53 protein-coding genes and 4 tRNA genes (1 of these 57 cut by a window edge) are annotated in these 57172 nt (G+C 61.9%); 19 read left to right on the forward strand and 38 right to left on the reverse strand.

What is annotated here, in order from left to right; genetic code table 11:
* From HMPREF2806_RS04420 to HMPREF2806_RS04440, 5 genes are all read right to left on the reverse strand, one after another.
* A partial coding sequence (locus HMPREF2806_RS04420; RefSeq protein WP_198531315.1) for a hypothetical protein occupies positions 1-2019 on the reverse strand: 2019 nt, incomplete at its 3' end.
* Between the two features lie 364 nt (positions 2020-2383).
* Positions 2384-3031 carry an ECF transporter S component gene (locus HMPREF2806_RS04425; RefSeq protein ID WP_070516453.1) on the reverse strand — a complete coding sequence of 216 codons (648 nt, stop codon included), beginning with the start codon at positions 3029-3031 and terminating at the stop codon, positions 2384-2386.
* Between the two features lie 237 nt (positions 3032-3268).
* The gene (locus tag HMPREF2806_RS04430) at positions 3269-7264 is read right to left on the reverse strand and encodes a DNA-directed RNA polymerase subunit beta' (protein WP_070516456.1); all 3996 of its coding nucleotides are present in this window, start codon (positions 7262-7264) and stop codon (positions 3269-3271) included.
* 102 nt (positions 7265-7366) lie between these two features.
* Complete coding sequence (locus HMPREF2806_RS04435) at positions 7367-10846, reverse strand: DNA-directed RNA polymerase subunit beta (protein WP_070516458.1); 3480 nt, start codon at positions 10844-10846, stop codon at positions 7367-7369.
* 294 nt (positions 10847-11140) lie between these two features.
* Positions 11141-12097 carry a cell envelope lipid trafficking protein PgfA gene (locus HMPREF2806_RS04440; protein ID WP_070516461.1) on the reverse strand — a complete coding sequence of 319 codons (957 nt, stop codon included), beginning with the start codon at positions 12095-12097 and terminating at the stop codon, positions 11141-11143.
* Between the two features lie 160 nt (positions 12098-12257).
* On the opposite strand from HMPREF2806_RS04440, the gene HMPREF2806_RS04445 reads away from it, so the two are divergent.
* On the forward strand, positions 12258-13502 hold the full coding sequence (locus tag HMPREF2806_RS04445) for an MFS transporter (protein WP_070516463.1): 1245 nt from the start codon (positions 12258-12260) through the stop codon (positions 13500-13502).
* 17 nt (positions 13503-13519) lie between these two features.
* On the opposite strand, the gene HMPREF2806_RS04450 is transcribed toward HMPREF2806_RS04445, so the two are convergent.
* The 8 genes from HMPREF2806_RS04450 to HMPREF2806_RS04480 all read right to left on the reverse strand — a co-directional run bounded on the left by HMPREF2806_RS04450 (position 13520) and on the right by HMPREF2806_RS04480 (position 19495).
* Positions 13520-13864, reverse strand: coding sequence for a HigA family addiction module antitoxin (locus HMPREF2806_RS04450; RefSeq protein ID WP_230308966.1), 345 nt, complete (start codon positions 13862-13864; stop codon positions 13520-13522).
* The gene (locus HMPREF2806_RS13010) at positions 13842-14165 is read right to left on the reverse strand and encodes a type II toxin-antitoxin system RelE/ParE family toxin (RefSeq protein WP_328287805.1); all 324 of its coding nucleotides are present in this window, start codon (positions 14163-14165) and stop codon (positions 13842-13844) included. Before HMPREF2806_RS13010 ends, HMPREF2806_RS04450 begins: the two co-directional genes overlap by 23 nt.
* 134 nt (positions 14166-14299) lie before the next feature.
* Positions 14300-14686, reverse strand: coding sequence for a 50S ribosomal protein L7/L12 (gene rplL / locus HMPREF2806_RS04455; protein WP_046647762.1), 387 nt, complete (start codon positions 14684-14686; stop codon positions 14300-14302).
* Positions 14687-14772: 86 nt separating this feature from the next.
* Positions 14773-15294, reverse strand: coding sequence for a 50S ribosomal protein L10 (gene rplJ, locus HMPREF2806_RS04460; protein ID WP_010189711.1), 522 nt, complete (start codon positions 15292-15294; stop codon positions 14773-14775).
* A 338-nt stretch (positions 15295-15632) separates the two neighbouring features.
* Complete coding sequence (locus HMPREF2806_RS04465) at positions 15633-16427, reverse strand: ABC transporter ATP-binding protein (protein ID WP_070513377.1); 795 nt, start codon at positions 16425-16427, stop codon at positions 15633-15635.
* Between the two features lie 6 nt (positions 16428-16433).
* A complete protein-coding gene (locus HMPREF2806_RS04470) occupies positions 16434-17486 on the reverse strand; it encodes a FecCD family ABC transporter permease (RefSeq protein ID WP_070513381.1) in 1053 nt (350 codons plus the stop codon).
* On the reverse strand, positions 17483-18550 hold the full coding sequence (locus HMPREF2806_RS04475) for a FecCD family ABC transporter permease (RefSeq protein WP_083306509.1): 1068 nt from the start codon (positions 18548-18550) through the stop codon (positions 17483-17485). Before HMPREF2806_RS04475 ends, HMPREF2806_RS04470 begins: the two co-directional genes overlap by 4 nt.
* Positions 18551-19495, reverse strand: coding sequence for an ABC transporter substrate-binding protein (locus HMPREF2806_RS04480; protein ID WP_046647765.1), 945 nt, complete (start codon positions 19493-19495; stop codon positions 18551-18553).
* 142 nt (positions 19496-19637) lie between these two features.
* Here HMPREF2806_RS04480 and HMPREF2806_RS04485 point away from each other — a divergent pair, with 142 nt between their 5' ends.
* Positions 19638-20414 carry a siderophore-interacting protein gene (locus HMPREF2806_RS04485; protein WP_232745281.1) on the forward strand — a complete coding sequence of 259 codons (777 nt, stop codon included), beginning with the start codon at positions 19638-19640 and terminating at the stop codon, positions 20412-20414.
* Between the two features lie 583 nt (positions 20415-20997).
* On the opposite strand, the gene rplA is transcribed toward HMPREF2806_RS04485, so the two are convergent.
* From rplA to HMPREF2806_RS04520, 7 genes are all read right to left on the reverse strand, one after another.
* Positions 20998-21702, reverse strand: coding sequence for a 50S ribosomal protein L1 (rplA, locus tag HMPREF2806_RS04490; RefSeq protein WP_010189722.1), 705 nt, complete (start codon positions 21700-21702; stop codon positions 20998-21000).
* Between the two features lie 97 nt (positions 21703-21799).
* The gene (gene rplK, locus HMPREF2806_RS04495) at positions 21800-22243 is read right to left on the reverse strand and encodes a 50S ribosomal protein L11 (protein WP_010189723.1); all 444 of its coding nucleotides are present in this window, start codon (positions 22241-22243) and stop codon (positions 21800-21802) included.
* A 165-nt stretch (positions 22244-22408) separates the two neighbouring features.
* Positions 22409-23323, reverse strand: a complete 915-nt coding sequence (nusG, locus tag HMPREF2806_RS04500; RefSeq protein ID WP_049154835.1) for a transcription termination/antitermination protein NusG — start codon at positions 23321-23323, stop codon at positions 22409-22411.
* A gap of 138 nt (positions 23324-23461) precedes the next feature.
* Positions 23462-23788, reverse strand: coding sequence for a preprotein translocase subunit SecE (gene secE / locus HMPREF2806_RS04505; protein WP_046647902.1), 327 nt, complete (start codon positions 23786-23788; stop codon positions 23462-23464).
* Between the two features lie 25 nt (positions 23789-23813).
* Positions 23814-23889, reverse strand: a tRNA-Trp gene (locus tag HMPREF2806_RS04510).
* 127 nt (positions 23890-24016) lie between these two features.
* Positions 24017-24088 (reverse strand) — tRNA-Met (locus tag HMPREF2806_RS04515).
* Between the two features lie 34 nt (positions 24089-24122).
* Positions 24123-24198: transfer RNA gene (locus HMPREF2806_RS04520), tRNA-Thr, on the reverse strand.
* Positions 24199-24442: 244 nt separating this feature from the next.
* Between HMPREF2806_RS04520 and HMPREF2806_RS04525 the strand changes: the two genes are divergently transcribed.
* On the forward strand, positions 24443-25546 hold the full coding sequence (locus HMPREF2806_RS04525; RefSeq protein WP_070516465.1) for a glutathione S-transferase C-terminal domain-containing protein: 1104 nt from the start codon (positions 24443-24445) through the stop codon (positions 25544-25546).
* A 50-nt stretch (positions 25547-25596) separates the two neighbouring features.
* Here HMPREF2806_RS04525 and HMPREF2806_RS04530 read toward each other — a convergent pair.
* Together HMPREF2806_RS04530 and HMPREF2806_RS04535 are read right to left on the reverse strand one after the other, a co-directional pair.
* Positions 25597-25678, reverse strand: a tRNA-Tyr gene (locus HMPREF2806_RS04530).
* A gap of 76 nt (positions 25679-25754) precedes the next feature.
* A complete protein-coding gene (locus HMPREF2806_RS04535; RefSeq protein WP_046647769.1) occupies positions 25755-26759 on the reverse strand; it encodes a polyprenyl synthetase family protein in 1005 nt (334 codons plus the stop codon).
* Positions 26760-26852: 93 nt separating this feature from the next.
* On the opposite strand from HMPREF2806_RS04535, the gene HMPREF2806_RS04540 reads away from it, so the two are divergent.
* Positions 26853-28091 (forward strand): geranylgeranyl reductase family protein, encoded by a 1239-nt coding sequence (locus HMPREF2806_RS04540; RefSeq protein WP_070516467.1) that lies wholly within the window; start codon positions 26853-26855, stop codon positions 28089-28091.
* A 47-nt stretch (positions 28092-28138) separates the two neighbouring features.
* Here HMPREF2806_RS04540 and HMPREF2806_RS04545 read toward each other — a convergent pair whose 3' ends face one another.
* The 7 genes from HMPREF2806_RS04545 to HMPREF2806_RS04575 are packed head-to-tail and all read right to left on the reverse strand — an operon-like array spanning position 28139 to position 36217.
* Positions 28139-28828 (reverse strand): demethylmenaquinone methyltransferase, encoded by a 690-nt coding sequence (locus HMPREF2806_RS04545; protein ID WP_070516470.1) that lies wholly within the window; start codon positions 28826-28828, stop codon positions 28139-28141.
* A gap of 11 nt (positions 28829-28839) precedes the next feature.
* The gene (locus HMPREF2806_RS04550; protein WP_070516531.1) at positions 28840-30039 is read right to left on the reverse strand and encodes a glycosyltransferase family 4 protein; all 1200 of its coding nucleotides are present in this window, start codon (positions 30037-30039) and stop codon (positions 28840-28842) included.
* 8 nt (positions 30040-30047) lie between these two features.
* A complete protein-coding gene (locus HMPREF2806_RS04555) occupies positions 30048-30491 on the reverse strand; it encodes a DUF3592 domain-containing protein (protein ID WP_070516472.1) in 444 nt (147 codons plus the stop codon).
* On the reverse strand, positions 30492-32180 hold the full coding sequence (gene menD, locus HMPREF2806_RS04560) for a 2-succinyl-5-enolpyruvyl-6-hydroxy-3-cyclohexene-1-carboxylic-acid synthase (RefSeq protein WP_070516474.1): 1689 nt from the start codon (positions 32178-32180) through the stop codon (positions 30492-30494). It lies immediately after the preceding gene.
* On the reverse strand, positions 32173-32787 hold the full coding sequence (locus HMPREF2806_RS04565; protein WP_046647774.1) for a hypothetical protein: 615 nt from the start codon (positions 32785-32787) through the stop codon (positions 32173-32175). Before HMPREF2806_RS04565 ends, menD begins: the two co-directional genes overlap by 8 nt.
* 10 nt (positions 32788-32797) lie before the next feature.
* Positions 32798-35149: an ATP-binding cassette domain-containing protein gene (locus HMPREF2806_RS04570; protein WP_049154840.1), complete on the reverse strand. Its 2352-nt coding sequence runs from the start codon at positions 35147-35149 to the stop codon at positions 32798-32800.
* Between the two features lie 48 nt (positions 35150-35197).
* On the reverse strand, positions 35198-36217 hold the full coding sequence (locus HMPREF2806_RS04575; RefSeq protein ID WP_175974027.1) for an o-succinylbenzoate synthase: 1020 nt from the start codon (positions 36215-36217) through the stop codon (positions 35198-35200).
* A gap of 89 nt (positions 36218-36306) precedes the next feature.
* Between HMPREF2806_RS04575 and dcuC the strand changes: the two genes are divergently transcribed.
* The 5 genes from dcuC to menE all read left to right on the forward strand — a co-directional run bounded on the left by dcuC (position 36307) and on the right by menE (position 41138).
* Positions 36307-37716, forward strand: coding sequence for a C4-dicarboxylate transporter DcuC (gene dcuC / locus HMPREF2806_RS04580; RefSeq protein WP_070516477.1), 1410 nt, complete (start codon positions 36307-36309; stop codon positions 37714-37716).
* Between the two features lie 265 nt (positions 37717-37981).
* The gene (locus HMPREF2806_RS04585; RefSeq protein ID WP_070516481.1) at positions 37982-38443 is read left to right on the forward strand and encodes a DIP1984 family protein; all 462 of its coding nucleotides are present in this window, start codon (positions 37982-37984) and stop codon (positions 38441-38443) included.
* 366 nt (positions 38444-38809) lie between these two features.
* A complete protein-coding gene (locus HMPREF2806_RS04590; RefSeq protein ID WP_049154843.1) occupies positions 38810-39790 on the forward strand; it encodes a 1,4-dihydroxy-2-naphthoyl-CoA synthase in 981 nt (326 codons plus the stop codon).
* A gap of 26 nt (positions 39791-39816) precedes the next feature.
* Positions 39817-39978, forward strand: coding sequence for a hypothetical protein (locus HMPREF2806_RS13565; protein ID WP_010189743.1), 162 nt, complete (start codon positions 39817-39819; stop codon positions 39976-39978).
* Between the two features lie 11 nt (positions 39979-39989).
* On the forward strand, positions 39990-41138 hold the full coding sequence (menE, locus tag HMPREF2806_RS04595; RefSeq protein WP_046647780.1) for an o-succinylbenzoate--CoA ligase: 1149 nt from the start codon (positions 39990-39992) through the stop codon (positions 41136-41138).
* Here the strand turns inward: menE and HMPREF2806_RS04600 are convergent.
* A complete protein-coding gene (locus HMPREF2806_RS04600; RefSeq protein ID WP_046647781.1) occupies positions 41135-41824 on the reverse strand; it encodes a metal-dependent transcriptional regulator in 690 nt (229 codons plus the stop codon). The genes menE and HMPREF2806_RS04600 overlap by 4 nt on opposite strands.
* 107 nt (positions 41825-41931) lie before the next feature.
* On the opposite strand from HMPREF2806_RS04600, the gene HMPREF2806_RS04605 reads away from it, so the two are divergent.
* Genes HMPREF2806_RS04605 through HMPREF2806_RS04625 form a run of 5 tightly spaced genes read left to right on the forward strand, consistent with a single transcriptional unit; the run spans position 41932 to position 46160 of the window.
* The gene (locus tag HMPREF2806_RS04605; protein ID WP_010189749.1) at positions 41932-42858 is read left to right on the forward strand and encodes a metal ABC transporter substrate-binding protein; all 927 of its coding nucleotides are present in this window, start codon (positions 41932-41934) and stop codon (positions 42856-42858) included.
* Entirely contained in the window at positions 42858-43568 is a 711-nt protein-coding gene (locus HMPREF2806_RS04610) for a metal ABC transporter ATP-binding protein (RefSeq protein ID WP_046647782.1), read from the forward strand. The genes HMPREF2806_RS04605 and HMPREF2806_RS04610 overlap by 1 nt, the downstream gene beginning before the upstream one ends.
* A complete protein-coding gene (locus tag HMPREF2806_RS04615; protein WP_070516483.1) occupies positions 43565-44419 on the forward strand; it encodes a metal ABC transporter permease in 855 nt (284 codons plus the stop codon). The genes HMPREF2806_RS04610 and HMPREF2806_RS04615 overlap by 4 nt, the downstream gene beginning before the upstream one ends.
* Positions 44416-45270 (forward strand): metal ABC transporter permease, encoded by an 855-nt coding sequence (locus HMPREF2806_RS04620; RefSeq protein ID WP_070516486.1) that lies wholly within the window; start codon positions 44416-44418, stop codon positions 45268-45270. The genes HMPREF2806_RS04615 and HMPREF2806_RS04620 overlap by 4 nt, the downstream gene beginning before the upstream one ends.
* 5 nt (positions 45271-45275) lie before the next feature.
* Positions 45276-46160: a 1,4-dihydroxy-2-naphthoate polyprenyltransferase gene (locus HMPREF2806_RS04625; RefSeq protein WP_046647783.1), complete on the forward strand. Its 885-nt coding sequence runs from the start codon at positions 45276-45278 to the stop codon at positions 46158-46160.
* Positions 46161-46168: 8 nt separating this feature from the next.
* On the opposite strand, the gene HMPREF2806_RS04630 is transcribed toward HMPREF2806_RS04625, so the two are convergent.
* Positions 46169-46510: a DUF4229 domain-containing protein gene (locus HMPREF2806_RS04630; protein ID WP_046647785.1), complete on the reverse strand. Its 342-nt coding sequence runs from the start codon at positions 46508-46510 to the stop codon at positions 46169-46171.
* A gap of 43 nt (positions 46511-46553) precedes the next feature.
* Here HMPREF2806_RS04630 and HMPREF2806_RS04635 point away from each other — a divergent pair, with 43 nt between their 5' ends.
* Entirely contained in the window at positions 46554-46862 is a 309-nt protein-coding gene (locus tag HMPREF2806_RS04635; protein WP_049154847.1) for a hypothetical protein, read from the forward strand.
* Here the strand turns inward: HMPREF2806_RS04635 and HMPREF2806_RS04640 are convergent.
* The 7 genes from HMPREF2806_RS04640 to hemL form a co-directional block, all read right to left on the reverse strand.
* On the reverse strand, positions 46859-47116 hold the full coding sequence (locus HMPREF2806_RS04640; RefSeq protein ID WP_046647787.1) for a helix-turn-helix domain-containing protein: 258 nt from the start codon (positions 47114-47116) through the stop codon (positions 46859-46861). The genes HMPREF2806_RS04635 and HMPREF2806_RS04640 overlap by 4 nt on opposite strands.
* On the reverse strand, positions 47117-48148 hold the full coding sequence (gene ccsB, locus HMPREF2806_RS04645; RefSeq protein WP_049154848.1) for a c-type cytochrome biogenesis protein CcsB: 1032 nt from the start codon (positions 48146-48148) through the stop codon (positions 47117-47119).
* Positions 48149-48289: 141 nt separating this feature from the next.
* Positions 48290-49921, reverse strand: coding sequence for a cytochrome c biogenesis protein ResB (locus tag HMPREF2806_RS04650; protein WP_070516488.1), 1632 nt, complete (start codon positions 49919-49921; stop codon positions 48290-48292).
* Between the two features lie 12 nt (positions 49922-49933).
* Complete coding sequence (locus HMPREF2806_RS04655; protein ID WP_046647905.1) at positions 49934-50719, reverse strand: cytochrome c biogenesis CcdA family protein; 786 nt, start codon at positions 50717-50719, stop codon at positions 49934-49936.
* 17 nt (positions 50720-50736) lie between these two features.
* Positions 50737-51342, reverse strand: a complete 606-nt coding sequence (locus tag HMPREF2806_RS04660) for a TlpA disulfide reductase family protein (protein ID WP_046647790.1) — start codon at positions 51340-51342, stop codon at positions 50737-50739.
* Positions 51342-51950, reverse strand: coding sequence for a histidine phosphatase family protein (locus HMPREF2806_RS04665; protein ID WP_070516490.1), 609 nt, complete (start codon positions 51948-51950; stop codon positions 51342-51344). Before HMPREF2806_RS04665 ends, HMPREF2806_RS04660 begins: the two co-directional genes overlap by 1 nt.
* Positions 51951-51982: 32 nt before the next feature.
* The gene (gene hemL, locus HMPREF2806_RS04670; protein ID WP_046647792.1) at positions 51983-53317 is read right to left on the reverse strand and encodes a glutamate-1-semialdehyde 2,1-aminomutase; all 1335 of its coding nucleotides are present in this window, start codon (positions 53315-53317) and stop codon (positions 51983-51985) included.
* A 202-nt stretch (positions 53318-53519) separates the two neighbouring features.
* Here hemL and HMPREF2806_RS04675 point away from each other — a divergent pair, with 202 nt between their 5' ends.
* The 4 genes from HMPREF2806_RS04675 to HMPREF2806_RS04690 all read left to right on the forward strand — a co-directional run.
* Entirely contained in the window at positions 53520-53993 is a 474-nt protein-coding gene (locus HMPREF2806_RS04675) for a hypothetical protein (protein WP_010189769.1), read from the forward strand.
* 223 nt (positions 53994-54216) lie between these two features.
* Positions 54217-55827 carry a permuted SH3 domain-containing protein gene (locus HMPREF2806_RS04680; protein WP_070516492.1) on the forward strand — a complete coding sequence of 537 codons (1611 nt, stop codon included), beginning with the start codon at positions 54217-54219 and terminating at the stop codon, positions 55825-55827.
* On the forward strand, positions 55824-56498 hold the full coding sequence (locus tag HMPREF2806_RS04685; protein WP_070513416.1) for an ABC transporter ATP-binding protein: 675 nt from the start codon (positions 55824-55826) through the stop codon (positions 56496-56498). Before HMPREF2806_RS04680 ends, HMPREF2806_RS04685 begins: the two co-directional genes overlap by 4 nt.
* On the forward strand, positions 56495-57172 hold the 5' portion of the coding sequence (locus tag HMPREF2806_RS04690; protein WP_070516494.1) for an ABC transporter permease. 618 nt of this gene lie beyond the right edge of the window; 678 of the gene's 1296 nt are visible here — the first part of the coding sequence; the start codon lies at positions 56495-56497; its stop codon lies beyond the right edge, outside the window. Before HMPREF2806_RS04685 ends, HMPREF2806_RS04690 begins: the two co-directional genes overlap by 4 nt.

Below are 57172 nucleotides of genomic sequence, written 5' to 3' on the forward strand. Positions count from 1 at the left end.
CTCCTGATCCTGACCCTTCGGATCATAAGTCTCATTGTCCTTTGCAGCAGGTGCCTTCAGGTCAAACTTCGCAGGAACCTCGCGAGATACCGGGTCAGCCCCCTCAGCCGGGGTCCAAGTAACCTTTACCAGGGCCTCGTTTTGGCCTTCAACCTGCTTATCTGCAGGCCAGGTGATCACACCGGTCTTAGCGTCGATTGTCAGGCCCAGTTTTTCGGCGGCGGCAGGGTCTGCGAACTCGAAGGTTGCACCTTCCGGCATCTCCTCAACGGCATCAGTATTCGGGTTGTCGAAAGAAGGCTTTGCTTCAAGATCCTTTTCCTTGGCAGTGCCCTTGGTCTCGTCATACTTAACGACGGTCGGATCTGCCAAGAAGGAGTCGGCCAAAAGGAGCGTACCCGTTGGCTGACCCGAAGCATCGGCAGCGAATACCTGAGAAGAGTACACAGTTGGCTTGGAGAGATCGTTCGGAACGGTGAAGTCGCAGGACTCCAGCTCACCAAGCTCGTTAGCCGTGACGGTGCAGATCTCACCGGTGGATTCACCGTCTGCAAACCACTCAATAGCGTACTGCTGGTTGGGAACCAAGCCCGTGGTCTTCGACTTGGCGGTATCTCCAGGGGCAGCAATAGCAGAGGCGTTATCGTAGTTGATGACGTCGTGAATCGGGCGCGGAGTCAGCAGAGCGAAGTTCTGGACAGAAATATTCGCTGACGTGTTCGCTTGGCCGAGGAACCATTCATTCGAGGGCTGGAACATGTTGTCCTGGTAGTTACCCATCCACAGGTCGCGGTTCTCACCAACTACCGGATACAGGTACATATAGTCCTCGTTGATGTGGCGGTGACGCTGGCCAGCTGTACCGTTCCACTGCATCAGATTGCCATGCTCTTCTTCCTCAGCAGAAACGAGCTTGCCCCACTCCTCAACAGTGGTCTGCTTTCCCTTTTTGTCGTGAGTTGCGCCATACAAGCCAGCAAACGGCAGGTAGAAGGTACCATCATCCTTTACATAGGCTACGCGCGACTCAGCAATGTGGGATCCTACGCCGTGCTCAGCCTGGTACTTGTCGACGATTTCCTTTTGTGCGACACGGAACTGCTCACGAGTGTAGTTCTTGTTGGAGTCCTTCCAAGCATCGAACTGACGGGCCACTTCGTCGTTAACATAAGACCCAACAACCTTAACGTCGGTAGCAGCTCGGTCTGAAGAATCCTTAAAGTATCTCTGCGCTAGGGTGCCACCGTTTTCGTTATTCTCCCACCAAACACTGCCACGCGCCGTGCCGAAGATACCACCCTCTGGCCACTTCTTATCGACAGTGGGCGCTTCGGTCCACTCAGTTTCAGGCTTGGCGAGCCAACCATCCACGTTCGGACGCTCCTGGAATACTACCTTGGCGCCCACGATGCGGTTAATGCCAGCCGTAAAGTCCCAGCTTTCCCATTTACGGGTCAAACGGTTGTGGAAGCGGCCGCTGTACATGTCGCCACCGCCTGCTAGCGTGTACTTTGCCGGATCCGGGTTCTCAGCCCAGGTTCGAACCTGGAACTTCGAATCTCCGGACAGTTTAAACTCGATAGGGTTGCCTAGGCCATCCTTCGGCGCATTAGAGAGGTCGAAGACGAACTTACCCTCAGAGTCGGAGGTGGTGTAGTAGATTGGCGAAACTTGACCCTTGCCGTTGACGTACTGCAAGAAGACCTTGACACCGGACATAGCTTCGTCAGCTTCATTCTGAGCCTCCGGTCCGGAGTCGCGATCCAAATAGACCGCACCTTGGTATCCCTGCTTCTGACCCCAAGTACCATCTGCTCGGATAGCGGTCGCTTCCGAAGTGCCTCGGGTATCCACACTGGGCTTCTGGTCAGGCGTGGTGTCCTGAGCAATAGCGGCCGGCGCAGCATTCGGACTTACGACTGGGTGAACGAAGGGCGCAACCATCGCGACAGAGAGCGCGGCAGCTGCAATCGTCGTACCGCGACGACGGGCAGAACCGTTGAATTTCTTCACATTCATGAAGAATCCTTTCATGAGAACAATTAAGAAACCGGTCAGCAGCCCACCCTCGGTTAGATTCCGAAGTCACTTAGGCGTTCCTGAAGGCAGACTGGACTCAAGCTGAGACCCTACCCCCCCCCGCCACTTCCCGCAAGAGCAAAATTCGGAAGCGGTTAACCGTGTACTTGCACGTCATAGCCTGTTTGATCAACATAAATGTCTAAAACTGCTGGCCACGGGTAGCTCCAATGTTTATACCGTTCACAGGTTGAATTAGTTTCGTAATTTAAGCCTCATGCAAATTACCCCCGCTACACCCCTATCCATGGGGTGTTCACGGGGGTAACGAGAAGCTAAAACTATCGCCCATTCACGGCGTGTCTTACACAGACTTGATTTTCGGAGGTGTATCACTCTCCCACCCGTGGACATGGCGTCGAAGCACCGCCCGCACCGCCTTTGCGATGACATAGGCCAGCGGCACCACAACGACCAAGGTGACCAGGAGCCTAATAAGCATCCAGCCGAACTGGGTTGCAAGATGCTCCACATCAAAACCACCGGCGATAATGCCCACGAGTCCGCTTACCACTACCGCAGCAAAACCGGCGAGGCTCCCGCTAAGAAAATCAAAGCGGGCGTATTTGCAGCCGAAGAAAACGGCTTCTATGACCGCGCCAATGATTACTACCTCCACTACGGCTCTGGGGCCTACGACGCCACTGAATGCATAACCCAGCATGACCGACATGACATAACCCACAAATGCGGCCAGCGGTTTCTGGACAGTTAAGGCCGCACATAGCCCGGCCAAGGGGAAGAGCGCCGCCGTCCCGGAAAGCAGCGGTAGCAACACATGCGTTGGGAGTGGCTCATCTTCCCCCATGACCAAGCGATTAATAAACGCTCCCCTTCCCCACAATAGGAGCGCGCCAGCAATGACAAAGCCGGCAACAACAAGAGCATCAACGCCCGTCCACGCGCGTGGTTTCGGGGCAGGCTTTTCGAATCCTGTGGTTGGAAATGTCATCGGTCGGTACCTTTCCTGGGCATGAGCACTGGGGTTCTTGTGGCTTTGTTGACGCTATTGTAAGAGAACCCAAATTTTCTCGCAGGGCGGGGCTCCGAGCGGGACGTCCCGGTTCGGTGCTACCGATAGAAAAAGACCCGCACCTCGTCCCCACCAGTGTCTGGCGGGGTGAAGTGCGGGTCGTTGGTTTCCCTCGGCGTTGAAGGGCTAAGGACTAGCTCGTTGAAGGACCAGGTCCTAGAAGGTGTAGTCCTCCTCCAGCGGGACGGAAGCGCCGGTGAACTCACCGAAGCCATCGTCGCCGTAGATGGAATCACCGTAGGTCGGGATGGAGTACGCAGCGTTGCGTGCGGCCTCAGTCGGCTTCACGCTGATGTTGCGGTAGCGGGAAATACCCGTACCAGCCGGAATCAGCTTACCGATGATGACGTTCTCCTTGAGACCAATGAGCTGATCCGAGCGCTTGTTGATAGCGGCGTCGGTAAGCACACGCGTGGTCTCCTGGAAGGACGCAGCAGACAGCCAAGACTCCGTAGCCAGCGAGGCCTTGGTAATACCCATGATCTCACTGCGCAGCTGTGCCGGCTGGCCACCCTCGGCAACCTGAGCGGCGTTAACCTGCTTGGCCTCAGAAAGGTCAACCAGGGTACCCGGCAGGAACTCGGTGGAACCGGCCTCAATGACCGTACCGCGACGAAGCATCTGGCGGATGATGATCTCGATGTGCTTGTCGTGGATGGCCACACCCTGTGCACGGTAGACAGCCTGAACCTCGTCGATAAGGTGCTTCTCCACGCCACGGCGGCCGAGAACCTCCAGGACGTCGTGCGGGTCAGCCGCACCACGCATGAGGCGGTCACCGGTGCTGACGTGGTCACCGTCGCGCAGGGAGCGCTCGATCATGGCGTCCGGGTTGGACTCCATCGGGCGGCGAACCTGAGCCAGGCCCTGGCGCTTCGACAGCTTCTCGTAGACCACGTTGTCGGAACCGTCATCCGGGGTGATGGTCAGGGTCCAGAAGTTGCCCTCATCGGACAGGGACACGGTGCCGTCGACGGAAGCGATAGGAGCGCGGTTCTTCGGGTTGCGGGCCTCGAAGAGCTCCTGAACACGCGGCAGGCCGCCGGTAATATCGCCACCGACACCACCCTGGTGGAAGGTACGCATGGTCAGCTGGGTACCCGGCTCACCAATGGACTGTGCAGCCACGATGCCGACTGCCTCGCCGATATCGACCAACTTGCCGGAGGCCATGGACTTGCCGTAGCACTTCGCACAAACACCAGCCGGGGTCTGGCAGGTCAGCACGGAGCGGACCTTGATCTCCAGGACGCCAGCGGCGACGATCTTGCGGCTGAGTTCCTCAGTCAGGTCGGTGCCTGCCTCGGCAATAACCTCGCCGTTTTCATCCTTGACATCGTTAGCCACGACGCGGCCGGATGCGGAGGTCTCCCACAGCTCGTGCAGGTCGTAGGAGCCTTCGGCAACCTCGACGCCGATCGGGACGCGCACGCCCTGACGGGTGCCACAGTCTTCCTCGCGGACGATGACATCCTGCGCCACGTCCACCAGACGACGGGTGAGGTAACCGGAGTCAGCGGTACGCAAAGCGGTATCCGCCAGGCCCTTACGGGAGCCGTGCGAGTTGTTGAAGTACTCCAGAACCGACAGGCCCTCGCGGAAGGAGGTCTTAATCGGACGGGTGATGTAGTCACCCTTGGAGTTCACAACCATGCCCTTCATACCGGCCAGGGTCCAGATCTGACGCATGTTACCGGCAGCACCGGACTTCACGATCATCGGAATCGGGTTGTCGTCGGGGTACAGCTCCTCGACGGCGTTACCCACGGTGTCCGTGGCGTCCTTCCACAGCTCAACCAGGCGGTCGTAGCGCTCGCGCTCGGTCAGGGCACCCTGCTCCCAGTACTTGCGCTCGATGCGCTCTGCTTCCTTCTCATAAGACTCGAGAACCTCGGTCTTGTTCGGCAGAACCAGAACGTCGTGCATGGTGATGGTCACGCCGGAACGGGTGGCCCAGTAGAAGCCCGCGTCCTTCATCTTGTCCAGAACCTGGGCAACGGTGATCATCGGGTACTTCGCAGCGAGGTCATTAATGACGTCACCCAGCAGCATCTTGTTGCCAGCGCCGCCCTTACGGACCATGACGCCCTCGAGGTACGGGTAGTTCCACGGCAGCAGGTCATTGAACATGATGCGGCCGAGGGTGGTCTCAGCGAGCCAAGCCTGGCCCTTCTGCCAACCATCCGGGAACTGCTCAGCCTCAATGTCTGACGGCGGACGTAGGTGGGAGATGCGCACCTTGATCGGGGCCTGCAGGCCCAGAACGCCGCGGTCACGAGCCATGATGGCCTCCGCGTAGGAGGAGTACACGCCCTGGGCCGGTCCGTTTTCGTCTGCGGGAGCGTAAGCTCCCGCGCCACCGATCTCGTCCTCGCCCTTGTCCATGGTGAGGTAGTACAGGCCGGTAACCATATCCAGGCGCGGCATAGCCAGCGGCTTACCGGAAGCCGGGGACAGAATGTTGTTGGAGGCCAGCATCAGCACGCGTGCCTCAGCCTGCGCCTCGGCGGACAGCGGCAGGTGGACTGCCATCTGGTCACCGTCGAAGTCAGCGTTGAAGGCCTCACAAGCCAGCGGGTGCAGCTGGATGGCCTTACCTTCGACCAGCTTCGGCTCGAAGGCCTGGATACCCAGGCGGTGCAGGGTCGGTGCACGGTTCAGCATCACCGGGTGCTCGGAAATGGCCTCTTCGAGGACGTCCCACACCTCAGGGCGCTGGCGCTCCACCATGCGCTTAGCGGACTTGATGTTCTGTGCGTAGTCGTTCTCCACCAGGCGCTTCATGACGAAGGGCTTGAACAGCTCCAGAGCCATGAGCTTCGGCAGACCACACTCGTGCAGCTTGAGCTGCGGACCAACGATAATCACGGAACGACCGGAGTAGTCCACGCGCTTACCCAGCAGGTTCTGGCGGAAGCGGCCCTGCTTACCCTTGAGCAAGTCAGACAGGGACTTCAGCGGGCGGTTACCCGGGCCAGTGACCGGACGGCCGCGGCGGCCGTTGTCGAAGAGCGCGTCAACGGACTCCTGCAGCATGCGCTTCTCGTTGTTCACGATGATCTCGGGAGCGCCGAGGTCGATCATGCGCTTGAGGCGGTTGTTGCGGTTGATCACGCGACGGTAGAGGTCGTTGAGGTCGGAGGTCGCGAAGCGGCCACCGTCCAGCTGCACCATCGGGCGCAGCTCCGGCGGGATCACCGGGATAGCGTCGAGCACCATGCCGGCCGGGTCGTTGCCCGAGCGCAGGAAGGCTGCAACAACCTTCAGGCGCTTGAGGGCGCGCATCTTCTTCTGGCCCTTGCCGTTGTTGATGATTTCCTTGAGCTCCTCGGCCTCAGCCTCGAGGTCGAAGTTACGGATGAGGGTCTGGATAGCCTCTGCACCCATGCCGCCGGTGAAGTAATCCTCGTAGCGGTCAACCAGCTCTTCGTAGATGGTCTCATCGATGATCATCTGCTTCGGAGCCAGCTTGATGAAGGTGTTCCAGATCTCGTCGAGGCGAGCAACCTCGCGCTCACCGCGCTCGCGGATGTGCTGCATTTCCTTATCGGCAGCGTTCTGGACCTTGCGGCGGGCGTCGGCCTTTGCACCGGCGGCCTCCAGCTCGGCCAGATCCTGCTCGAGCTTGGCAGCGCGCTCAGCGATCTCTGCCTCGACGTCATCCTCGACGTCCTTCTTCTCCAGCAGCATCTCTGCTTCCAGAGTGGACTGGTCATTGTGGCGAGCTTCCTCATCCACGGAGGTGATGATGTTGGCAGCGAAGTAAATGATGCGCTCAAGGTCCTTCGGAGCCAGGTCCAGCAGGTAGCCCAGGCGGGAAGGAACGCCCTTGAAGTACCAGATGTGGGTAACCGGCGCGGCCAGCTCGATGTGGCCCATGCGCTCGCGGCGAACCTTGGACTTGGTCACCTCGACGCCACAGCGCTCACAGATGATGCCCTTGTAGCGCACGCGCTTGTACTTACCGCAGGAGCACTCCCAGTCACGGGTCGGGCCGAAGATGCGCTCACAGAAGAGGCCGTCCTTCTCCGGCTTGAGGGTGCGATAGTTAATGGTTTCGGGTTTCTTGACCTCGCCCTTGGACCAGCGACGGATGTCCTCTGCGGTGGCCAGCCCGATGCGGAGCTCGTCGAAGAGATTTACGTCAAACACGTAATGTCTCCCTTTCATCCCCCGTCAGGGGGAAGTTGATGGCTTTGTATGTAGGTGGTGTTTCGTTATGCCCGCCGCCGTAGATAAGCGGCGGACCAAAAGCTAGGCGATGTCTGCGTCGGAGCGCTCGTCGCGGGACAGGTTAATGCCCAGGGACGGAGCGCCGTCCATGTCGTCTTCGTCGGAGCCAGACAGTTCCATCGGCGTGCCGTCGGTGGAGAGAACTTCCACGTTGAGGCAGAGGGACTGCAGCTCCTTGAGGAGGACCTTGAAGGACTCCGGGATACCCGGATCCGGGATGTTGTCACCCTTGACAATGGCCTCGTAGACCTTGACGCGGCCGACCACGTCATCGGACTTGATGGTCAGAAGCTCCTGCAGGGTGTAGGCAGCGCCGTATGCCTGCATTGCCCACACCTCCATCTCACCGAAGCGCTGGCCACCGAACTGTGCCTTACCACCCAGCGGCTGCTGGGTAATCATGGAGTACGGGCCGGTGGAGCGAGCGTGGATCTTCTCGTCGACGAGGTGGTGCAGCTTGAGCATGTACATGTAGCCGACGGATACCGGGTACAGGTAGGGCTCACCGGAGCGACCATCGAAGAGACGGGCCTTGCCGTGCTCATCCACCATGACGTCACCATCGCGGTTCGGCTTGGAGGAAGCCAGCAGGCGAGAAATCTCCTCGTTGGTGGCACCGTCGAAGACCGGGGTTGCGGTGAGCGACTCTGGCGGGACGTCGTACAGCTCTTCCGGCAGGGTCTTGAGCAACTCGGCGTTGGCCGGATCCTCGGTATCGATCTTCCAACCGGCGTGTGCCAGCCAGCCGAGGTGAACCTCGAGAACCTGGCCGATGTTCATACGACGCGGCACACCGTGGGTGTTAAGGATGATGTCCACCGGGGTGCCATCCTCCATGAAGGGCATATCCTCCGGCGGGAGAATCTTGCCCACAACGCCCTTGTTACCGTGGCGGCCGGCGAGCTTATCACCATCCTGGATCTTGCGCTTCTGAGCCACGTAGACGCGGATCATTTCGTTGACGCCCGGGGCCAGGTCGTCATCATCCTCGCGGGAGAAGCGGGAAACGCCGATGACCTTACCGGTCTCACCGTGCGGCACCTTCATGGAGGTATCGCGCACCTCGCGAGCCTTCTCACCGAAGATGGCGCGCAGCAGGCGCTCCTCCGGGGTCAGCTCGGTCTCACCCTTCGGGGTGACCTTACCGACGAGGATGTCGCCCGCGCGGACGTCAGCACCGATACGGACGATGCCGCGCTCGTCGAGGTCACGCAGAACGTCATCGGAGACGTTCGGGATCTCGCGGGTGATCTCCTCCGGGCCCAGCTTGGTATCGCGAGCATCGATCTCGTGCTCCTCGATGTGGATCGAGGTGAGGATGTCCTCCTCCACGATGCGCTGGTTGAGGATGATGGCGTCCTCGTAGTTGTGGCCTTCCCACGGCATGAAGGCAACCAGCAGGTTGCGGCCGAGGGACATCTCACCGTTGTGGGTACCGGGGCCGTCGGCAAGCACCTGGCCTGCCTCGACGCGCTCGCCCAGGGACACCAGCGGGGTCTGGTTGTAGTTGGTGTTCTGGTTGGTGCGCTCGAACTTGCGCAGCATGTAGGTATCGCGCTGGCCCTCGTCATCCATGATGGTGATGAGGTCCGCGGTGACGTTCTCCACCACGCCCGCCTTCGGGGTGATGATGAGGTCACCGGCATCGTAGGCAGCGCGCTGCTCCATACCGGTGCCCACGTACGGGGCCTCGGAGCGAACCAGCGGCACGGCCTGGCGCTGCATGTTCGCGCCCATGAGGGCACGGTTAGCATCGTCGTGCTCGAGGAACGGAATCATGGCGGTAGCCACGGAGACCATCTGGCGCGGGGAAACGTCGACGTAGTCAACGCCGGCAGCGTCGGTCACGCCGATATCGCCGTCCTTGAGGCGGACCTCGATGCGGTCGCCGGTCAGGGTGCCGTCGGCATCCTTCTCCACCTCGGCCTGCGCGATGGCGTAGCGATCCTCTTCATCGGCGGTGAGGTACTCCACCTGGTCGGTCACCTTGCCGTCCACAACCTTGCGGTACGGGGTCTCGATGAAGCCGAAAGCGTTCACGCGAGCGTAGGAAGCCAGCGAGCCGATCAGGCCAATGTTCGGGCCTTCCGGCGTTTCAATCGGGCACATGCGGCCGTAGTGCGAAGCGTGAACGTCTCGCACCTCAATGCCGGCGCGCTCACGGGACAGACCGCCCGGGCCCAGCGCAGACAGGCGGCGCTTGTGGGTCAGGCCGGACAGGGAGTTGTTCTGGTCCATGAACTGCGAGAGCTGGGAGGTACCGAAGAACTCGCGGATGGCAGCAGAAACCGGGCGAACGTTGATCAGGGAGGTCGGGGTAATCGACTCCGCGTCCTGGGTGGTCATGCGCTCGCGGACGACGCGCTCCATGCGGGACAGGCCCACGCGGACCTGGTTCTGGATGAGCTCGCCGACGGTGCGCAGACGACGGTTACCAAAGTGGTCGATGTCGTCGGTGTGGATGGAGATCATCTCACCGTTCGGGGCCTTCATCTCACGCTCGCCGGCGTGCAGGCGCACGAGGTACTCGAGGGTGACGGCAATGTCTTCCTCGGTCAGGGTCATCAGACCATCGTGGTCTCCGCCTAGGCCGAGCTTGCGGTTGACCTTGTAGCGGCCCACCTTGGCCAGGTCATAGCGCTTGGCGCGGAAGAAGGAGTTATCCAGCAGTGCCTGCGCGAGGTCGCGCGTGGGCTGCTCGCCCGGGCGCTGCTTGCGGTAGATCTCCAGCAGAGCCTCATCGGTGTTGGCCACGCCATCGGACTCGAGCGTGGACATCATGAGCTCGGAGAAGCCGAAGCGCTCCTTGATCTGCTCCTCGGACCAACCCAGGGCCTTGAGCAGCACGGTCACCGGCTGGCGGCGCTTGCGGTCGATGCGCACGCCGACGGTGTCGCGCTTGTCGACGTCAAACTCGAGCCACGCACCGCGGGAAGGAATGACCTTCACGGAGTGCAGCGGGCGCTCGGTGGACTTGTCGATGGTCTGGTCGAAGTACACACCCGGGGAACGCACGAGCTGCGAGACGATAACGCGCTCGGTGCCGTTGACGATGAAGGTGCCCTTCTCAGTCATCATCGGGAAATCACCGATGAAGACGGTCTGGGACTTAATCTCCTGGGTGTCGTTGTTGATAAATTCTGCGGTGACGTACAGTGGCGCCGAGTAGTTGATGTCCTTCTCTTTGCACTCGTCCACGGTGTTCTTCACCGGCTCGAAGCGAGGCTCCGACAGGGACAGGGACATGTTGCCCGAGTAGTCCTGGATCGGCGAAAGCTCCTCGAGGATATCCTCAAGGCCGCTCGTCACGCGTGCGTCTTCGCCGCGCTCTGCCTGCTCGCGCTCGCGCCACTCGGGGGTGCCGATGAGCCACGCGTAAGAATCGAGTTGTAGATCGAGGAGGCCCGGGACGGCGATAGGCTCGCTGATTTTAGCGAAGGAGTATCGCTTCGGGGCTCCAGGGATGTTGGCCACTGACTTGGTCTGGCGGGAGACTGCCAAGATGGGTCCTTCCAGTACCTCTGGCGGATTGCCTCCCCACCCTGGCCGGTGAGGTGCAAAACCGCTGGTAGATTTAGCATTCGGTCTGCTGTGGAATGACTGGGTTTAGAATGCACAAAATCACCTTGTCAAGTCGGTTTTACCATCACCGCTCGAAAGGCTAAATGTGCACTAAAGATCCAGATTCCAGCGCAACGAAATAGCCTATAGCATAAGGGCGGCCTTGTAAAGGCGAAACGCGCCCCCGGCGTGTCGCTACGTAGATCCGCACGCGCGGGCCCCTAGCACGCGCAGCTAGCGGGAGTGGCGGCTAGTGGGACGTCGGAAAGCGCCTAGCGCCCCAAGCAACGCCAGAAGCGCACCGACTCCAATGCCGCCCCAGCGTACCCACTGCCCCACAGCACTCCGCGGGAAGCGCTCGGCCTGCTGGAGCAACTCCGCGCGGGATTCCTCAGAAGTCGCACCATTGAAGGCGAACTGCACCTCACGCTCGTTGCCCTCGCGGTCGGCCCAGTAGTCCTTGATATCGACGTCCATGCCCACGACGAGTCCGGTGGCCTGGTCCACAAAGAGGTCCCGGGTTGCGGCGTGGAAGAGGTAGCCCTGTTCGGTGGAGCCATCCTCGTTGCTCAGCGTGGTCGTCGTACTGCCGGCATAGAGGGTGGCCACGTTGGTGGGCTCAATCTCCTGGCGGTAGCGATAGACCGTGCGGCCGTCGATGTCGAGGGATTCCTCGAAGACGGCGTCGGCCGCCTTGCGCAGGACCGGATCGAAGACCGGGTAGGTGGTCTGCTCGGCATCGGCGGGCAGCTTCAGCCAGTAGCCCTCAACGGGCACCTCCGCCGTGGGCGAGCCCATGGTGTGGGAGAGCGCCGCCGGGCCCGTAGCCTCACCGCTGAGGCGATCGACGGGATAGTTCCACACGCGGGCAAAGCTCAAGTCCTCCACATTGCCCGTGCCGCCGCGGATGGCGGACTCCCCCACCCGCAGAGTCGCTGTCTCCTTGTCTGCTGGGTCCTGGATGTCCAGGTTGAGCTGATAAGTCATCGGCCCCTCATACTGCGTAACGCCCTCCGCGGATAGCTCCTGCGCGGTAGCGTTGTCATCCTGCAAAGTCCACGTCGTGTCCTCGATATCCAACGGCAGGCGCGGACTAAAGCTCAAGAAGCTCGACGCCGTCAGGCCGGCCGCGATCAGCGCAACGCCGAGGCCGAGCAGGAGGACGGAGAAGATGCGGGACTTGGGCAGCATGGTGGCTTATCCTACCGATTCGTTTGCTCAAAACACATTTCCCCGGAGGGTGCGTTTCACATTTACGCGGCATTGACGGGGGGCTAAAGGAGTGTTAAATAACCTAAACTAAGTGCTCCAGCTCACATTCAAGATCGCATCATGGGATTGGCAGTAATCAATGAAGAATGACCCCCAACGCAAGAACAGAGACTTCCGCCTCTACCTATGGTCAGACCTCGTGGCTCAGATAGCCGGGGTAGGAGCCGGGCTTGCTATTCCGGTGGTCACTCTACGCTTGAGCGATAGCCTTACCCTTGCCGGTCTGTATGGAACCATCACCGGAATAGCTGCACTGGCAGGCGGCATCATCGGAGGCTCTCTTGCGGATATGTGGCGCCGCAAGCCACTCATCATTGTGACCAACGCGCTGGCTGGGGTGCTCAACCTCGCGTTAGCGGGTCTCATCCTCTCCGGAAGCTTCTCCCCCATCGTCTTCGGTGCGCTACTCGGGAGCATGATGCTCTTTTACCGAATAGGCCAAGCTTGCTCCGACCCTTGCCTGCCCCAGCTCGTTGAGGAAGAACAACTCGCCGCCAAACAAGGGCTCATCCAAGCGCGTCTGCAATTTGCGGGACTCATCGGCCCCACTGTGGGCGGCGCACTTCTAGAAGTCAATGTGGCACTGCCCTTCGTTTTTGTCGGTCTGGCAAATTTCCTCACCATCGTCTTCTTCCTCTTCATCAGGGCTAACCTAGACCCCGCAAAGAAGGCAGAGAACAAGCTCCTACGCACAACCAAGGAAGGCTTAGCCATCGTGGCTCGCTCGCCCCTACTTCGCGGGCTCATTGCCATGCAAACACTGTCGAACTGTGCAATTAACGGCTCACTGTTCATGGCTGTCCTCATACTGGAGGAGGGGAACAACCCTGGATGGGTAACGGGACTAGCCCGCACGTCCATCGGCCTCATCGGGATTGTGGGTGCTTTGTCGACGGGTTGGATGCAAAAGAAGTTTTCCTTCGCAGCCCTTCAGGTAGGCACATGTGCCTGGGTTGCTGCATCAATCGCATGTGGTGCCCTGCTCAGCCCCAGCCTGTTGATGATCATCCCGCTAGGACTGTCCGTTCTTACAGCCCCAGCCGCCGGCGCGGTAACCTATGCCGCACTCCACAGGCTTATGGCCGAAGAAACATTTGGCCGAGTCACCAATATCCAAATGAGCACCGTCGTTTCACTCTCTAGTGTGTGGTCGACCCCTCTGGCCGCAATATCTCATCGCTGGACCTTGACCACTGGTTTGTGGGCAAATGCGCTCGCCGGGCTCCTCGCAATCGGGCCCGCCCTCATCTTTGTGCGCAGAGCCGATCGCGCCCTTGCGCAAGCAGACGCGAAGGAGAAAGAGGACTCCCCTAGCCACTCATAAGCGTAAGTCAACTGTTTCTATGAGTGAGAGTCGGCTTCTTCTTTGTGATTCCACGGAACGATAGCGCTGACATCCGTGATCTGGCGAGCTTTCCACAGATCGTATTCCTCTTGGAGTCCGAGCCAGAACTCCGCGGAGTTCCCAAAGTAGGCCGACAAACGCAAAGCCATATCGGCACTGATACCGAGCGTACCGCGGGTAATTTTGGAGACTTGAGAGCGGGTAGTGCCAATGTCGTTGGCCAGGCGATACTGGGTAATACCACAGGGTTTGAGGAATTCTAGGAGAAGGATTTCTCCAGGATGCGGAACAGGAACAACATCAACATGAGTATGCGCGTCAGTGGTAGTCGATAAAGTCAACGTCAACAGCTCCTTCGGGTGTCCACTTGAATATGATGCGCCACTGCGAGTTGACGCGAATTGAGTAGTAGCCCTCTAGGTCACCCTTGAGCCGCTCCAACCGGTTTGCTGGTGGAATCCGAAGGTCCGTGACATTTACAGACCGCCCAATCATAAGTAACTTGCGGCGCACTACCGAACGCAATTCCGATGGAATATATCGCGGCGGCACACCATCCTGATGGAACCGCTCGAGACTTCTACGCCGAAATTGCACACCCCAATAGTGTCTCTTTTTGACCCTAGTGTCAAGACCTGACACGAAATGTTTAGAATCCGCTGGGCCATCGGGGTCCCGACAAAACGGGAACAACCCCGCACCGCGCAAAAAGCGGAACGGGGTTGTTGGAGCGCAGCGAGTGTACTGCGCAGGAAAGCTTTAGTAATTCAGGTGAATTACTTGAGCTCGACGGAAGCGCCAGCCTCTTCGAGCTTAGCCTTAGCAGCGTCAGCGTCGTCCTTGGAAGCACCCTCGAGGATAGCCTTCGGAGCACCCTCAACGAGCTCCTTAGCTTCCTTCAGGCCCAGGCCGGAGACGATCTCGCGGACAGCCTTAATAACGCCGATCTTCTTAGCGCCAGCGTCGGTCAGAACGACGTCGAACTCGGTCTTCTCTTCCTCAGCGGCACCGCCGGCAGCCGGGGCACCAGCAGCAACAGCAGCAACCGGAGCGGCGGCCTCAACGTCGAAGACCTCCTCGAACTCCTTGACGAACTCGGAGAGCTCGATGAGGGTCATTTCCTTGAAAGCTTCAATGAGCTCGTCCTTGGTGAGCTTAGCCATGATTGGCATCCTTTCTCATTGTTCCTAGCCGCACTAGGCAGCCAGATAAGTGTGTGTGTTTAAGTTGTGCGCCTGTAAGTGGCGTCTTAAGCTTCCGCAGCCTTCTTGTCCTGCAGGGCCGCAGCGGTGCGGACCATCTTGGTTGCAGGAGCGTTGAATACGGCGGCAGCCTTTGCCATAGAACCCTTCATGGCGCCAGCCAGCTTTGCGAGGGTGGTCTCGCGGTTGTCCAGCTTGGCGATGGCCTCAACCTGGTCGGCAGACAGAGCGTTGCCGTCCATGTAGCCACCCTTGATAACGAGTGCCTTGTTGTCATCAGCGAACTTGGTGATGACCTTCGCAGCATCCACTGCCTCGCCCTTGATGAACGCAATAGCGGTCGGGCCAGTCAGGTGCTCGTCAAGACCCTCGATGCCAGCTTCGTTGGCAGCGATCTTGAAAAGGGTGTTCTTGGCGACGGAGTACTCAACGTCAAAGCCGAGGTTGTTACGCAGCTCCTGGAGCTGACCCACGGTCAGGCCACGGTACTCGGTAAGCACGATGGAGTTTGCACCCTCGAGCTTCTCCTTCAGTGCCGCCAGGTCTGCGGTGTTCTTCGGGTTTGCCATTTTCTACTTCGCCTCCTTTCGAAACATCTCTTGTGTTTTCCGCCGGGGCCTTCCCTACTCCGCTTGCCCGATGGACAACCGAAATAACAAAAGCCCCGTGCAAGAGCACAGGGCGCGCGCGGAAATCCGCGCTTATTCGCAAAGTGTCTCCTGCGTGGGCCGCCCTCTAGGATGAGGAACCTTCGATCCGGATATCCGGATGACCGACGGTCTTCGGTGAACTTTGACTCGGCCTCAGCGGGCCGTTCAAACTTCGCTAGGTACCTTACAACCCGACCTGTCATAACTCCAAATTGCTCCGCTGAGAGCTTTCGACGCGGGTTCCTGCATGAACGTTGTCAGTCGCTGAGCACTCCGCGCGGAACGATGACGGGGGCGTCGCTGCGTGGGTCGTCCCAGATCTCGACGTCGATGCCATAGGCTGCGGCCAGCACTTCTTTCCGCAACGCCTGGCGGGGCGTTCCCTGCGCGATGACCTCGCCGTTGTTCATGACCACCATGGTGTCGGAGTACTGCCCGGCCAGCATGAGATCATGCAACACGACGACGACCGTTTTCCCAGCGTCGGCTTGCTTGCGCACGAGCTGCAGAACGCTGATGGCATGGGCTGGATCGAGGAAGGTTGTGGGTTCGTCGAGAAGCAGCACTGGCGTGTCCTGCGCCAAGGCCAGCGCGAGCCACACCCTCTGGCGCTGGCCGCCCGAGAGTGCCGCGATGTCACGGTCGATGAAGTCCGTAATGCCAGTCTCCACGCAGGCCTGCGCGATGATGTCGCGGTCCTTCGCGGACAGTCCCCGACCACGGCCCAGGTGCGGGTAGCGGCCGCGCGCGACGAGCTCGCCCACCCGCAGCCCATCCGGCGCCGTCGGCTGCTGCGGAAGAAGCGCCACGTGGGCAGCGGCTTCCTTCGGACTCATGGCGTGCACGTCCAGCTCGCCGATGTGCACGCTCCCCTGCCGCGGGCGAAGAATCTTAGACAAGGTCTTCAACAATGTGGATTTGCCGCAGCCATTGGGCCCGATAAGCGTGGTGATTTCGCCTGGGCGGGCCACCAAGTCAACACTCGACAGGATGTCTTCCCCATCCTTATAGCCAGCATGAATACCAGTGGCCGTAATTTCTCTGTCTTTCACTCGCTTTTATCCTCTCCGCCGTGCGGCATTCCACACCAAGATGACCAGGGCGCACCCTCCGATGATGGAGGAGACTGCACCCACCGGAGCGTCCATCGGCAACGCTCCAGCAATGACAGCGCACGCGCTCAACAAGGCAGCGCCTGCAGCACAGGAGACCAGTGGCACAGGCGTGGGCGTCCGGGCAACAATGCGCCCCACATGCGGGGCCAGAAGTGCAATGAAACCAATGGGACCGGCCACGGATACGGTCACCGCGCAGATGCCCGTAGCTGCCACCAGCAGCAGCGCGCGTGTTCGCGTGATGTTGACCCCGAGGGAAAGGGCCGAGAGATCATCATGTGCAAGGAGCGGCAGCTCCCGAGCACACCACAGGCCAAGAACCACGAAAGGAGTCAGCCCCACGAGCAGAGGAAGAATGACCTCCATCCGCACGAAACCCGTGGTTCCCGCCAGCCACAGCTGGGATTGCGCCGCGCGGAGGAGCTCGGCTGCGCGTAAGAGATACGCCACCAGCGCTTGGAACAGCAGGGAGAGCGCGATTCCGACGATGACGATGCGATTGCTCGTGCCGATTCCCCCAAGCGCCACCAGCAGGATGGCCGCTAGCACCGCACCCAACAGCGCGAGTCCGGCCCGCCACCAGAACATGGAGAGGCCGTCGGCAAGCAACGGCCGGGAGAATACCGTTCCGAGGACCACCATGACGGACGCGCCACCAGTCACGCCAAGGATGTCAGGCGAGGCCAGCGGATTGCGCGACATGGATTGCGTCCACGACCCTGCCAGTCCGAGCGCGGCGCCCACGATGAGGGTCGCTAGAGCTACCGGCATGCGCAGGTCCCAGACAACGCGGATTTCGCTGCGGCTTCCGCCGCCGTTGAGGATCTCCAGGACCCGCCCCGGGCTCAAGTCCACGGGCCCCTGCCCCAGCAGGAGGACATAGGAGCTTGCCGCGACCAGAACAAAGAAGCAGGTGGCCGCCCATATCCATGCCCGGCGCTGCCGCTCCTGGGAACGCAGTTGCTTGACGACGTCCCCCTTCACCCGCCCACTCATAGCTTGTGCTCCCCGCGGTGTACGGCCCAGATGAGAAATGGTGCGCCCACAAAGGCCAAGACGATGGACATCTCCAACTCAGAGGGGCCCGCGATGAGGCGGCCGAGAATATCCGCAGCGAGTACGGAGCAACCACCGAGCAATGCGGCTGGGGCAATCATCGCGGTAACTTCTGGCCCCGTGAACCGGCGCAGCAGATGGGGGATGGCGAATCCGACGAAGGCAATGGGCCCTGTCGCCGCAGTTGCGCATCCTGCTAGAACAACGATGCTCGAGGCAGCGCCGCGCCGCGCCAGCGTGGGAGAACCACCTAGAGCAACCGAGGATTCCTCCCCCATTGCCAGAAGATCGAGCGGGCGCGCCACACGTGCGGCGATGATAAACCCGATGAGCAATCCGACACCTGCGATGGCGACATCTTCTGGACCGCGCCCAAACGTGGAGCCAATGGTCCACCGGCGCATGCTGTCGAGGACATCCGTGGAGTACAGGCCGATCAACATGGCGCTAGAGCTCAAGGCAGCAGCAACACCTGCGCCGACCAAGACCAGCGTCAGGGGATCCTGAAACCTGCGGGACACACCCAGCACTAATGCTGTGGCCAGGCCGGCGCCTACGAGGGCGAGCGCTGTCCGCATCCCGGTTGAGGTGGCGACACCTAGCGCCGTCCCGAGGGCAACCAGGAACGAAGCTCCCGCGGTGATACCGATGAAGCCCGGATCCGCCAAGGGGTTTCTAGTCCAGGACTGGGCGATTACACCCGATACCGCGATTGCTGCTCCCGCGAAGTAGGCCACGAACGTGCGGGGGATACGCAAATCCCACACGATGTTCTCGATATCTGCTTCGCCTCCGCGGAGGAGGGCAGACACCAGATCCGGCAACGGAATAGCCCTCGAGCCAACCGCCAATGAGCACAGCAAAAGGAGGAAGGTCGACACAACCAGGGCCGTGGTGAGCAGTGCGCGGCTTCTCCCCCGCGAATCCAGTGCGTCTGCCTTGCCACGGCGTTGCGGGTACGCAACGCCGTGGATAGCGTCAGCCTTCCTCGGTAGTGCGAGCACTTAGAGCTGCTCTTCGAACTTGTTGACGGCCCACGGGATCGTCAGCGGGTTCGGCACGCTCATCGCATTGCCGGTGTCCGTGTCGAGGTAGCGGACGCGTCCATCCTTGACCACGTCCAGGCCTTGGAATGTGGAATCCTTCTTGAGTTCATCGACCGCACCGTTGTAATCCAAGACGAACAGATAGTCCACATTGTTGAGCTGGGAGTAGTTTTCCGGGGCATAGTCCACGAAGAAGCTGGAACCATCACCCTGCAGTTCCTTGGGGATCTCAAAGCCGAGGTCTTCGATGAACTGGCCACGGCCGTCTTCTGCCGTGTAGAGGCCCAGCTTCCCGTCATAGGGCATGAGGATGGCTGCGCGCTTGCCCTGCAGCTCCGGGTGGGAGTCCTTGAACTGCTCAAAGGCGCCCTCTGCTTGGTCAATGAGCTTCTCCCCCTCCTCTTCCTTATCCAAGGCAGAGGCGATGGTCTTGACTTGCTCATCCCAGGGGATCTGCCAGTCCTCGAAACCTTCGGGCTTCACGGTCAGCGGGGCGATATCCTCGAGGGATTTCTTCGCCTCCTGATCCACTGCCTGGTTCACGGCGATGATCTGTGTGGGGTCCGAGGCAGTGACCTGCTCTAGAACCTCGGCCGTGAAACCGGAGGCGGTGTTATAGATCACCTCGGGCTGGGCATCTCCCAAAAGCTCCTTCGCCCATGGGCCAACTCCGGAGGGATCACCATCCCCTTTCGCACCCCAGGGGGCCACAGCAACCGGAGTGATTCCGAGTGCCAGCACGGTATCGGCATCACCGAGCCCCAGGCTGGCAACGCGCACCTCCTCAGCACTGTCCGCACCCGCGCTGTCCTCGCCACTTCCGCGGGAGCACCCCGCTAAAGCAATCGCTGCCGCTGAGACAATAGCGAGCACGGTTTTCGCGCGCCGGTGGATAGCAACCATGGAATAAACCTTTCCTTCAACGGGAACGAGCATGCAAGCATTCGCACCCCTAAATTATTTGTGGCTAGCCTAACCTGTACGTTATGATGGTTTCAAATTTGGCCTCTACCTAGGATCAATTCCCTTGACGCATCACCGCTTATTGCCCGTCACCCTCACCGGGAACACCCGCCTCAAGCCGCGGCTGCACCGTTTAACTTTTCACTCGCCGGCTTTTAGTGACTACCCCTTAGCCGGGCCTGACGAGTATTTTGGGCTCCTCATGCCCCAAGACGAGCAGGATTTTTCGCCCTTCCCGGTCGACGATGTCAATGTTCGCGCCGCCGTCACCCGATTGCCCGACGACATTCGCCCAGCATTGCGCTGGTACACAATTCGCAAGCTCAACCAAGAAGCGTGCACCATCGATGTCGACGTGGTGACCCATGGCGATAATGGCCCGGGCTCACGCTGGATCCTCAATGCCCAACCCGGGGATACCGCCGGAATATATACCGGGCAAGCACTGTGGCAGGCCCCTAGGAAGTCACAACTGTTACTCGCAGATGCCTCTGCCCTACCGGCGCTGTGGCACATCCTCGAGCACTACGAAGCCTTCTCACCGGAAACCTTGGGTGCAGTCGACGTCGTTGCCATGATCACAGACGACGCTGAAGTTGAAGACGGCTTGGAGGAGACGTGGCGCGGCAAGGTCCGCTCACTCACCATGGTCCTGGCTCCACACGACGAACACTGCACACGCGCCAGACAACTTCTCGGCTCCCGTTTCACCGCGGATACAGCGCCGGATTCGGTGTGGGTATCCGGCGAAGGGGACCTGGCCAAAGCAGTGCGCTCGATAGCCGTGCATGACTGGGGTGTGCCGCGCGAAGACGTCATCTGGTCCGTGTACTGGATGAAGGGCAAGCCGCGGCCTTAAAGCGGACTTCGCACGCATCTAATCCTTTTAACCGGCAGCGGATAGCCGGTGAATAACTCGGTGCGCTGCCACATGGTTCCCATCAGAAGGTTTCCGTCAGGAGGTTTCAGTCAGAAGGTTCACCTGCCCCCAAACGAACCTTCTTCGCTCCTCCATATGGTTTGTTTGCCCCCAAGAAAACCTTTTGACTAGAACCATCTACATCCAGCGTCCGCGTTTGCCCTAGGCCTGATGCATCTCCGCTTAAGTCCACGGCGTGGAGTACCTGACTTGGGTTACACAGTACAACGCGGGCCCCGGTGAAATCCGGAACCCGCGTTGTAAGGGGTCTTGTTTATCAGGCGGTTTCTCACGCCGCCCGCCCTGCAAGACTCAGGGTGTTCTCTCTATCTCTCATGCGCCTCTCTCAAACGCACAAGAATTAGTATGCAGCACTTTCCTTGAAAGGCCATCGTACTTAGCTGCCAATTACCTGTCAGAAAGATATCCGGCCGTGACCTGCATAAACAAAAGAGAGAAAGCGCGAAAAAGGCCCCAGCTCATCCAAGAGCCGGGGCCTAAAATTCGTTTACACAGACATCAATTAGTCGGTGTAGTTCTTCTCCACGGAAGCATCGACCGGGATGCCCGGGCCGGAGGTAGTGGAGATGGTGATCTTCTTGGCATAGATGCCCTTAGCGGAGGACGGCTTCAGGCGAATGATCTCGTCGTACAGCGCGCCGTAGTTCTCAGCCAGCTTCTCAGCATCGAAGGAAGCCTTGCCGATGATGGCGTGCAGGTTGGAAGCCTTGTCCACGCGGAAGGAAATCTTACCGCCCTTGACGTCAGCAACAGCCTTGGTCACGTCGGCGGTCACGGTGCCGGTCTTCGGGTTCGGCATGAGACCACGCGGGCCCAGCACGCGTGCAACGCGGCCAACCTTGGCCATCTGATCCGGGGTGGCGATAGCAACGTCGAAGTCGATGTTGCCCTCGTTGATGGCAGCGATCAGCTCTTCGGTGCCCACGATGTCGGCGCCAGCAGCCTTAGCGGCCTCAGCGTTGTCACCCTCAGCGAAGACGGCCACGCGGACGTCCTTACCGGTGCCGTGCGGGAGGGAGACGGTGCCACGAACCAGCTGGTCAGCCTTACGCGGGTCAACGCCCAGGCGGAAGACAACGTCGACAGTAGCGTCGAAGTTCTTGGAGGAGGTCTCCTTGGCCAGCTTGGCGGCCTCGATCGGACGGTACAGGCGAGAGCGGTCTACCAGCTCAGCGGCAGCCTTGTATGCCTTGGACTTGGTGCTCATAAGTGCAATTCCTTTTCTTGGATTGATGTGGTGATAGCGGGCCGAAGCTGGCCCTGCCACGCGCGATACAGAACGTATCGCGCATTAAATCGAATTTTTACTTAGCCGGGACGCCGTCAACGGTGATGCCCATGGAGCGAGCGGTACCAGCGATGATGCGGGCGCCGTTCTCAATGTCGCGAGCGTTGAGGTCCTCGAACTTGGTCTGTGCAATCTCCTTGCACTGATCCCAGGTCACGGAGCCAACCTTGTCGGTGTGCGGAACGCCAGAGCCCTTCTTGATGCCAGCAGCCTTGAGCAGGAGCTTCGCTGCCGGCGGGGTCTTCAGCTTGAAGTCGAAGGAGCGGTCCTCGTAGACGGTGATCTCCACCGGCACGACGTTGCCGCGCTGGGACTCGGTCGCAGCGTTGTAGGCCTTGCAGAACTCCATGATGTTGACGCCGTGGGCACCGAGTGCCGGGCCGACCGGCGGAGCCGGGTTAGCAGCGCCTGCCTCGATCTGGAGCTTGATCAGGCCAGTGACCTTCTTCTTGGGAGCCATCGAATTACCTCTTTCCTGTGGTACCGGAGTGCCGCCACGATGAATAACAGCGCCCCGTCCGGATGCTCACGCATTGTGGGCCACCGGAGGATGAACGTTTCAAGATGCGCAAAAGCGCACGGCGTTCAAGTTTAGAACACCGTGCGCCCAGCTCAAAATCGCTTTTTAGGAGATGCGCTCGATCTCCGTCGGGGACAGCTCCACCGGGGTCTCGCGGCCGAAGATGGACACCAGGCCCTGCATCTTGCCGGTCTCCGGGTCAATCTCGGAGATGGTGGCGGAGACGGAAGCCAGCGGGCCAGACAGGATGGTGACGGCCTCGCCCACCTCGAAGTCGTGCGCGTAGGCCTTGGCGGCCTCCTTCTCCGGCATAGCCACGACCTGCTCGCCTTCGGAATCTGCTGCGGAAGCTTCTGGAGAGACCGTCGGATCGTTCGGCATGAGGAACTTAGCCACGTCGCGGATCTTGACCGGGGTGGCGTTACCTTCGTTGCCCACGAAGGAGGTCACGCCCGGGGTATCGCGAACGACGGACCAGGCAGCGTCATTAAGCTCCATGCGCACCAGCACGTAGCCCGGCAGCAGCTTGCGCTTAACTACCTTCTTCTTGCCGTCCTTCTTTTCAATGGCCTGTTCGACCGGCACAACGACCTCAAAGATGGAGTCCTCAACCTCGAGGGTCTGTGCACGCATATCGAGGTTGGTCTTTACCTTGTTCTCGTAACCGGAGTAGCACTGGATGATGTACCACTGGCCAGGCTGCTTCTTCAGCTCGCGGGTAAAGGCGCGCAGGCGGGACTTGTACTCAGCGTCGGCTGCTGCGGCGGCGTCCGCGTCAGCGCTTGCCGACGCCTCCCCTGCGCCCTCGCCTTCAGCCTCAGCCTCGTCCGTGCCGCCACCGAGGGCGGCTTCGGCGGCCTTGGTAGCAGCTTCCTTCTCGGCGGCTTCCTTCTCCTCTGCGGAGAGCTCCTCCTGCGGCTGCTGGGCCTCCTCGGTAGCCTCGACCGCCTCCGCGGCCTGTTCCTGGACGTTATCGATCATGGCCTGCTCAAGGGAAGTGCCAGTGTTTTCTTCGCTCATTGTCTGCTACTCCAAATTGGTAATTATTCTTCTCGTCCCCACCAGGGTACTCGGCCGGACTTGGGCAAAAAGTATCCCGCCGTTTCCCCTAGTCGAGCTAGCGGGAAGGCGGCGGGATGAAAGTATGTAATTAGTTTACTAAGGCGCGAGGATTGCTTCAACTCCGAGGCCAGTCAGCGCGTCCACGCCCCACACCAGAGCGGTGAGGACGATAAGGAAGGCGAAGGTCACCAGAACGTACTGAACCATTTCCTTGCCGGTCGGCCAGACAACCTTCTTGAGCTCGGAGGCAACCTCACCCGGGAAGGAGCCGACGGATCCGCCGAAGGAATCTTCCTTCTTGTCCTCGACGCGCACAACACGCTTGTCAGTGTAGGAGCCGGTAGAGGTGGTCGCTGCGCCAGAGAGCTGACGCTTGCCGGTTGGGCGCGGAGCCCCGGTGCTCGGCTGCTTTTCATCGCTCACGGCGATTCCCTCCTTGGAAGTGATGTGGCAGGGGCGACAGGACTCGAACCTGCAACCTACGGTTTTGGAGACCGTTGCGCTACCAATTGCGCCACGCCCCTCTGCGTGCCCTTTTGGGACAACGCACAACCCTACCAGAACGATGATTCCCCATGGAAACCACGTGCCGTATAAGGCTGGGAGTCGGTAGTGAAAAAGCGCCCGTATGCGGGCGCTTTTCTTTCCCGGTAGCGATGGCGAGAATTGAACTCGCGACACAGCGATTATGAGTCGCTTGCTCTACCACTGAGCTACACCGCCATATTCACTTTCTGAAAGCTTCCAGAAACATGAATGGAGCCCCCTGACAGAATCGAACTGTCGACCTTTTCCTTACCATGGAAACGCTCTGCCGACTGAGCTAAGGGGGCACAGCCTCTTTGAGTCACGGAGTTTCTTCCGCTGTGCTCTCGTTGAAGCCTTGAAAAGATTAACCCGAAACGCTTAAACAACACAAATCGCCAGTACGACAAGGGTTTTTGCGCACTTTTCAGGCACCTAAACTCACACGCATCACCCTTGCACCACTCTCGCGGTAGACCACCCCCACTCCAGGCGCGCCAAATCCAGCTATTGTTGATGTATCAAATACTTTATGTGCTCTAGGGAGGACACATGAGCTCTGGTACCCAGAAACAGACACCGAAGGACTGGGCCGGCGACGCCCAGAATGCCTCGACGGACGGCGAATTCAAGCGAGACACCAACTACATCGGTGACCGCATCCTCGCCTCAGTCACTGGTGACAATCCACAGCCCTCCGTGAGTGGCAGTGGCGAGACTTTGGACTGGCCGGTGCAGCCCCACCGCTACCGTCTCATCGCCGCGCGCGCTTGCCCGTGGGCACACCGCGCCGTCATCGTGCGGCGCCTGTTGGGACTGGAAAATGTCATCTCCTCAGGCTTGGCGGGCCCGACCCACGACAAGCGCTCCTGGACTTTTGATCTCGACCCCGACGGGCTCGACCCAGTCCTGCGCATCCCCCGCCTGCAGGATGCGTATTTCGCACGCTTCCCTGACTACCCGCGAGGCATCACGGTGCCAGCCATCGTGGAGGAATCCAGCGGCAAAGTCGTGACCAATGATTTCAACTCCATGGTGCGAGACTTCCAAACCGAGTGGACCGAGTACCAGCGAGAAGGCGCGCCCAACCTGCTGCCGCCATCCGAGCAGCAGGAGGAGATGGAAGAAATTAACGACTTCATCTTCAGGAAACTCAACAACGGCGTGTATCGCGCGGGATTCTCCGCATCCCAGGAGGCTTATGAAGAGGCCTATGCGGATGTCTTTGAGGTCCTCGATTGGTTGGAAGAACGGCTAGCCCACCGCCGGTTCATCATGGGTGAGCACATCACGGAGACCGATATCCGGGCATACACCACCCTGATCCGCTTTGATGCCGTCTACCACGGCCACTTCAAGACGAACCGGAACAAAATCAGCGAGATGCCGAATGTCTACGGCTACCTGCGCGAACTCTTCCAGACCCCGGGCTTCGGCGATACCACCGACTTCACGGAGATCAAGCAGCACTACTACATCGTCCACCGCGAGATTAATCCCACCCAAATCGTGCCGGCCGGTCCGGATCTGTCTGGGTTGGCCCAGCCCCACGGCCGCGATCATCTGCCGGGTGCACCATTCGCTGAAGGCACCACCCTGCCGGGGCCGTTGCCTGAGGCCGAGCAGTTGAAGAACCCCGCGGACTTCCAGCGATAGCGATAAGAAAATCCCGCAGACACATTTTTGCGTCTGCGGGATTCATGTTGTGCCAGGTAGAAGATTCGAACTTCTGAAGGCAATGCCGGCGGATTTACAGTCCGCTCCCTTTGGCCGCTCGGGCAACCTGGCAAGCACTCTTGAGTGCGGTTATGTACTTTACTACGAACTCCCGCCCAACATGCAAATCGCCAGGCAGGAGGGTATTTTAACCAACGCGCTGAACGGTATAGTCCGCCAGCTGGCGCAGAGCCTCACTAGCCGTGCACTCCGGGAGCAGGGAGAGCTGGTCCTCGACCACGCGCAGGTACGCGTTAACGTCGGCCAGCGCCTTATCGCGGCCGCCCGACTGCCACAGCAGCTCGATGGCGCGCTGTACGGAGGCGTCGTCCTCAAGCGGGCCCGTCAGCAGCGCGCGCAGCTCATCGCCAACCTCGCCTTCCTCCTCCAGGGCATAGAGCACCGGCAGGGTGAACACACCCTCGCGCAAGTCCGTGCCCGGGGTCTTCCCGGATTCCTCGGAGTCGGAGAAGATGTCGATGACATCGTCGACGATCTGGAAGATCATGCCCACGGCCGCACCGATTTGGCGCAGGGCCTCGCACTGCTCCGGGCCCGCACCCGCGTGGTAGGCACCCAGGTAGCCGGCGGACGCGATCAGCACCGCGGTCTTTTCCCGGATCACCGCCGTGTAGTGCTCCACGGCATTGGCTTCGCCAGCACCGATGGTTTCCCGCATCTGGCCGGTGACGAGCTCCTCGAAAGTCTCCGCGAAGTGCTCCACCGTGTGGGTATCCAGCTGGCTCATCAGTCGCGAGGCGTGCGCGAGCAGTGCATCGCCCGCCAGAATGGCCACCGAGTTGGTCCACCGAAAGTTCGCGGAATCCACGCCGCGGCGGCGCTCCGCCTCATCCATGACATCGTCGTGGTAGAGCGTGGCCACGTGGACCATTTCCACCACGGTGGCCGCCTTAATCACCTCGGGCGATTGCGAGCGTTCACCAAACTCGGAAGCCAGCAACGCCATCATCGGGCGGAAACGCTTGCCCCCGGCCAGGGAGAGGTGGCGCACCTTGTCTTTAATGAAGTCCTGCCCGCGGTCGAGCTCCGTATTCAGCAGGTCCTCTACAGCAGCCATCCCGGCGTTGATACGCTCGGTGAGCTGCGCATCCCCCAAGTCCACGTGCTTGGCGTGAGTTTGGCCGTGTGACATTAAACGTGTTCCTTTAAGCTCAAAAATCCTAGTGTTTACTTACCGTAGCCCATGGCACGGCCCTCAACACACTTGTGGCCACTATCCCGTGCAATGATAGTCCCCATGTCGGAGCAGATCGATTCCACCCTTGTTGACGTCGCCATCGTAGGTGCCGGGCCCGCCGGCGCTGCCGCCGCTATCCACGCCGCACGCGCCGGCCATGAGACGCTGCTTGTCGACGCCTCCCCCTTCCCCCGCGACAAGACCTGCGGCGATGGACTGACCCCGCGCGCCATGCACCAGTTGGAGCTCCTCGGCATCGAGGTCAACGCGTCCTACCGCAACCGCGGGCTCAAGCTACACGGCTTCGGCGGCACCGTGACCGCTCCGTGGCCTGAGGCCTACCCCTCGCACGAAGGCACGGCGCTGCCGCGCTATGAATTCGACGCGCTGCTGGTTGACGCCGCCCGAGACGTCGGCGCGCAGCTTATAACCGGCACGGCAACGCAGCCGGAGCTGGACGGCAACCGGCTGGTCGAGTTCTCCGTCGGCAAGCGCCGCGTGCGCGCCCGGTGGGTCATCGTGGCCGACGGCGTGCGCTCGACATTTGGCAAGCAGTTGGGCCGCACCTGGCACCGCGAGGAGGTCTATGGCATTGCTGCACGCGCTTATGCCGATTCACCGCAGGACGGCGAGGAATGGATGCACTCCCACGTTGAGCTCAAGGACCCCGAGGGCGTCGTACAACCCGGGTATGGCTGGATCTTCCCGCTGGGCCAGGGGGTCAATATCGGCTTGGGCGCTCTCTCCACGGCCGCCCGCCCGGCCCGCCTCAACACGAAGAAGGCGCTGGATTTCTACGCCGATCAGCAGCGTTCAGAGTGGGGCCTGGGCGAGCTGCGCAACGTCACCTCGGCGATGCTGCCCATGGGCGGTGCGGTATCTGGAGTTGCCGGCGCGAACTGGATGCTCATCGGTGACGCTGCGGCCTGCGTCAACCCGCTCAACGGCGAGGGCATCGACTATGGCTTGGAAACGGCAGCACTCGCCGTGGAGATGCTCGGTACCAAGGACCTCACCTTGGCGTGGCCCGACCGCCTGCGCGCCGAGTATGGCGAGGCCTTCCTGCTCGCCCGCACCGCAGCGCGCCTGCTGACCTACCCGCAGTTCCTGCCGCTGGCCGGGCCGGTGGCCATGCGCGGGCCGGTGGGCCGCATGCTCATGCCGGCTGCAGCGCGCCTCATGGGCAACCTCATCACCGAGGAGGACAAGGACCTGCTTGCCCGCGCCTGGCGGCTGGCCGGCGGGGCGGTCTCCGCGCTGCGGCGCGATACGCCTCTCTGGGCTTAAGCCCTTTGGGTTTTACCTTTCGGCCTAAGCCCATTGGGCTTAGGCCCCTAGGCGGGCTTCACCGCGGAGTGCAGCGCCACGATGCCGAAGGTCAGGTTGCGCCAGCCGGCTTGCTCCCAGCCATTGCGGTTAATAGCGGCGGCCAGCTCGTGCTGCTCCGGCCACGCACGGATGGATTCTGCGAGGTAGATATAGGCCTCCGGGTTGGAGGAGACCACCTTGGCAATCGGCGGCAGCAAGCGGGTCAGGTATTCCTTGTAGACGGTGCCAAAGACCGGGATAACCGGCTTTGAAAACTCCGCTACTGCCAGGCGCCCGCCGGGTTTGGTCACGCGCGCCATCTCCCGCAGGCCCAGCTCGAAGTCGTGGATATTGCGCAGACCGTAGGAGATGGTCACCGCATCGAAGGTGTTATCCGCAAAGGGCAGGCGCATTCCATCGCCGGCTACCTTGGGAACATCGCGGTCCTTACCAGCCGCGAGCATGCCGAGTGAGAAATCACAGGCCACGCACCACGCGCCGGACTTGGACAGCTCCTCCGTAGAGACGGCCGTTCCGGCGGCGAGGTCGAGGACCTTCTCCCCCGGCTTGAGGTTGAGCCGCTCGCGGGTCAGGCGGCGCCAGCGCGCATCCTGGCCAAAGGACAGCACCGTGTTGGTGATGTCGTATTTCTTGCCCACCGCGTCAAACATGCGCGCGACATCGAAGGGCTTCTTCTCCAGATCTGCCTTAGACACAAGCGCCTAGTTTAGGCGACGCGCGCTCCCAGAGCGCGAGCGGCCCAACGCGGCAGCTCCGGACGCTGGCCCAAAATGGTCAGCGGGACCTCACGGACATTCTCCAAAACCTCGTCGTAGTAGCCCAGCAGCTGCTCGCACAACGCCGGCCAGGTCTTGGAGGCAATCGACTTCCGGGCGTTCTCCCGCAACTCCTGGTGAATCTCCGGGTTGAGCAGCGCGTCCACCGCATTGGGGAGGTCCTCGACGAACGTTGAAACGTCGAGAAGCAGCCCGTTATAGCCCTCCTCGATGAGGTCCACCGGGCCGCCCGCGCGGGGGCCGATGGTGGGCACGCCCGAGGCCTGAGCCTCCTGGATAGCCTGGCAGAAGGTCTCGAACTCGCCGGCGTGCACGAAAATGTCGAGGCTTGCATATGCTGCTGCGAGCTCCTCGCCACCCAGCGCCCCAGTGAAGACCGCATCCGGCAGCTGCGCCTCCAGCAGCGGGCGCTCTGGGCCATCGCCGACAATGACGAGCTGAATGTCTTCGCGACCGTTAAGGGCCGACAGGCGGTGCACGCCTTTTTCCGCGGCCAGCCGGCCCACGAAGCCGACGATCTTCTTGCTTCCTGTGGGATCCCACTCGCGGCGCAGCGCCGCCGAGCGCTTCGAGGGGTGGAAGCGCTCCGAATCCACACCGCGTCCCCAGTGGCGCACGTTCTTGATGTGGTGCTTCTCCAAGTCGGTGATGGTGAGCGAGGACGGCGCGAGAGTCATCTGGCACGCATTGTGGATGGTGCGCAGCCACTCCCACACCCCATAAGCCAGCGCGGAAGCGTGGTACTTGGTGGCAAAGCCCGCAACGTCCGTCTGGTACAGCGCCACCGCCGGAATGCGCAGCTGACGTGCAGAGAAGGCACCCGCAGCGCCCAGAACGAAGGGGCTGGCCAGGTGGATGATGTCCGGCTTGAACTCGCGCAGCGCCTCATCCACAGCGGAGGTTGGCACCCCGACCGGGAGCGAATCCACTAGCGGCACGCGCACGGTGGGCACGCGCACGATGGTGAACCCGAGGTAATCGGGGATTTCCTCTTGGCCCTTGCGGGCACCGGGGGCGATGACGATGGCCTCGTGGCCGTGCTCGTGGAGGTGCTCGAGGACACGCAGCACGGAGTTGGTCACTCCATTGACGTTAGGCAAGAAGGATTCCGCGACGATGGCAACACGCATGCGCCCCATCATTCCTTTCCTGAGTGCTCGGTTGGTAAAGCACGTGCTAAATTCCGGTTAATTTTCCCGCTTGCCCACCACAAGGCACCCGCTAACAGGGTAGCGACGGCTGCCGAAGACAGCGCCGGAATGATGGACAGGGTCCATTCGCGGCCTTCTACCTTGACCAAGTCCGGGTTGCTTTTGGCGTAGAGCACCCAGACCTGCTGGCCTTCCCCTAGCCCGGTGGGATAAATCAGCCCGGTGGGTGGGGTGTGGTAGATACCTTCGGCATCCTGGAAATCCACGAAGGTACGCAAGGTGCCGACATCCGTCACCGTGGCCAGCGCGCGCCCGGGGTTGGCGTTGATGGTGCGGTCGTTCAAGAAAGGGCCGATGACCATTCCCGCCATGCCCACTAATGCCGCGGCATACAGCACCAGGACCAGCTGGCGTACCCGGCGCCGCGGCATTTACTGGCCTACCTTGGCGTTCAGCGCCTCCTGCAGCGCGCGGCGCGAGGATCGGGTGGTATGCGCCTCTACGACGGTGATGCCGGTGGAGTATTCCTTGAGCTCTGCGAGAACATCGAGAAGCTCCTGCGCCGAGCTCACCTCGCGGTGCTCAGCGCCGCAAGCCTCCGCCAGCTTGGCGACGCCCACCCCATGCGGCGTCCCAAACGCCTTCTCGAAGGAGGGGCGCAGGGGCTCGCGGCCTTGTTCAAGCACCTCGAAGATGCCGCCGCCGTCGTCGTTTGAAACGACGATGGTGAGATTCTCCGGACGCGGGTTGTCCTCGGGGAGGATGAGGGAGGTGGCGTCGTGGAGGAAGGTGACATCCCCCATGAGCGCCACGGTGCGCGGGGCGCGCGGGGCGTCGGCTTCGCGGGACTGGGTGGCCAGGGCGATGCCGATGGCCTGCGCGATGGTGCCGTCGATGCCAGCAGCCCCGCGCGGCGAGTAGGTCTCCACACCGTCGAAGGGCAGGCCGATGAAGGACGCATCCCGCACCGCGTTGGAGGCGCCCAGGACGAGGGTATCTCCGACAGCGAGGGTATCGCCCACCGCGGCGGCGACGTGGAGGCCGGTAAAGCCGATCTCGGGCTTGGTGGCGTCCTCACCGGTGGTCTCCGCCAAGACCTCACGAACACCGTCGGCCGCCATCTGGGCCGCGCCTTCGCAGATTTTCATCCACTCGCGGGTGGGCGCGCCGCTGATTTTGACGGTGGTTCCCAACTGCGCGGACTCACCGCGCGGGTTGGTGAAGTCCTCCGTGCGGGACAGGCAGATGAGGTCGATATCGGGATCACTGAGCAGTGCCAGAACTCCGCGGTGCAGGGTGGGGTGGCCCACGACGATGACCTGGTCCACCTTGGTGTTGACCACGTAGTCATTGGCGGACACCTGAGCGCGGCGGAAGAGGTGGGCCGCAGCCGGGTGCACCGGGTGATAGGGCGCGGGTGCCGTGGGCTCGGCGATGGTGGGGACGTCCTCCAGCCCATCTACTTCCCAGGCTTCGTCGCCCGCGATGACAAGGGTGTTGCGGCTGAGATCGACGGCCACCTCGCCGTGGTTGGACCAGCGCGGGGTACGAGCGCGGTGCTGCGTACGATCCGTCGGGGTACCGGGCAGCTCCTCCCCTACCAGCGGGGCATCGAGGGCCACGTTGATGTGCACCTGGCGATCATTCAGGAAGCGCTCGGCGACGCGCGGGATATCACCCGTGGTCTCCACCTGGGTAGTCTCCGCATACACACCGAAGATGCCGGGCTGCTCAATAGTCTGGGAGGCCCCCGTGCCCACCAAGCGGGCGGGGCGGTCCGCGCTGATGACGGCCAGCGGGGTATGCGAGTAATGCGCCTCCACCATCGCGGGCAAAGCGTTGGCCACCGCGGTACCGGAGGTCATGACGATGCCTACGTGCCGGCGCTGGACGCGGGCGAGGCCGAGGGCAGCGAAGGCAGCGGAGCGCTCATCGAGGCGGGTATGCACGCGAATATCGCTGCGCGCGAGCAGCGCCAGAGACAGCGGCGCGTTGCGTGAGCCGGGGCAGAGGACGACGTCGGTGAGGTGCCGCGAGAGCTGAGCTGCTAGTGCTTCAGCCAGCTGCATCGACTCCGGCTGCGAAGACTCCGCGGGCTGTGTTTTAGGCGTATTAGGCATTCTCTGCACCGCCCGCACCGGGCTCACCGTTGCCCGACTCTAATTCACCGAAGAGATCGTTGAGCAAGCTCTCTAGGTCAGATCCGCCTTGATCCAGCTGATCTTGGATGCTCGGGGGCAGCTCCGTCGGGACCTCCGGCGGCAGCTCAGTAGGAATCTCAGTGGGGAGGCGATCCCACGGAGATTCCTTCGTGGTGGTCACCGTAGTGGGGACTTCGGTGGTCACGGTCTCGGTGACCGGTTCCGGGGCGGGTTTGTTGGCATCTGCGGCCGCACCGCGCCAGAGGAAGAACAGCACGCCGGCGAAAACGACGGCGATAGCGGCGATGGCCGCGAAGACATAGGACAGGGCTCCCCCGCCCTTCTTCGGCTCCTCCACCTGGTAGCTCGACGGAACCGGGTCATACTGCGGCTGCTGATAGTTCTGGTCATAGCCCTGCTGATAGGACTGGCCGAAAGCCTGCGTGTTCTGGGAACCGGGCTCCGGGAAGTGCTGTTGGGGACGCTGTGGCGGCTGCTGCTGGGGCGCGCCGAACTGGCGGGTTTCGTTCTCACCGTTGACGCGGCCGAACTGCCGCGTCTCGTTGTCGCCGTTGTTGTTGGTCATGGGATTTACCTTATCGTGCACCCGCGCCACTTAGCACCCGGCCGGTGGGCGTCTCACCCGCCGCGACCTGAGCCGGTGTGCCATCCGCCACGACCTGTCCGCCCTCCGCGCCTGAGCCCGGGCCCATCTCGATGACGCGGTCAGCGCCAGCGATGAGGTGGCGGTCGTGGTCTGCCACCACGACGCTATGCGAGGCATCCACCAGCGAGTGCAGCTCAGTAATGAGCAGGTCAATATCGGCCGGGTGCAGGCCCACAGTGGGCTCATCCAGCAGGTAGACGGTATGGCCCCGGTGCGAATTGCGGGAGCGCTGAAGCTCCGTGGCGAGCTTGATGCGCTGTGCCTCACCGCCGGAGAGCTCCGGTGCACCCTGGCCTAGGCGCAGGTAACCCAAACCTACCGCTTCCAGGGTTTGCAGCGCGTGGAGGATCGGCGCTTCATCTGCAAAGACCTCTAGGGCTTCTTCCACCGTGAGGTCCAGGATGTCCGCGATGGTCCGGCCCTGCCAGCGGATGGACAAGGTGTCATCGTTATAACGCTGTCCCTGGCAGTCTGGGCACTGGGTATAGGAGCCGGGCAGGAAGACCAGTTCGACCTCGATCTGGCCGGCGCCGCCGCAGGTATGGCACTGGCCTTGCTTGACGTTGTAAGAAAAGCGCGAGACCGTCCATTTCTTCTTCTTGGCCTCCGGCGTGGCGGCGAAGAGCTTGCGGACATTGTCGAAGAGGTTGGTGTACGTCGCCACCGTGGAGCGCGGGGTTCGGCCGATCGGCTTTTGGGTAATGGAGACCACGCGCTTGACCTGCTCCGGGCACTCCGGCCCCGTGAGCGTGTCATGGAGTGCGGCCAACAGTGTGGATTTACCGGAACCCGAGAGCCCAGTAATAGCCGTGAACTGGCCAAGCCCAAAGTCCACGTCGAGGCCGTCGATGGTGTGCGAGTGCACCTGGCGCAGCGCGATATCCCCGTGAGCCGAGCGCGCTTCGGCCTTGGGCGTGGGGCGCGGGCGGGCCAAGGCACGCGCAGTCGGGGTATCGGCGGAGTCCGCGGCCGCAATGTAGTCAGCAACAGGACCCGAGTACACCACCTGGCCGCCGCGCTCACCGGCGAGCGGGCCGACGTCCACGATCCAATCGGCGTGCTTGACCAGCTCCATATCGTGCTCCACCAGCAGCACCGAATTGCCCTCCGCGATGAAGCGACGGCACATGTCGAGCACCGCGCCCCGCTCCACCGGATGCAAGCCCGCAGAGGGCTCATCCAGGACATAGGTCACGCCATAGAGCCCGGAGCGCAGCTGCGCTGCCAGGCGCAGGCGCTGCACCTCACCGCCCGAGAGCGTGTCCGTCGGCCTATCCAGGCTGAGGTGCCCAAGTCCGAGTTCCAAGGCCGATTCGAAAGCCGGCAGGAGGGCCTTGAGGAGCAGGTCCTCAGCGTCATTCGGTTGCGGTTTCTGGGCTTTGAGGAGCTCGAAGGTTTCGCTGAGCGGGAGGGCATTGAAACGGTCGATAGGCAGCCCGGCATAGGTCACCTTGAGCGCCTTCGCCGTCAGCCGCCGCCCATCGCAAACATCGCAGCGGCGGGTTTCCATGAAACTCAAGACGCGGGCGCGAAGCGTATCCGACTTCGTCTCCGCATAAGTCTTGGTCAGGTAGCTAGCCACGGAGCGCCACGTGCCCTCGTAGTTGCGCTGGATCTGATCCGCCCCGCGGTGCGGCTTGACGGTTACTACCGGGCGTTCCTCAGTGAAGAGGATCCACTCGCGGTCCTTCTTCGGCAGCTGCTCCCACGGCGAGTCCAGGTCATAGCCCAGCTCCTGGAGGATGTCGTGGAAATTCTTGCCCGCCCAGGCCCCGGGCCAGGCGGCAATCGCCCCATCCTCGATGCTCAAGCTGGGGTCCGGCACCATGGAGGCCTCCGTGGGCTCATGCACCACGCCGGTGCCCTGGCACTCCGGGCACATGCCCTCCGGGGTATTGGGTGAAAAGGAATCGGAGTACAGGCCCTCCGGGTTGTCACCGCAGCGCGAGTAGAGCAGACGCACGGAATTGGACATGGCGGAGATCGTGCCCACCGTGGAGCGCGCGCTGCTTGCCGACGCCGACTGCTGCAACGCCACCGTCGGCGGCAGCCCCTCGATGCGGCCGACCTGCGGGTCCACCGCTGAGGCGATGAGGCGGCGGGCGAAAGGCGCGACGGACTCCAGATAGCGGCGCTGCCCTTCGCCATGAATGGTGCCGAAGGCAAGAGAGGACTTGCCGGAGCCGGACACCCCGGTCACGGCCACGAGCTGGCCGCGCGGGAGGTCCACGTCGACGTTGCGAAGGTTGTGCAGGTGCGCGTCTCTCACGGAAATGGTCATGCCCGCCAGCCTACGCTGCACCCCGGACATGGACCGTGAGCTGTATTTTTAAAGGTGCGGCCAGCACTGGCGCACACGCTCGAACCACCAGTCGCGCCGCGCCGCCGGTGCCGCCAGTGCGCTGAGGCGATCCGGGGCGGGGGCGAGGGCTTCGGCGCGCAAGAAACCGTCGACAAGCTCGCGTGGCTCCGTCACGTCCTCCAGGAACAGCGACCCCGTGGCCAGCCCCGCGGCGGCCGGGGTGACGTCGATGTCCTCGTCGTCATAGATCTGCGGCAGTGCCGCCACCGCGGCCAAGCCCATCGAGATGCCCACCGAGGTGTCCAGGGCGGAGGCCACCGTGATGTCCATGTGGCGCTCGCGCAGGTGGGAGGCCACCTCGAGCACCTTACGCACACCACCCAGCGGCGCGGGCTTGACCACGGCGACGTCCGCCGCCTGCAATTCCGCCACACGGTAGGGGTCGCTGACCTTGCGGATGGACTCATCTGCCGCCACACGCACGAAAATCCCGGCGCGCATGAGCTGGGTGCGCACCTCCTTGAGCTCCTCCACGGTCTGGCACGGCTGCTCCATGTAATCCAGCGGCATCATTTCCTTTGCCGCTGTAACAGCTTCTTCGACGCTCCATCCACAGTTGGCGTCGACACGCAGAACCGGCACGCGGCCCTGAGCTTCGATATGGGCGCGGACGGCAGCCACGCGGGTGATGTCATCCTCCAAGCTCTGCCCTTTCTCCGCCACCTTGATCTTGAAGGTGCGGCAACCGGGGTAGCGCGCCATGACCTCGGGCACCTGCTCGGCGGGGACCGCGGGGATAGTGCCGTTGACTTCTACCCACTCGCGCACGGGTGTCGGAAAGCCCTCGTAAGCCGCCTCCAGTCCGGCGGCGAGCCAGCGGGCGGATTCCTCCGCCCCGTACTCCAGGAAGGGGGCGAACTCGCCCCAACCCGCGGGGCCGTCGATAAGCAGCGCCTCCCGGGTAGTAATGCCGCGGAATTTCACGGCGAGTGGAAGGGATACCACGTGGGCGCGGTCGAGGACGTCATCAATATGCATGAGGTTCATCGTACGTGTGGGGGGCTCAGCGCGACACCTGTCATAGCCGGTGTTAGGTTATAACGGTAAGTGGATATAACCAGAAGAAGGATCCTCAGATGCTTTACCTTCTCATCGCACTGCTGGCCATCGCCGCAGTTGTCTATCTCATCTATAAGAAAGTCCACGCCGCGGCCTCCATCTTCGCCGTTGGCGTAATCCTGCTCATGCTCGCCGCTCTCACCGGGCGCGCGGACTTCCGCACCACCGAAATCGAAGCCACGGGCAATGCCTTCTATGACCAGCTGCTCGTCGTGGATGCGCTATTCAAAGCACGCTTCTCCGGCATCGGCATGGCGATTATGGTGCTCTTCGGCTTCGTGTCCTATATGCGGCACATTGGTGCTGATGCCAAGACGGTCGTGGTGCTCTCCTCACCGCTCAAGCGCTTCAAAGGCTCCTACTGGCTGGTTCCAGTGGGCTTCATCTTGGGCACGCTGCTCTCGCTGGTGATCCCCTCGGCTGCAGCGCTATCCCTATTGCTCGTGGCCACGCTCCTGCCGGCACTCATCGCCGCGGGCCTGACACCCCTGACCGTGGGCGCCATCGTGGTGACCTCCTCCACCATCGTGCCCACGCCGCTTGAGGCCGGCCTCATTCAGGGCGCCGATCTCACCAACATGACGCCAACCGAGTTCGTCTACGGCGCCGTCGCCTACGCCACGGTGCCCACGCTCCTCATCACGGCCTTCGTACACATGTGGTGGCAACGCCACTGCGACAAGGTGGATGCCCGCAAGGCCGAAAGCTCCGGTGAGGTCAGCGCCGATTCGATGCACGATGACGCTACCGAGGAAGCCATCGCCCGCGCAGCCTCCCTGCCGGGTTACTACGCCGTGCTCCCGCTCATGCCGTTGCTGCTCATCATTATCTCCGCCATTCTTAACCGTTTGGGTGTCATCCCCTTTGAGGGCGGCATCCTCCCGGTGACCGTGGTCTCCCTGTTCATCGCGATGATCATCGAGTCCATCCGCAAGCGCACCGTCACCGGTGCTGTGGATTCCATCTCCAGCTTCTTCAAAGGCATGGGCGAAGGTGCTGCGGGCGTCGTGGCCCTGCTGGTGGCTGCTGCTGTCCTGGTGGAGGGTATTACGCAGATGGGTGTCATCGACATGCTCATCGACGCCGCCGAGGGCTCCTCCGGCGCCGCCGTCCTCATCGTCCTCGTCTTCGTCGCTGCCACCGCCGCGATGGCCGCACTCACCGGCTCCGGCACCGCACCTTACTTCGCCTTCTCTGAGGTGGTGCCCAACCTGGCCTCGCAGACCTCCATCCACGCCCCGCAGATGCTCACCGCCATTTGGGGTACCTCCAACCTGATGCGCCAGGTCTCCCCGGTCAACGCCGCAGTGCTCATTGTTGCCGGCGCCATCAAGGTCAACCCCATCCAGTTGGTCAAGCGCACCTCCGTACCCATGATTGTGGCGACGGTGCTCAACACGCTGTTTGCGTTCATGTTTATTGGGTAGCGGTTTTTCACGCGGGCTCAACGGTGATCGCTGAACCCGCGGTACGTTTTGGTAAAAAGGTCCCCCAAATCCGAAAAATCTCGGGCATATTTACGAAAACGTACCAAGACGGCCGCGGCCAGGTACGGATCGATCAAATAAGGCCTCAGATCATCGAAGTTTTAGGCCACTATTTGTTAAAACCGTCACGACCACACGGCGAAGCCTCTTGCCTGCCGTACAATTGCACAGACAATCAATCCCATTAAGGGTTAAAGGAGGAACCATGCTACTTGCTGAAGCCTTGGCCGAGCGCGCCCAGGCGCAGGAGCGCCTCAACTCGTTGAGTGACCGACTCGCGGCGACGGTCCGCATACAGGAAGGCGATGAACCGGATGAGAACCCGACGGATCTGCTCCGTGAGCTCGAGGGCGTGACCAAGCGCATCGACGAGCTCGTCATCGCCATCAACGCCACGAACACGGCCACCCCGTTCGACGAGGAGATCTCGCTGATGGAGGCGCTGGCACTGCGTGATGGTCTGCTGCGCAAGCGCCGCATCTACCAGGGATTGGCAGAGCGCGCGGGTGCGCGCCACGACCGCTACTCCCGCTCGGAGATCAAGTTCGTGGCCACCGTGCCCGTGCCGAAGCTGCGCGAGCGCGCCGACGATCTGGCCCGCCAGTACCGCGAACTGGATACCCGCATCCAGCAGCTAAACTGGAATACGGAACTGATAACTAAATAAGGTCTGCCGCTAGTTGTGCCGCATTCTTGCGGCGCTTTCGCTTTGTGTCGCATTTTTGCGGCACGTCATGTCGCGCGCCACGCGCGCGACGGTAGCCCACACTTTTCGCAGCGAGCGCACCCCTTCTGGGCAGGGAAAAGTCCAGTGCTTCTCAGGCGCCTTCGTAGCGCAAGAAGGCAGGGAGGTTCGATTCCGTCCCACTGTATGGTGTACCGCGCTGGTACGGAGTACACGTGCACATTGACGGGGATAATCCCGCAGTATTGTTTATTGTTTATCACCGCCGCGCTGGGCGAGAGTGTGGGTGAGGGTTGGGAATGGGGACTATACTTCCGGCGCACCGCTTTCCAATTAAGCTGGTGTGCCATGAGCGAGCAGAAGAACTACAGCACCGATAATCCTTTCAAGCCGGAGCTCTGGCAGCCCGTCGAGGGCTTTGAGGATCTCACGGATATCACCTATCACCGACTCATCAGTGACGGTCCAAAGCCCCAGCGCAAGGACGGCATCGTCCGCATCGCCTTCGACCGCCCCGAGGTGCGCAATGCGTTTCGCCCGCACACGGTAGATGAGCTTTACCGCGCGCTGGACCACGCGCGCCGCACTCCGGATGTAGGAACAATACTTCTCACCGGCAACGGGCCTTCCCAGAAGGACGGCGGCTGGGCGTTTTGCTCCGGCGGTGACCAGCGCATCCGCGGCCGCTCCGGCTACCGCTATGCCACGGAGCACGCGCATGATGACGCAACTGCCGACGAATCCACCGTGGACACTGCCCGCGAGAAAGTCGAGGGCGGCCGCCTGCACATCTTGGAGGTCCAGCGCCTCATCCGCACCATGCCCAAGGTGGTCATCGCCGTGGTTAACGGCTGGGCCGCCGGCGGCGGGCATTCCCTGCACGTGGTGTGCGATATGACCATTGCATCCCGCCAGGAGGCCCGCTTCAAGCAGACCGACGCCGACGTCGGTTCCTTCGACGCCGGCTATGGCTCGGCTTACCTGGCCAAGATGGTGGGCCAAAAGTACGCCCGCGAGATCTTCTTCTTAGGCCGCACCTACGATGCACAGCGCATGTACGAGATGGGTGCGGTCAACGAGGTGGTTGACCACGCCGATCTGGAGGACGCCGCCATCAAGATGGGGCGCGAAATCAACATGAAGTCCCCCACCGCCCAGCGCATGCTCAAGTTCGCCTTCAACCTCACCGATGATGGCCTCATGGGCCAGCAGGTCTTCGCTGGAGAAGCCACCCGCTTGGCCTACATGACCGACGAAGCCGTCGAGGGCAAGGAATCCTTCTTGGAAAAACGCGAGCCCAACTGGGATGACTTCCCGTACTACTACTAATCGTCATTCCTCGAGGAGAATCCACAGTGCTGTATTTCGCCATTGCCCTCGCTGCCATCGCGCTCATTGCCGTCATTGCGTCTCGAGTGTGGATGTTGCGCCGCATCCAGCAGGCTCAGAGGGACGGTGAGCGCCCCTTCGATCAGGAGGATGAGCTCATCAACCCTTACGAACACCGCGGGCGGTAACCTAGCTAACCGTGACCATCCTCTCTCCTCTGCCTGTCAATCCACATGACCCCGCCGCCATCCTCCCTGATCTGGAAGCGGCCATCGCAGGACAAGCCACCTTCCTGCCCGTCCCGGCGGAGGACTGCACCCGCGCGCAGCTCCTGCGCAACCACATGCGCGCAGGAGAACCCATTAACTCCTCCATCGCGCTGGTCGTGGCCACCTCTGGGTCCACGGGCACACCGAAGGGCGCGCAACTCACGGCTGCCAACTTGGTCTCCAGCGCCGATGCCACGCACCGGGCTCTCGGCGGCACCGGCCAGTGGCTGCTAGCCATGCCTGCCTCCCACATCGCGGGCATCCAGGTATTGGTGCGCTCCCTCGTCGCGGGCGTGGAGCCGCTCTGCCTTGACCTGTCGGAAGGTTTTTCCATCCCCAATTTCGCCCGCGCCGCGCACGAGCTGGCCGCCACTGGGGATCGCTCATACACGGGACTGACCCCCATGCAGCTGGCCAAGGCCATGGATTCGCTAGAAGGAATCGAGGCCCTGCGCACCTTTGATGCCATCCTCGTCGGAGGTGCTGCCACCCACCCGCAACTGTTGGAGTCAGCGAAGAAGCTGCGCATCACCATCGTCACCACCTACGGTTCCTCAGAGACTTCCGGCGGCTGCGTCTACAACGGCCGTCCCCTCGATAGCGCGCGCGTGCGCATCGGCGACGAGGGGCGCATTTACCTCGGCGGGCCCATGATTGCGCAGGGCTACCGAAACGTGGACTCAGATGCCTTCATGGTCGATGAATCCGGCACCTCGTGGTTTGCTACCTCCGACGCCGGCGCGCTTCACGACGGCCACCTCACCATCACCGGGCGCCTCGACAACATCCTGAACACCGGCGGGCTCAAGCTCCACCCGGAGCAGCTCGAGCAGCACATCCTGCGCGTGCCGGGAGTGGAAGGAGTGTGCGTGGTCGGCATCCCCCACCCACGCTTGGGGCAGATGATCGTTGCCGCCTATACCGGATGGGCGGATGTCGGCGATATCCTCGTGGCTCTCGATGACGTTGGCCTTCCCCGGTGGCACATCCCCAAGGATTTCAAGCGCCTGCCTGAACTCCCCACCACCGGTCCCGGCAAGGTTGACCGCCTCGCCGTCGCCCGCATGTGGGACAGCTAAGCCTCCGCTTCGCCAAAGCTGCGTACGGCAATGCCGCGCGCAGCGGATTCCCCGAGGGGGAAGTGTGAACCTTCATCGACGGCAACCTCGAGCACACCCGCAACCGAAGGGGCAACGACGGTCAATTCTACTCCCGGCCGCACTCCATATTTATCCAGGTAGCGCAAAAATTCGCCATCAGCGTCAGTGACCTGCTCCACGGTGACGGGGGTCTGCGCGGGGACGTCGATAAGCGTAATGCGCGAGACCGGCTCGGCAGTGCCATCCGGGGCAGGTATGGGATCACCATGCGGATCGCGGGCGGGGTTGCCCAGGAAAGAATCAAGACGTTCAACGAGCCTGTCGGACGTCGCGTGCTCTAGCATTTCTGCCTCATCGTGCACCTCATCCCAGGTATAGCCCAGAGTGCGCACGAGGAAGGTTTCCAGGAGCCGATGCCGGCGCACCATTGCCACAGCCAGCCGCCGGCCTTCCTCAACAAGCCGAACACCGAAGTAGCGTTCGTGTTCCACCAGCCCCTTCGCGGCCAGGCGCTTGACCGCCTCCGACGTGGTGGGCAGCTTCTGCCCCGCCGCTTTAGCTAGGTCCCCCAGCGGCATCGCGGTATTAGCGCCCTCTTTCTCCTCATAGGTCCAGAGGATCTTGAGGTAATCCTGGGTGCGTTCGGGCAGCTCGCTGATGTGCATACCCCCATCGTAGTTCAGCCTATTGCTTCCAACGGTTTCAGCACTTATGCTCTTTCAAGTTCAATCCATTGAACATCGACATTCACTTTTAATAAGAGAGGTTTCCCGTGAAGAAACTTATTGCGCTTCCCCTCGCTTCCCTCGTGGTCGCAAGCACGCTGAGCGCCTGCACCAGCAGCGACTCCACCGAAGCCCAGAACGATAACCTGACGATCTTCGCCACGACCGGTTACTTGGCTGATGCGGCCGCCAATATCGCCCCGGACGCCGACATCACCACCATGGTCGGCCCCGGCGGCGATCCACACACCTACCAGCCCACCACGCGCGATATTGAAAAGATGCAGGATGCCGACCTCGTCCTCTGGAATGGCCTTCACCTCGAGGCGCAAATGGTGGACCAGCTCTCCTCCCTCGGTGAAAAGCAGCTAGCTGTCGGCGAACAGCTCGATACTGCTGACCTTCTGCCGTGGCCCGAGCAAGGTGACAAGGGCGAAAAACTCTACGACCCGCACATCTGGAATAGCCCCGAGCTGTGGAGCCAGGTCGTCGATCATATCGGCACCAAACTCGGCGAAATCGACTCTGACAATGCCGAAGACTATGCCGCGGCCGCCGATGCTTATGAAGACAAGATTGCAGCCGCGCACGACAAGGCCGCTAAGGAACTCGAAAGCGCCTCCCCGCGCGTTCTTATCACCGGCCATGACGCCTTCAACTACTTCGGCAAGACCTTCGACTTTGAAGTCCAAGCCACCGACTTCGTGACCACCGAAGCCACCAAGTCCGCCACTGAGATCTCCGAGCTCGCGGATACGATCGCGGAGAAGAAGGTCCCCGTTATCTTCCAAGATAACCAGGCGAACCCACAGGCCATCACTTCTCTCAAGGAAGCCGTAGAAACCCGCAACTGGACCGTCACCATCTCGGATGAAGAGCTCTTTGCCGATACCCTCGGCCCGGAAGCCCCAACCGATACCTACCTCGGAGCCTTCGAACATAACGCTAGCGCCGTGGCGAAAGCACTAAGCTGATGCTCAGCGTAGGAAACCTCACCGCCGGCTATCCCCGCACGCCGGTGCTTCACGACGCCTCCTTCACCCTCACCCCCGCGACTATCACCGGGCTGGTGGGTGCGAACGGGTCGGGAAAGTCTACTCTGGTCCGCACGCTGGTAGGGCTCCTTCCGCCTCTAGCCTGCGGGTCGATGACCTTCGATGGCGTCGATCTGGCACATTTTCGGCAGCGGCTCGGATATATGCCACAACATGCGGATATCGACTGGAATTACCCTGCCACCGCCTTCGACATCGCCCTGATGGGCCGCACCGCCGGGCTGCGCTGGTGGCAGTGGCCCAGCCGCGCTGACAAAGACGCCGCCCACGCAGCACTTGCGCGCACCGGAATGCAGGCACACGCGCAGCTGCCGATTTCCGCCCTGTCTGGTGGTCAGCGCCAGCGCGTGTTGTTGGCGCGCACGCTCGTTAGCGAGCCGGAATTCATCATCCTCGACGAGCCCTTCGCTGGTGTCGATGCCGCGAGTCAGCGCGCCATCATGGATGTACTCAAGGAACTGCGCGAGAACGGCGTGACCATCCTGCTGGTGCATCACAACCTGGCGGAGGTCGCCGACTTTTGCGATGAGGTCCTCATGGTCGGCCACGGCCGGCTCATTGCTGCTGGCCCCACCGAGCAGGTACTTACCGAGTCCGCCATTGCCGACATGTTTTCCCTGCCATCATGAACCCACTCGAGCTTCTTCAGAACTACACCTATACCCAGGCACTCCTGGGCACCGTGCTCATCGGTGGCTGCGCTGGCGCGCTAGGCCCACTGGTATATGTTCGCCGCACCAGCCTGCTGGCCGATGCCATCTCGCATTCTTCCCTGCCTGGACTGCTCACCGCCTTCCTCGTGGCCACCGCCATTGGCTGGGACGGGCGAAATGTCTGGCTTCTTTCTTGCGGCGCCCTGCTCACCGGAACCCTCGCGGTGGGGTGCATTCACCTCATCCCGCGGTTAACTCCCCTGGGGCAAACCACTGCGATGGCGGCCACGCTAACCACATTTTTCTCGGTGGGCATGCTGCTCATGCAGTATATTTCCCGCCGACCATTGCCTGGCAAGGCCGGAATCCAGGATTATTTGCTGGGAAATGCCTCCACGCTCACTCGCGCGGATGTACGGTCCACACTCATCATCGGTGGCTGCGTGCTGCTTTTTCTTTTCCTCATTCACACCCGGCAGGCCGCAGTCACTTTTGATTCAAGTTTTGCCCAGGTAGCCGGCATCCGCACCTCGTTCCTCAACGCGGCTAGTTTCTTCGCCCTCACCGCCATCACGGTGCTCGGCGTCAAAGTCGTCGGCGTAGTGCTCATGGTCGCCGTGGTCATCAGCCCTGCCGCCGCTGCCCGCCTCTGGACCACGCGCTTGCTACCTTTCATCGCGCTCTCCGGGTTCTTCGGCGCGGCCACCGCTGCTCTCGGCTGCTATGTCTCCATTGCACACGGCCCGCTGCCCACCGGTCCGGTCATCGTCTTGGTTCAGGCGGCGCTCGTCACCATCAGCCTCCTCAGCAGAAAGCTCGCCTCATGACCCTCGCCGCCACCGCTTGTCTCCTTGCCGTCCTGACCGCCTTGGCCTGTGCTATCCCCGGCACCTTTGTTGTCCTCAAAGGCCAGGCCATGCTGATCGACGGCATCGGCCATGCCGTCCTTCCCGGAATTGCCGTCGGCTACCTCTTTACCGCAGATCTAGATTCACCCATCTTGCTCGTTACCGCGGCCGCTGGCGCCTTGGTGGTGGCGTTGGGAACTGACGCACTACAGCGCAGCCCGCTGGTGACTGCTGATTCCGCCCTCGGATTGGTCTTTCCCGCCCTGTTTGCCGCCGGAGTCATCCTGATTTCTACGCACATGAGCCACGTGCACCTTGATGTCCACGCCGTTCTCGTCGGTGATCTCAACCTCGCGGCCTTCTCCAATCCCAACTATTGCTACATCATGGCCGCAGTGCTGGGTATCAATGCTCTCTTCCTCGCCCTTACACTGCCGCGTTTATCCGCCACGACTTTTGACGCCGATTTTTGTGCCGCACGCGGGGTGCCCACGCGCGTTCTTCACATCATATTTATGACCGTGGTTGCCTGCACCGCCACCGCCGCCTTTCACGCTGCCGGTGCCATGCTGGTCATCGCTCTCATGGTATTCCCGACGATGACCGCGCGGCTGCTTACTCAGCGCGTGCCCACGCTGGTGTTGACCGCCTGTGGCGTTGCCGCTATCAGCGCGGTCGTGGGATTTTGGGTTGCCTATGTCCTTGACGCGGCTACCTCTGCCGCAATGACAGTCACCAATGCCGTTATTTTCGTTGTAGTGCTCATCATCTACCGCTTTCGCCAACGCACCAGCTCATTGCCGCAGCACACCACACCAGTGGCACAATAGTGAGCATGTCTGCCTATTCCGCCACTCCTGCCGATTGGCTCCAGGGTGCTCGCCCGCACACCTGGGCCAATGCTTTTGCTCCTGTTATCGCTGGTACCGGTGCCGCCGCCGCGGCCCACGGTCTGCACTGGGGACGCGCATTGCTGGCACTCATCGTGGCCTGGGCTCTTATCATCGGCGTGAACTACGCCAACGACTACTCCGATGGCATCCGCGGCACCGATGATGACCGCACCGGCCCCCAGCGGCTTACCGGCGGCGGGCTGGCCAAACCGCAACACGTCAAGTTCGCCGCCTTCGCCTCCTTCGGCGTGGCGGCTATCGCGGGCATCTCACTCTCCCTAGCTGCCAACGCCGCCTCGTTCATCCTCGTCGGCGCCGTGTGTATCGCCGGTGCCTGGTTCTACACCGGTGGCAAGAACCCCTACGGCTACCGCGGGTTCGGGGAAATCGCCGTTTTCGTGTTCTTCGGACTCGTCGCGGTCCTAGGTACCGAGTACACACAGGCCGGCCGCATCACGTGGACAGGCCTTGCCTTAGCCGTGGGTATCGGCGGTATGAGTGCGGCGGTAAACCTGGCCAATAACATCCGGGACATCCCCTCCGATAAGGCCACCGGCAAGATCACTTTGGCGGTGCGCCTGGGTGATAAAAAGTCCCGCACGCTATTCATGACCCTCTTGCTGCTGCCGGTACTACTCACCATCGGCCTAGCCTTCGATTCCTGGGCCGCGCTCGCTTCGCTGCTCTACTTCCCTCTCGCGCTGGGTGCTATCCGCACCGTCAACCGCGGCGCACGCGGCCCGAAACTCATCCCAGTACTTGGCATGGCCGGCCGCGCGATGCTGGTGTGGGCGGTTATCAACGCTGTAGCGCTGGCTCTGGTTTAACCACCGATTTAGCGGCCAGCCAGCTCCTCTTGGACCCACTTCTTGTGGGCCTTGCGCTGCGCGGAGTACTCCGCCAGCGTCTGAGTGGCTTCCATGCGCCACGTGGAGAAGATCAGCATGGACAGCGGCAGCGCCACAAACAACGCCAACAGGGCGGAGACCAGCAGCGGAAAGGTCCCGAGAACCGCCATGGCCAGCAGCTGAATCACCGCGGTGAGCACAATGAACAGCACCACGCGGGCAGCCCCGTACTTCCACAAAGCGACGCGGGAGCGGCGCTTGAGCGCCGGGTCCGGCTGGGGCGGTTCGGAGTTCTGGGAGGCGTTGGTGGTGTTTTCTGTCTGACTCATAATTCTCACTTTTGCTTTGCGGGCATTCCGTAGAATACAACGCATGGGTCGATTGATACTACTACTCTTGTTTGTCCTCGCGGCGGTCCTCGTATGGAAGGCCTTTGGTCCGTCGAGTTGGAATAAGAAGGTGCAGCAGACACAGCAGCCGCAGCGCCCCGCAATCAAGGGCCCAGACGATGACGAAGAGTTCCTGTGGAACCTAGAGAAGCAGCGCTTCAAAGAGCGCCGCGCCAGGGAGCGGGAGGCAGAGCGCCAAGAAGAAGAGCGCCGCCGTCGCTCACAGGGTTCACAAGGTTCCCAGAAACCCAAGGCCCCCGAGGACAAAGACAATAAAGCCGACGAAGCCTAAGCCTTCGGCTCGAAGGTCATCTCAAGGCCGAGGGCCTCAGCCACCGCAATCACCTTTTCCCAGCGCACGCCAGAGCCGCCGTGCTCGATGGTGTGCAGCGTGGAGCGCGAAATCCCGGCCTTCTCAGCCAGCTCCTGCTGCAAGATACCGAGTTCTCGGCGGCGCTGCGCAAAGCCCTCACCGAGAGCGATGAGCTGCGGGTTATCGCCCGCCGGCTTGCCCTGTTTGTGCCGCGGCTTAGGGGTATCCGCCATTTAGTTCAGCCCCGCATAGGAGTGCAGGCCGGAGACAACCATGTTGATGAAGAACAGGTTGAAGATCATGAGCAGCATCGCCGCGATGTTGATATACGGCGCGGCCTTGCGGAAGGCCGGCGTCGCGCGGGCGTGCAGGTAGGCGGCGTAGAGGATCCAGGTGGCGAAGGATACGGTCTCCTTCGGGTCCCAGCCCCAGTAGCGTCCCCATGTGGACTCGGCCCAAATAGCGCCCAGTACAATACCCAGGCCCAGAGTCGGCAGCGTCACCACGCCCAAGCGGTAGGCCAAGCGGTCCAACTTCTTAGCAGAAGGAAGCGGGCGGGCAAGCGCACCAAAGAAACCGGACTCACTGCCCTTCGGCTGGAACTCACGCAGCACGCTGAGCAAAGAAGCGATACCGGAGACCACGCCGATGGACGCACCCAACGAGACCACAGTGACGTGGATGGGCAGCCAGTGAGACTGGAGTGCCGGAACCACCGGAGCGGATTCCGCATAGAGCTTGGTGGAGCCATAGAACATCAGCGCCAGAATCGGCGTGAGCAGCCACGGCCACAGAGTGCGCCATTCCTTGCGCTGCATGGCGATGGTCGCCACCACCATGGCGCCGGCGGTCACCATGAGCACGTACTCGTAGAGGTTGCCAAACGGGAAACGCCCCGTGGCCAGGCCGCGCAGCACAATGGCCGCCAAGTGTAAGGCGATACCCAACCACAGGAGCATCTGCGTCATGCCGCCGAGCTTGTCGGCGTTCTCCCGCTTCTTCGACAGATCCGCGTCTAGGTCAGCATCGGGGCCAGTGCTGGCTGTCGGGGGGACGTCGCCAAGCGCGGCACTGTCTGCCGAGGCCCCCACGCTAGCGAGTTCGCGCTGCTGCGCCACAGCAGTCGTGCGGGAGCGCATCGCCTCGATGATGCTGTGCATCCGGCCGTAGTAGACCAGGGACAACACCAAGGCGAGAGCATAAACGACGAACGCGGTTTGCACCGCGATGTCGGAAAAGTTGGACAGATTTTGATCAACCTGCATGAGTGGGAAACCTTGCCTTCACAATCGTGCCTACACCGTGCTTCACGCACGAGGCTGCATGAGCGGAGAGATTTATGGTGCTCATCAGAGTACCCCCCTTCAGCGGGAGTATCCAACTTTTGACGGATAGCTTTCTCACCTTTAGTCGGCGGAGTAGAGTTCGTCCTCCTCCACCTCATCGGGATCCGGCAGTTCCAGGAGCTCGCGGTGAAGCTCATGGAATTCCTCAGACCAGCCCGCGCGGTCGGTGCGGGCAAGACCGCCCATCTCAATATCGGTGCCACCATTGGCCCCCGGCCGGATGCGCACCCACACGCGGCGGCGCTTGATCACCAGCGAGCCAACCAGGGATACCAGCATGACCAGCGCGGACACGAGAACCCAGCTCTGGAAGGGGTCATAGGAAACCTGGTAGTTCGCAAACTCGGAGGCACCGTCGAAGGTGATCTTCGTGCCGTCGTCCAGCGTGACCGATTCACCCTGGTTCAGGTTGACGCGGTCGATCCTCTGCAGCTGGCCCGTGTGGACCAGGTTGGAATCGAGGGAGAAGAAGGACTGCGGGGTACCCGTGTCCAGGCCGGCATCGCCGCGGTAGATATCGATGGCCACGGCAGGATCGAGCATCGCCGGGTAGGAGGATTGCAGCAGCTTGCCGCTCTCGCCGGACCACTCGGCGGTCGGGGCAAACAGGCCCTGGATGGCGATCTGGTTTTGGCGGCGCTCAAACAGATCCGGGTACATGCCCGCCGGAGGATCGAAACGCATCACGCCTTCGGAGAGGAAAAACGTGGTGTCTGTGGGCTGGAACTGGATGGTCTGCGTGCGCTTTTCACCGTTGGGCCACTCCACCGTCATGGTCGGCGCAAAGCCGTGACCCTGCAGGTAAACGCGGTTGCTCTCAATACGCAGCGGGTGGTTGACCTGCAGCTGGTAGTCCTCCCAGGTCTCCGGGTCCGTGAAGATGTCGTCGCCGGCGGCATAGGACACGTTCGAGGTGAACATCTCCGCCTGGCCATTGGGCAGGTAGTCCGCGGTGAAGTCGTGGGCCAAGAAGCAGAAGGGGTGCAGGCCGGTGCCGTCGAATAGCGGGCCGGCGCGGAAGGAGTCATAGACGGAGGTGGAGGTGTTGCAGAACTCCGTGGATTGCGCCTGCTCTTGGGTCTGCCCCTGGGAGTTCTTCTCCGTGACCACGATGACCTGTCCCTCGTAGTGCACCAGGCGCCCGGCTGCCATGGTGAGCAAGATTGCCACCAACGCGATGTGGAAGATGAGGTTGCACAGCTCGCGGGCATAGCCGCGCTCCGCGGAGAAGGATTGCGCACCCGCGCGGTCCTTCTCGGGCGAGACCTCGGAGACCCGCCACTTCTTCAGCATGGTTGTGGTGGCCGCTGCGATCTCCTCCGGGGACTTTTCCGAATGCCCGGTGGCGTTGAGCGGCATCTTTTCCAGATACTTCGGCGCGCGCGTCGGCGGTGTGCGGTAGGCCTTGTAGTGATCCCAGGAGCGCGGGATGATGCAGCCCACCAGAGAAATCATGAGCAGGACGTAGATGGCCTGGAACCAGACGGAGGAGAAGACGTCGAAAAGCTGCAGCTTGTCGTAGATCTCCGCCACCTTGCCGTTGGTCTCAATGAAGTCGTTGACGTTAGATTCATTGAGCGAGCGCTGCGGCAGGAGCGATCCGGGAATGGCGGCGATGGCCAGCAAGAAGAGCAGCGCCAGCGCGGTGCGCATGCTGGTCAGCCAGTGCCAGGCCTTGCGGATATATCTCACGAAAAATCTCCTTTACAGCAGCGTCGCGCCATAGGACACGGTCCACTGGCGGATGGCGTTGATGAAATCTCCCCACAGCCCGGTCAGCAGCGCCAGGCCGACGAGGATCATGGCGATGCCCCCGAGAATCTGGATGGTCCGGGAGTGCTCCCGCATCCAGGTCACGGTGCGCATGGCCTTAGCGGAGCCCAGTGCCACGAGCAAGAAGGGCAGGCCCAGGCCCAGGCAGTAGCCAATAATGAGGATGGTGCCGCGCAGCGCGGTGGTTCCCTCGGTGCCGGCGGAGACAGACAGGATGGCAGCCAGCGTGGGGCCCAAGCACGGGGTCCAGCCCAGGGCGAAAACCCCGCCGAGCAGCGGCGCGCCCAGCCACGTGGTCCAGCGCCGCGGCGCCATGCGCGTGTCCTTCTGTAGTACCGGCACCACGCCCATGAACACCACACCCATGAGGATGGTGATGACACCGCCGGCGCGCATGAGGGTATCCGCGTTGAGCGTCAGCGCCGAAATGGCGCCGAAGACTGACACGGTGGCTAGGACGAAAACGACGGTAAAGCCCAGCACGAAGAGTGCTGCGGCACCGACGACGGCCCAACGCCGGCGCTTGCCGACGCCCACCCCCAACTCCTCGTCATAGCTCACCTCACCGCCGACCACGGAGGCGAGGTAAGAGATATAGCCAGGAACCAGTGGAACCACACAGGGTGAGGCGAAGGAGACCAATCCGGCCACGGCCGCGGCGAGCACTCCGATCAGGAGCGGGCCGGACACGGCGGCATCGGCAAAGCTTTGCCCCATACCGGCAGCGGCAAGGATCACTGTTCTTTCTCCAGCTCGTCGACGACCTCGAGGACATCCTTCTCCGTGATCTCCGTCAGGAAGACCGCGGCAGGGCGGTGCTGCTTATCCAGCACGATGGTGGTGGGCACCACCGAGGTAGGCACGCCACCGAGGGCCGCAGCCGTCTTGAAGGGCGGGTCGTAGATGGAAGGGTACTCCAGGCCATTATCGGCCATGAAGTCCCGGGAGATCTCCGGGTTGAAGTCCTTGACGTTGATGCCAAGCACGGTGCCTACCTTGCGCTTCTGCAACTCCGCGTGGATGGCCTGGAGGTCATCCGATTCAGAGCGGCACGGCGCGCACCACTGGCCCCAGGAGTTGAGGACAACGATCTGGTCTTTGAAATCCGAAAGCTTGATCGTCGTGGACTCATCCCGCAGGTCCTCACCGGAGAAATCCTTGAGCGGCTTGCGGTCCTCCTCCGCATAGCGGATGGTGGTCTGCCCGCCGGGCGAGATGAACTCGAAGGTGCCGCCGGAAGCCACGGCGTTCTGCGCGTTTTCCTCGCTTTGCGCACAGCCTGCCAAGGCAAACACAGCAAGGACACCGGCCGCGGCGGCGCGGATAGTTCTGCGTCCCATTAGATGTCCTGCGCCGGTTCGGAGTAGAAGATATCGATGATCTCGCGGTCGCGGTAGACCAGCGAGGTCACCGAGGCCAGGTCGCATTCGCGGTCCCACGGCGCGTGGGCCAGGCGCTTGCCCAACACGGTGCGCTGCACCATGACGATAGGCAGCTGGTGGGACACCACGATGGCCTCGTGTCCCTCAGCCTTGGAACGGGCGCGCTCGGCGGCATCCATCATGCGCGCGGCGATCTCCTCGAAAGGCTCGCCCCACGAGGGCTTGAGCGGGTTGACCATGAGCGGCCAGCGCTGCGGGTTCCACAGCTGCGAGTTCCAGCCCTTAGTGCGCAGGCCCTCAAAGCGGTTACCGGACTCGATGACGCCCTTGTCGACGTCCACCTCCAAGCCCGTCACCTTCGCAATCGGCATCGCGGTTTCTTGCGCGCGCTGCAGCGGCGAGGCCGCCAGGTAGGTCACGTCATGGCCTTCGAAGGCTTTCGCCGTGCGTGCGGCCATGGAATGCCCACGGGAGGACAAGTGATAGCCCGGGATGCGCCCGTAGAGGATCTTATCCGGGTTATAAACCTCGCCGTGGCGGACGAAGTGGACGATGGTGGTGGACATATGCCTGTGTCTATCCCCTCAACATGGTTGGTTTATTGCGGGCGCTGCGCGCTGGCAGCGGCCTGGGCGGCAGGCTTGAGAGCTGCCTCGATTACCTCAAAATCATTGTCCGTGAGCGCGTCAGAGACAAACCAGGTCTCGAAGGCTGACGGCGGAACGTACACGCCGCCTTCCAGCAGTGCGTGGAAGAAGGGAGCGAAACGCCAGGTATCGGCTGCCTGCATATCGGCGAAGTTACGGCCCTGGCCCTCGGCGAAGCGGATGGAGAACATCGTCTCCGCGCGCTGGATGTGGTGTGCCACTCCGGCGGCGCTCAGTGCCTCGGTGATGAGGCCGGTCAGGCGGTCCGCGTTGGCCTGCAGGCGCGGGTACAGCTCTTCGTTGGCCAGTTCCAGGGAAGCCAGACCGGAGGCCATCGCCACCGGGTTACCGGACAGCGTGCCCGCCTGGTAGACAGGACCGGACGGTGCCAGCGAGGCCATGACGTCGGCGCGACCGCCGAAGGCAGCTGCGGGCAGACCACCGGAGACCACCTTGCCGAAGGTCACCAGGTCACCCGCTACCTCATCGACGCCGAACCAACCCTTGTAGGAGGTACGGAAGCCGGTCATGACTTCGTCGAGGATCAGCAGGGCGCCGTCGGCATGCGCGATCTCCTTGAGCGCGGCGTTGAAGCCCTCCTCCGGGGCCACGGTGCCCATGTTGCCGGCGGCTGCTTCCGCGATAATGCAGGCGATCTCTCCCGGGTGCGCGGCAAAGGCCTCGCGGACGGCGTCGAGATCGTTGTAAGGGACAACGATGGTATCTGCGGCCGAAGCGCCGGTTACGCCCGGGGAATCCGGGAGCGCGAAGGTGGCCACGCCGGAGCCAGCCGACGCCAACAGCGCATCCACGTGGCCGTGGTAGCAGCCTTCAAACTTCAGGACCTTGGCGCGGCCGGTAAAACCGCGGGCCAGGCGCACGGCGGACATGGTGGCCTCGGTACCGGAGTTGACCAGGCGCACCTGCTCCACGGCGGTGCGCTTGACGATGTGCTCCGCCAACAGCGTCTCGCCCTCGGTCGGGGCACCGAAGGAGAGGCCGTCGGCAGCCGCCTTCTGCACTGCCTCCACGATGGCCGGGTGGGCATTGCCGTGGATCATCGGGCCATAGGAGCTGACCAGGTCGACGTACTCGTTGCCGTCGATATCCCAAAGGCGGGAGCCCTCACCGCGAGCGATAACGCGGGCTTGGCCGCCCACGGATCCGAAGGCGCGGACCGGGGAATTCACACCGCCCGGGGTGACCTTGGTGGCGCGCTCGAACCACTCGGCGGACTGGGACGTATTCTGCTGGTTTAGCTGGCTGGAGTTAGGCATAGCCCACATTGTATCGGTTTTAGCCCTATACAAAAGTTGGAGTCCCCTCGTGTCTTGCAGCCTCCTCTCCACCACCTCGCGAGCACCCTGAGCGCGCTCGCGCTGCGCACCCGCCATGGGAACGCTATGCTGGCAGCACACTGTTGATTCTGCCTTTCTTTAATTAAGCGCTGGGGTGCGCTGTGGGAGGCACTACTTAAGGGGGATTCCCATGGCATCGCGCCGTATTCTTGTCATTTTTGCTTGCCTTCCGCTTTCTGCCTGCGCTGCCACGCAGGCAGAACCTGCTCCGCGAGCCGAGCCCAACCCCACCACCTCGGCCCAGCTGCCTTCCTGGAAGCCTGATGCGGTACCCCAGCCGGTCAACCGCTTGGGTGACACCACCTCCATCGCGCCAGCTCCGGCTGAACCGGAACCTACGGCCGAAGCACCAGCTCCCGCACCCGTAGTAGCCGAAACACCCACGCCACGCGTCGAAGTAGAAACCGTCACCGTCCGCGCGCCAGCGCCCGCACCAGCACCGGCGCCACGCCCGGCCCCACCGCAGCGGCCCAAACCCAAGCTAGAACTGCCCGAGCCTCCGCAGATTCCCCTCCCGCCGGAAGTCCAGGAGGGTCTCGATCAGCTACCCAAACTGCCGCCTTTGCCGAAGGCGGAGGAGATCTACATCGATGTGCCCTTCTAAAAGTCAGATGCCACATACGTTTCGATCAAATAGTGGCAGAAAATCACCCATTTTCGGGACCTTAATTGATCGAAACGTCACCAGACCTCATAGCCTCGCACCATCTAAGGGTAGACCCTGATCTACCTCCTATATTCCCCCCACTGCGCATGACAAGACACATGCCCGAGAGTTAATCTGAACCCGATTTCAATGACGGCGTTAACCTGACAGTAAGGGATTCATGAATAAGAAAGCTCTCGGCATCACTGCTGGCGCTATCGCTGCGGTTCTCCTCGCAGGCGGCGGTGGAATGTACGCACTAACCAGTGGGTCTTCCGATATTCAGCTCACCGCAACCGATGTCACGAAAACCACCAAAGAAGACCTGATCAGTTCCGTCTCCGCCTCCGGAACGGTTTCTGCCGAGCGCGAACTCTCACTGACCACCTCGCTGACCGGCCCCATCCAGTCTTTAGACGCGAAGGTGGGCGATCGCGTCGAAGCCCAACAGTTGCTCGGCCGCATGGACACCACCGAAACCGAGCGCGAGCTCGAGGCCCAGCGCACCTCCCAGGAGGCCAGCAAGCTCGAGGCCGTCCACCAAATCGAGGATGCCCAGCTCCAGCTGCGCCAGCTTCAGGATTCCCTCGACCAAGGCCTCAACCCCGAGGTCAACAGCGCCCAGTCCGCCGTGAACTCGGCGCAGACCGAGTACGCCGAGGCGCAGCGCAAGCTCGACGATGCCCTCGCCGCCAAGGGCGACCGCCCCGAAATTGCCGAGGCCCGCGCCGCCGTCGAACAAGCACGCTCCGGGGTGCGCGATGCCGAGTCCAAGTCTTTCCAGTCCGCACTGGCCTCCCTCGGCACCGCCACCGAGGATCCTTCCGGAATCAACACCGCCAGCGCTTTCTTGAGCTACCTCGATTCCGATGAGGCCGTGCAGGACTCCGAGCGCCAGCTCAAGCAGTCCGAGGAATCCTATGGTCGCGTCCTCCGCGGCATCGACCGCGAGCTAGGCGAACAACAGCGCGCCACCGCCGCCTCCTACCAAGCGGTTGCCGATGCCGAACGCGCGCTGCAAGCCAGCAACCTCGCCATCGAACAGCAGATTTCCTCCCAGTCCCAGGCGGTGAACCACGCGGTGGAATCGGCGGCGTCGGCAAGCGCGAACAACGCCAAGGAAAATGGGCCACTGGAGTACCGGCTCTCCCAGGCCGACCTGCGCTCCCCGCTGGCGGGAGTCATTACCGCCGTCAATGGCGAAGCCGGCATGCCCGCCGAAGGCCCCATCCTCACCGTGGCGGATGACTCCTCCCTGTTGGTGAAATCCACGGTCAAGGAGGGCGATATCGCCCGCATCAAGGTCGGCGATGAAGTTTCGTTCACCTCGCCGTCGAGCCCCGGCAAGGAATACAAAGGCAAGGTCACCTTCATCTCCCCCACCGCTGAGCAGCCCGATGTCGAGGCTGGCGCAGGCGGCGGCTCCGGCAAACCAACTGGCTCCTCCAAGCCCGAATTCCCAGTGCACATCCGTGTCGATGGCAACCGCGAGGGGCTGCGCCTCGGTTCCACCACGAAAGTGAAGATCATTACGAAGAAGGATAAGAACGTCATCACCGTGCCGCTCTCCGCCATCTATGAAGAAAGCGGCAAGAAGAACGTCCTCGTCATCGACAACGGCACGATCCAGGCGCGCGAGGTCAAGGTCGCCAGCGAATCTGATTTCTCCGCCGCCATCTCCTCCGGTCTCAAGGAGGGCGAGACCGTCATCAGCCAGGCGGATACGCACAAGGACATGGTCGGCATGTCCGCCTCCGTCGATGGCTCCAATGCTGCGGAAGAGAACGCATGAGCCGCCTCATTGAGATGCGGGGAATCGTCAAACGCTTCAACGAGGGCCTCGACAGCGAGCTGACCGTCATCCCGGGCCTCGACTTCAGCGTGGAGGAGGGCGAGTTCGTGGCCGTCGTTGGCCAGTCCGGATCCGGCAAATCCACGCTGATGAACATCATCGGCTTGCTCGACCGTCCCACCTCCGGCGAATACCAGCTGGCAGGCGTGGATGCGCTGGCGCTTGGCGACGACAAACTAGCCTCCTTCCGCGGCCAAAAAATTGGTTTCATCTTCCAGAACTTCAACCTGATCGGCCGCATGTCCGCGCTGAAGAACGTGGAGATGCCCATGGTCTATGCGGGCGTTTCGGCCCACGAGCGCACCCAGCGCGCGGAAGAGCTTCTGGAGATGGTCGGTATGAGCGACCGCATGAACCACCTGCCCAATGAGCTCTCCGGTGGTCAGAAGCAGCGCGTGGCGGTGGCCCGCGCCTTGGCCAACCAGCCGGAGATTCTCCTAGCGGACGAGCCCACCGGCGCGCTGGATTCGCAGACCGGCCGCATGGTCATGGACCTCTTCCACGAACTGCACCGCACGCATGGAAAGACCATTTTGTTTATTACCCACAACCCGGAATTGGCTGATGAGTGCAGCCGCACCGTCACGATGAAGGACGGGGTGTTGTCATGAATTTTGCTGAATCCACCAAGATGGCGCTGACCAGCCTGCGCACCAACAAGATGCGCTCGGCGCTGACGCTCTTGGGCGTCATCATCGGCATCGCCGCGGTCATCGCCATCGTCACGCTCGGCCACTCCTTGCAGGCTTCCGTGCAGAAAGACTTGGACAAGGTCGGCGCCAATAACTTCACCGTCCAGGTCAAGGAGCGCCCTGAGGAGGGCGAAGAGGAAGAAGCCGATGATCCCTTCATGGGCGGCGGCTTTGTCGAGGACGAGTCCTCCATGCTCACCCCGGACATGCTGGACCGCGCCAAGGAGGTCATGGGGGATCAGATCGCCGGCATCAATATCGGCGAATACAGCTCCTATTCCGGCACCCTCGTGGTCGAGGGCACGTCCGGGGAGGAGACTGCCAACCTCCTCGTCCGCCCGACCAACCCGGACTATGTCTCCGGCTCTTCCTATTCCATCGTGGCCGGGCGCTTCCTCAGCGAGGATGATATCGACTCCAGCCGGGCAGTAACGATGCTGGATAAGGAAACAGCCACCAAGCTTTTCGACGCCCCTGAAGACGCCATTGGCCAATACGTGAGCTTTGAAAGCCAGGAGGCCTCTCCTATTGAACTCGCCGTCATCGGTGTTTTTGAAGAACCGCAAACCGGCCCTCTTGTAGGCGGTGGCCCC

The organism is Corynebacterium sp. HMSC076G08, from assembly GCF_001811515.1.
Classification (GTDB): domain Bacteria; phylum Actinomycetota; class Actinomycetes; order Mycobacteriales; family Mycobacteriaceae; genus Corynebacterium; species Corynebacterium hiratae.

Bases quoted from the DNA above. Each gene is read 5' to 3' on its own strand.
- HMPREF2806_RS04425 (WP_070516453.1), bottom strand. From the start codon at position 3,031: ATGACATTTCCAACCACAGGATTCGAAAAGCCTGCCCCGAAACCACGC.
- HMPREF2806_RS04440 (WP_070516461.1), bottom strand. From the start codon at position 12,097: ATGCTGCCCAAGTCCCGCATCTTCTCCGTCCTCCTGCTCGGCCTCGGC.
- HMPREF2806_RS04445 (WP_070516463.1), top strand. From the start codon at position 12,258: ATGAAGAATGACCCCCAACGCAAGAACAGAGACTTCCGCCTCTACCTA.
- rplL (WP_046647762.1), bottom strand. From the start codon at position 14,686: ATGGCTAAGCTCACCAAGGACGAGCTCATTGAAGCTTTCAAGGAAATG.
- rplJ (WP_010189711.1), bottom strand. From the start codon at position 15,294: ATGGCAAACCCGAAGAACACCGCAGACCTGGCGGCACTGAAGGAGAAG.
- HMPREF2806_RS04470 (WP_070513381.1), bottom strand. From the start codon at position 17,486: ATGAGTGGGCGGGTGAAGGGGGACGTCGTCAAGCAACTGCGTTCCCAG.
- HMPREF2806_RS04480 (WP_046647765.1), bottom strand. From the start codon at position 19,495: ATGGTTGCTATCCACCGGCGCGCGAAAACCGTGCTCGCTATTGTCTCA.
- rplA (WP_010189722.1), bottom strand. From the start codon at position 21,702: ATGAGCACCAAGTCCAAGGCATACAAGGCTGCCGCTGAGCTGGTAGAC.
- rplK (WP_010189723.1), bottom strand. From the start codon at position 22,243: ATGGCTCCCAAGAAGAAGGTCACTGGCCTGATCAAGCTCCAGATCGAG.
- nusG (WP_049154835.1), bottom strand. From the start codon at position 23,323: ATGAGCGAAGAAAACACTGGCACTTCCCTTGAGCAGGCCATGATCGAT.
- HMPREF2806_RS04525 (WP_070516465.1), top strand. From the start codon at position 24,443: ATGAGCTCTGGTACCCAGAAACAGACACCGAAGGACTGGGCCGGCGAC.
- HMPREF2806_RS04535 (WP_046647769.1), bottom strand. From the start codon at position 26,759: ATGTCACACGGCCAAACTCACGCCAAGCACGTGGACTTGGGGGATGCG.
- HMPREF2806_RS04540 (WP_070516467.1), top strand. From the start codon at position 26,853: ATGATAGTCCCCATGTCGGAGCAGATCGATTCCACCCTTGTTGACGTC.
- HMPREF2806_RS04550 (WP_070516531.1), bottom strand. From the start codon at position 30,039: ATGCGTGTTGCCATCGTCGCGGAATCCTTCTTGCCTAACGTCAATGGA.
- HMPREF2806_RS04555 (WP_070516472.1), bottom strand. From the start codon at position 30,491: ATGCCGCGGCGCCGGGTACGCCAGCTGGTCCTGGTGCTGTATGCCGCG.
- menD (WP_070516474.1), bottom strand. From the start codon at position 32,180: ATGCCTAATACGCCTAAAACACAGCCCGCGGAGTCTTCGCAGCCGGAG.
- HMPREF2806_RS04565 (WP_046647774.1), bottom strand. From the start codon at position 32,787: ATGACCAACAACAACGGCGACAACGAGACGCGGCAGTTCGGCCGCGTC.
- HMPREF2806_RS04570 (WP_049154840.1), bottom strand. From the start codon at position 35,149: ATGACCATTTCCGTGAGAGACGCGCACCTGCACAACCTTCGCAACGTC.
- HMPREF2806_RS04575 (WP_175974027.1), bottom strand. From the start codon at position 36,217: ATGAACCTCATGCATATTGATGACGTCCTCGACCGCGCCCACGTGGTA.
- dcuC (WP_070516477.1), top strand. From the start codon at position 36,307: ATGCTTTACCTTCTCATCGCACTGCTGGCCATCGCCGCAGTTGTCTAT.
- HMPREF2806_RS04585 (WP_070516481.1), top strand. From the start codon at position 37,982: ATGCTACTTGCTGAAGCCTTGGCCGAGCGCGCCCAGGCGCAGGAGCGC.
- HMPREF2806_RS04590 (WP_049154843.1), top strand. From the start codon at position 38,810: ATGAGCGAGCAGAAGAACTACAGCACCGATAATCCTTTCAAGCCGGAG.
- HMPREF2806_RS04600 (WP_046647781.1), bottom strand. From the start codon at position 41,824: ATGCACATCAGCGAGCTGCCCGAACGCACCCAGGATTACCTCAAGATC.
- HMPREF2806_RS04610 (WP_046647782.1), top strand. From the start codon at position 42,858: ATGCTCAGCGTAGGAAACCTCACCGCCGGCTATCCCCGCACGCCGGTG.
- HMPREF2806_RS04615 (WP_070516483.1), top strand. From the start codon at position 43,565: ATGAACCCACTCGAGCTTCTTCAGAACTACACCTATACCCAGGCACTC.
- HMPREF2806_RS04620 (WP_070516486.1), top strand. From the start codon at position 44,416: ATGACCCTCGCCGCCACCGCTTGTCTCCTTGCCGTCCTGACCGCCTTG.
- HMPREF2806_RS04625 (WP_046647783.1), top strand. From the start codon at position 45,276: ATGTCTGCCTATTCCGCCACTCCTGCCGATTGGCTCCAGGGTGCTCGC.
- HMPREF2806_RS04630 (WP_046647785.1), bottom strand. From the start codon at position 46,510: ATGAGTCAGACAGAAAACACCACCAACGCCTCCCAGAACTCCGAACCG.
- HMPREF2806_RS04635 (WP_049154847.1), top strand. From the start codon at position 46,554: ATGGGTCGATTGATACTACTACTCTTGTTTGTCCTCGCGGCGGTCCTC.
- HMPREF2806_RS04640 (WP_046647787.1), bottom strand. From the start codon at position 47,116: ATGGCGGATACCCCTAAGCCGCGGCACAAACAGGGCAAGCCGGCGGGC.
- ccsB (WP_049154848.1), bottom strand. From the start codon at position 48,148: ATGCAGGTTGATCAAAATCTGTCCAACTTTTCCGACATCGCGGTGCAA.
- HMPREF2806_RS04655 (WP_046647905.1), bottom strand. From the start codon at position 50,719: ATGGGGCAAAGCTTTGCCGATGCCGCCGTGTCCGGCCCGCTCCTGATC.
- HMPREF2806_RS04660 (WP_046647790.1), bottom strand. From the start codon at position 51,342: ATGGGACGCAGAACTATCCGCGCCGCCGCGGCCGGTGTCCTTGCTGTG.
- HMPREF2806_RS04665 (WP_070516490.1), bottom strand. From the start codon at position 51,950: ATGTCCACCACCATCGTCCACTTCGTCCGCCACGGCGAGGTTTATAAC.
- hemL (WP_046647792.1), bottom strand. From the start codon at position 53,317: ATGTGGGCTATGCCTAACTCCAGCCAGCTAAACCAGCAGAATACGTCC.
- HMPREF2806_RS04675 (WP_010189769.1), top strand. From the start codon at position 53,520: ATGGCATCGCGCCGTATTCTTGTCATTTTTGCTTGCCTTCCGCTTTCT.
- HMPREF2806_RS04680 (WP_070516492.1), top strand. From the start codon at position 54,217: ATGAATAAGAAAGCTCTCGGCATCACTGCTGGCGCTATCGCTGCGGTT.
- HMPREF2806_RS04685 (WP_070513416.1), top strand. From the start codon at position 55,824: ATGAGCCGCCTCATTGAGATGCGGGGAATCGTCAAACGCTTCAACGAG.